Here is a 57,671-nt window from a genome sequence, read left to right on the forward strand (position 1 = left end):
GCGCCGGGGTCGCCGCCGCGGAGCCGGCGTCGCGGCTCGCCGGCGCGGCGCCGCCGCTTGCGGACGGCGCCGCCTGGGACGCGCCGGCGCCGCCGGTTCCCGAGGCCGGTGTGCCGGCCGAAGGCGTCGGACGGGCGGCGGAGCTGCCCATGCCGCCCGTCCCCGCGCTTGCCGACTGCGAATAGCCGCCGGATGTCGAGCCAGACGGGCGCGAGCCGTTCATGCCTCCGCCGTAGGAGCCGCCGGACGCGGGCGAGCTGTAGCCGCCGGTCCGCTGTCCGGAGCCCATCGGCGGACGCGAGCCCATCTGGGAGCCGCCGGGACGCGGGGAGCCCTGGCCGGAGCCCGTGCTAGGCGAATAGGACGAGCCGACACGGGGGCGGTTGCCGGAAGAACCGTTGCCGTTATATCCTCCGCCGCTGCTTCCGTTGCCGCTGTGGCCGCCGCCGCTTCCGTTGGTGCCCACGCCGGATGTATCGAGCGAATCGAGAAATTCCCGGTTCGTTTTCGTATTGGACAGCTTGCGCAGGAACTGGTCGACGAATTCGATCGAATCGTTCATGCCCTTGCGGATCGCCCATACTTTGTCCAGTTCTTCCTTGGACAGCAGCATCTCTTCGCGCCGCGTGCCCGAACGGCGGATATCGAGAGCCGGGAAGATGCGCCGTTCCGCCAGCTTGCGGTCCAGGTGCAGCTCCATGTTGCCAGTTCCCTTGAATTCCTCGTAGATAACGTCGTCCATTCGCGAACCCGTCTCGATCAACGCCGTTGCCAGGATCGTCAGGCTGCCGCCTTCCTCCACGTTGCGAGCCGCGCCGAAAAATCGTTTCGGCCGGTGGAACGCGGCCGGATCGACGCCCCCGGACAACGTGCGGCCGGACGGCGGGATGACCAGGTTGTACGCGCGGGCCAGCCGGGTGATGCTGTCCAGCAGAATGACGACGTCGCGCTTGTGCTCGACGAGGCGCAGCGCCCGCTCCAGCACGAGCTCCGCCACCTTGATGTGATGCTCCGGCACTTCGTCGAACGTCGATGCGACCACTTCTCCCCGCACCGAACGCTGCATATCCGTCACTTCCTCCGGCCGTTCGTCGATCAGCAGCACGAACAGGTCGATGTCCGGACGGTTCGCGGAGATGCTGTTGGCAATCTCCTTAAGCAGCAGCGTCTTGCCGGCCTTCGGCGGCGCGACGACCAGGCCGCGCTGGCCAAGGCCGACGGGCGCGAGCAAATCCATGATGCGGGTCGACAAACGGGTGGGAGTCGTCTCGAGAACGAGCTTTTGTTCCGGGAAGAGCGGGGTCAGTGCGGGAAAATGGAGGCGTTCGGCGGCGGTCTCCGGCGATTCGCCGTTGACGGCGTTCACCTGCAGCAGTCCGAAATAGCGTTCGCTCTCCTTCGGCGCGCGGCATTTGCCGGACACCAGATCGCCCGTCCGCAGGTCGAACTTGCGAATCTGGGATGCGGAGATGTAGATGTCTTCCGCGCTGGGCAAATAGTTGATCGGGCGCAGGAAGCCATACCCTTCGGGGAGAACTTCCAGCACGCCCTCCATGAACATAAGGCCGCTTCGTTCCGCCTGCGCTCGCAGGATGGCCACGATAAGCTCCTTCTTCTTCATCTGACTGTACGCGGGCACCTGGTGGTTCTTGGCCAGCCTCGTCAGCTCGCTGAGCGTCAGATTCTCCAGGTCCGCCATCATGAGATCTGTCAATACAATCCCCACTTTATTATCCGAGTGGAGCGATCCGGCCGCGGCCGGATCACCCTTCGCGCCATACCTCGGCGCCTAAATCGCTCAAATGCTCCACCAACCGCTCGTAGCCCCGGTCGATGTATTCCGTTCCGGTAATTTCCGTCGTTCCGTCTTCTATCGTAAGCGCGGCTACGGCCAGTGCGGCTCCGGCGCGAAGATCGGCCGCCCGCACCTTCGCGGCGTTGAGCCGGCCGCCCTCGATAATGGCCGATCGGCCTTCCACCCGAATCTGGGCGCCCATGCGCGTCAGCTCCGGGACATGCTTGAATCGGTTGCTGTAGACGTAGTCGGACAAAATGCTGACTCCGCTCGCCTGGGCGAGCAGGCTGGTCATCGGGGACTGAAGATCGGTGGCGAAGCCGGGGTAGACGAGCGCCTTCACGTCGACCGCTTCATAGGTCGGTTGGCCGACGACGCGGATCGCTTCGTCCATCTCGTATACGTGCACGCCCATTTCCTGCAGCTTGGCCGTCAACGCTTCCAGGTGCTTGGGAATAATGTTGTCGATGAGGACGTCGCCGCGGGTCGCCGCTGCGGCGATCATGTACGTTCCGGCTTGAATGCGATCGGGAATGATAGAGTGGCGGCACCCATGCAGGCTGTCTACGCCTTCAATGCGGATCGTCTCCGTTCCCGCTCCCTTGATGCGGGCGCCCATGGAGTTGAGCAGCGTGGCCACGTCGATGATTTCCGGCTCCTTGGCCGCGTTCTCGATGACGGTGGAGCCTTTGGCGCGGGAAGCTGCCAGCATGATATTGATGGTGGCGCCCACGCTGACGACGTCCAAATATATTTTAGCCCCGCGGAGTTCTTTGGCCCGTATGCGGATGGCTCCATGTTCGTTAGTTACGACCGCTCCAAGCGCCTCGAATCCTTTGATATGCTGGTCGATGGGACGCGGTTCGAAGTTGCAGCCTCCCGGCATGCCGATCGTCGCTTCTCCGAAGCGGCCGAGCAGCGCTCCCATCAAGTAATAGGAAGCCCGCAGCAGCTTGACGCGCCCGTTGGGCATCGGCTTGGAGATCATGCGGGAAGGGTCGATCGACATCGTGTCGGCTGTCCAGTTGACCTTGCAGCCCAATTCTTCTAGCAATTCGATGTAAATCTCCACATCGCTCAAATGCGGAAGGTTGTCAAGACGAACTTCCGATTCCGCAAGGATCGCGGCCGGAAGCAGCGCGATCGCGCTGTTCTTCGCTCCGCTGATGCCAACCGTCCCTCGGAGCGGGCGGCCCCCGCGTATCATCAATTTATCCATTAATGCACGGTCCTCCTCGTCTGCTGCTCATGCACCGGGGACGGAGGTCGCGCCGATACAATGAAGGAAAGGGAAAACGCCGAACGACGTTTTCCCATATCGGAAGGCATAGCCGCTTCCGAAGGCTTGTCCGGCGCGAAGCCGCCTTCGGATGTCGATATGCGCCAGGCACAGAATTAAGCTTGGTTGCTGCTGCCGAAAAGACGGATCTTCTCTTGAACGACTTGCTTCATGGCCGCGCGGGCAGGAGTCAAATACTTGCGGGGGTCGATAACGTTCGCGTCTTTGGCGAGGACTTCGCGAATTTGCGCGGTGCAAGCGACTTGGTTCTCGGTATTGACGTTGATCTTGCCGGCGCCCGCTTGGATCGCTTTGCGAATCATGTCGTCCGGTACGCCGGAGCCGCCGTGAAGAACGATCGGAACCGGAATCTTCGCGACAACCGCTTCGATGATGTCATAGTGGATCTTGACTTCGCCTTTGTACATGCCGTGAGCCGTTCCGACCGCGATCGCCAGCGCGTCGACGCCCGTCTCTTCGTAGAAGCGGATGGCTTCTTCCGGCTTGGCCAATTGTGCGCTTGCTTCGTCCACGCTCAGGTCGTCTTCGACGCCGCCGATCGTGCCGAGCTCGCCTTCGACGGATACGCCCATCGCGTGAGCGGCTTTGACGATCTCTTTGGTCAGCTTGATGTTCTCTTCATACGGATGATGGGATCCGTCGAACATGACGGAAGAGAAGCCGGCGCGAATACATTTCATTGCGATGTCGAAGTTGCTTCCGTGGTCAAGATGAAGAGCGATCGGCAGACCGGACTTCTTGGCGGCCGCTTCCGCGATCGCAACCGTGTATTCGATCCCCATATACTTCAAGGCGCCTTCGCTGACACCGAAGATGAAGGGGGACTTCTCTTCGATTGCTGCGTCCGTAATCGCCTGGGCAAATTCGAGGTTGTTCATGTTGAACTGACCTACGGCAAACTTGTTTGCCTTCGCCTTGGGCAAAAACTCATTCATGGATACGAGTGGCATGATGCAATTCCTCCTGCGCTTCAAATAAGTCGCATCGGCGACGCGACCTGCATACTGCGTTATTATAGCACAAAAAGACTTTTGGGTGTAAATACGCGCGAGGAGTACCCGGAACGCACCTGCCCCCTCCCTCTCGCCTTAAGTGCCGATCGCGTATCGTGAAGGAGGCCCGTCGTCTCCCAATTGCATATTCACGGCAATTCTCATCTCGTCGATATCAAACGGTTTGGTAAAGTGCATCAACGCGCCCAGGTCCGTCGCTTCCTTGATCATGTCGAGTTCGCCATACGCGGTCATCATGATGACCTTGATCTCGCGGTTCATCTCCTTGATCTTCTTGAGGATCTCCAGGCCGTCCATTCCCGGGATCTTCATGTCCAGCAGCACAAGGTCCGGCGCGTGGTTGCGGACAATCTCGAGAGCGGCTCGGCCGTTCGCGGCCTGAAACGTCTCGTACCCTTCCGTCGCAAACACTTCCAGCAGCAAAATACGGATTCCGATCTGGTCGTCAACGATAAGCAGTTTTTTTCTTCCCATTTCGCCACATCCTCCGTTTCTCCAAATCCGTATCTAACCCGTATTCGAGATGAGGTCCGCGAATTCCTTCATTCTCCATGGAAAAAAGTGAAAGGCGCCCCGGTTTGCACCAGAGCGCCGTGCCGGCAATCGGGAAAATATCAATGTCCCGACCGGTTAAGAGCGGCTTTGACGAATTCGCGGAACAGCGGCTGCGGCCGGTTCGGACGCGAGGTAAATTCCGGATGGAATTGCACCGCCAGGAACCATGGGTGATCCGGGAGCTCCACCATCTCGACCAGCCGCCCGTCCGGCGAAGTGCCGGAAATGCGAAGGCCCGCCGATTCGATCCGTTCGCGGTATTCGTTGTTGAATTCGTAGCGGTGGCGGTGACGCTCGTACACGAGTTCCTCGCCGTAGCACTGCGCGGCCAGACTGCCCGGCACCAGCTTGCAGGGATACAAGCCGAGACGCATCGTGCCGCCCATGTCTTCGATGTCCTTCTGTTCCGGCAGCAGGTCGATGACCGGATGAGGCGTAGCCGGATGGATCTCCGAGCTGTTCGCGCCGTCGAGGCCGGCCCTGGAGCGAGCCAGTTCGATGACGGCTACCTGCATGCCGAGGCAGATGCCGAAGAACGGAACGCCGCGCTCCCGGGCGTAGCGAATGGCCGTGATCTTGCCCTCGATGCCCCGGTCTCCGAAACCTCCGGGCACGAGAATGCCGTCCACGCCGGACAGCCTTTCCTCCACGTTCTGCGGGGTAATCTCCTCCGCGTTCACCCACCGGATGTTCACTTCCGCGTCGGCGTCGATGCCGGCGTGGCCGAGCGACTCGACGATGCTCAGGTAGGCGTCGTGCAGCGCCACGTACTTGCCGACGATGGCGATCTCGGTCGTCTTCGCCAGCGACTTCACACGCTTCACCAGCGCTTCCCATTCGGTCATCTCCGCCGACGGCGCCGCGTGGTCCAGGCCGAGATGCTCGACGACGTAATCGTCAAGCCCCTGCTCCTGGAGCATCAGCGGCACCTCGTAAAGCGTGGATGCGTCGCGGCACTCGATGACCGCATCCGCATCGATGTCGCAGAACAGCGCGATCTTGCGCTTCAGGTCTTCCGCCAGCGGGTACTCGGTACGGCAGACGATGACGTTCGGCTGGATGCCGATACTGCGCAGTTCCTTGACGCTATGCTGGGTCGGCTTCGTCTTCACTTCGCCGGCCGCCTTGATGTAAGGAATGAGCGTAACGTGAATGTACATGACGTTGTTGCGGCCGATGTCGCTTTTGATCTGCCGGATCGCTTCGAGGAACGGCAAGCTCTCGATATCTCCGACCGTGCCGCCGATCTCGGTGATGACGACGTCCGAGCCGGTCTCGCGTCCCGCACGGAACACGCGGTCCTTGATCTCGTTCGTGATGTGCGGAATGACCTGCACCGTGCCGCCCAGGTATTCGCCCCGGCGCTCCTTGCTGATGACCGTCGAATAGATCTTGCCCGTCGTCACGTTGCTGTTCTTCGATAAGTTGATGTCGATGAACCGTTCGTAGTGTCCGAGGTCCAGATCGGTCTCGGCGCCGTCGTCGGTTACGAACACTTCCCCGTGCTGATACGGGCTCATCGTGCCCGGATCGACGTTAATATAAGGGTCGAACTTTTGAATCGTCACTTTCAATCCGCGATTCTTGAGAAGCCTGCCGAGCGAAGCGGCGGTGATCCCCTTGCCCAGCGAGGACACGACTCCGCCCGTTACGAATATATATTTGGTCACCCTGTATGAAACCTCCTGCCCCTATGCTCTCGGCATGCTCTTTAGCGTTCCCGCAACTGCCCGGATCTTTCCCTCCGACCCGGACGATGCGGGCAAAACAAAAAAGTGTCACCCAAAAAAATTGGGGGCACTTTTTAATCTTTAACCTATAGGAAAAGCATGCTTCAAAAGCCCAAGCATAAGTTTAACGTCTCGCAGGTGAGGTGTCAAGCCCGCAGGAGGGGCTTCTTAATCCTCTTCTTCTTCCTCGGAATCCTCGAATTCTTCGTCTTCTTCCTCGATTTCTTCCTCTTCTTCCTCGTCGATCTCTTCTTCGATGCCGGAATCGTCTTCCTCGTCGATCGCGACTTCGTCGTCGACTTCCGCGGCTTCCTCGCCTTCGTCGAACAACTCCTCGCGCTCTTCGTCGAACAGATCGTAATTCTCGTCGTCCGAAGTGAAGGTCTCCTCTTCATCCTCGCCGTACAGATCCTCGTCGTCGAGATCGTCGTCGTCGTTGATGATGCGAGGCCGCTTCGCGCCGCCCGCCACCGCGTCGTCGGAGCGTTCGACCGGGTACCAGCGCTTGAGGCCCCAGACGTTGCCCCCGACGCAGGCGAATCGCCCGTCGATGTTAATCTCCGTATACAACGAGGCGATCACTTCGTTGATTTGTTCTTCCGAGAAGCCCCGGATCTTGGCAATCTCCATCATGAGATCGCGATAGTAGAACGGAGTGTTGGCCGCCTTCAAAACTTCGAAGGCAAGGTCGACCATCGGCATTTCCCGAATTTTCTCCGCATCGAATTTCAGAGCGTATTCCGCACTCACGCTAGCGCTCATCCTCTCTTTATGTTAAACATGACGATCGTCCGAATCGGTATCAACCTATAGTTAACCGTATTTTTTGCGAAAATGCAAGCGCCCCCCCAGAAGCGGACGGACAAGCCGGGATCGCGCGAAAAAACGAAGGCGGTTCCGCTAGGAGACCGCCTTCGCTTTTCGACTGTATCCCCCGCCGCCCCCCGTAGAAGAAACCGGCGCGCGATAAGAGTCTCTCCGGGAAACTCTCCCTCTATCGTATGACACGCGACGGATTTTGACACCGGGCGACGCCCATTTCCGGGTAAAAGAGGCCGTCCCCTATACGCCCTCCGGGGCATCCACATACTATGCCGAAGATGATCCGCCGGGAGGGATGCTCCTTTGGACACCAGCGGTTTTCTCGAATGGCTGAAAGCTTCCCTCTCCTCTTCGGAGAAAACGTCCGACAGAAGAATTCTCCGGTTCGTCCACCCGGACGACGACAAGCGATTCCTCCGGTCGCTTCGGGCGGAACGCCCCGGCAGCAAGCCGCTGCGGGGAATCCGCCGCCTCGGCATCATCCGTGCCTATTCCTGTCCCGTGCCTCCGGAAGGGCTGCCGGTTTCTTTCGGCGGCGCCATCGTCTGGGAAGAAGACATCCGCGTCAGCACGCACGCCATCTTGGCCGCGCAGCGCGTCCCCGCGGACAGCGGCATTCCGTGGGGCGTTCGCCGCATCCGCGCGCCCGAAGCCTGGAGCCGTACGACCGGGCACAGGGTTCGGGTAGGCGTCATCGATACGGGCGTCGACTTCGACCATCCGGACCTGCGGCATTCGCTGGAACGCGGGATCAACCTGCTGCAGCGGACGGCGCTTCCGCACGACGACAACGGTCACGGCACGCACATCGCGGGCACGATCGCCGCGGCCAACCGGATGCAGGGCATGATCGGCGTCGCCCCCCGCTCCGCCATTTATCCGATCAAGGCGTTCGACTACAACGGTACGGCTTACGTCTCCGACATTATTCTCGGCATCGATTGGTGCGTGCGAAACCGGATGGACGTCGTCAACATGAGCTTCGGCATGAGCACCCGAAGCAAGTCGCTCCTGAACGCCGTCAGCAACGCGTATCGCTCCGGCGTGCTGATCGTCGCTTCTTCAGGCAACGACGGCAAGCGGGGCCGGATCGATTATCCGGCGAAATACCCGCAGACGGTCGCCGTCGGCGCCATCAACCGGAAGGGCGAGATCGCCTCCTTCACCAACCGCAGCGACTCCGTCGATATCTATGCCCCCGGAGAGAGAGTCGATTCCTGCTGGCTGCGAGGCAACCGCAAGACGATGAGCGGCACTTCCATGGCGACGTCGCACGTGACCGGCGCGGTCGCGCTGCTGCTGGCTCACAAGCCGGGTCTCACGCCCGAGCAGGTCAAGACGGTGCTGAAGCGATCGAAGCGGCCGCTCCGCAATGCGAAAGCTCCCCGGAAGACCGGGGAGCTCGACATCGCGCGAATGCTTCAGGTCGCCGACAAGCTAATGTAGCGGGAAGCCCGGCGAGGGTTTTACATTTTCTCCGGCGCGGACACGCCGATCAGCTTCAGGCCGACGGCCAGGGCGACGCGAACGGCCGCCAGCAGCTGCAGGCGCGCCTGCGTCTGCTCCGCGTCCTCGGTCATGACGCGCTCCGCCCGATAGTAGCTGTGCAGCAGCGCAGCCAGTTCATAGACGTAGCGAATGATCTGGTGCGGCGCATAGGCCGCCGCGGCCGCCGCGATCGTTTCCGGCAGCTCGCCGACCTTGCGGATCAAGTCGAATTCGTGCCCCGTCGCCAGCTTCGCGAGCGGAGCTTCGCCGGCCGGAACGAGCGCGATGCCCTGCTCCTCGGCCTGACGGAAAATGCTGCAAATCCGGGCGTGCGCATATTGCACGTAATAAACCGGGTTCTCGTTCGACGTCGAGACGGCCAGATCCATGTCGAAGTCGAGATGCGTATCCATGCTCCGCATCGTGAAGAAATAGCGAATGGCGTCGACGCCGACCTCGTCCATCAGATCCTCGACCGTGATCGCTTTGCCCGTCCGCTTGGACATCTTCACCTTCTCGCCGTTCTGGAACAGGCTGACCATCTGCGCGATGAGCACGGTCAGCTTGTCCGGGTCGTTGCCCAACGCGGCCATCGCCGCCTTCATCCGGGGAATGTAGCCGTGGTGGTCGGCGCCCCAGATGTTGATCATCCGGTCGAAGCCGCGGCCGTACTTATCCATATGGTAAGCGACGTCGGGCGTCAGGTAGGTGTAGCTTCCGTCGTTCTTGACGAGCACGCGATCCTTGTCGTCCCCGAACGCCGTCGTCTTCAGCCAGATCGCGCCGTCTTCCTCGTAAACGTAGCCCTGGGCCCGCAGCGCGTCCAAGGCGGCGACGACGCGGTCGTTCTCGTACAGCGACGTCTCGCTGAACCAGACGTCGAAGCGGACGCCGAAGCGGGCGAGGTCCCGCTTGATCTTGTCCAGCTCTTTCTCGAGACCGTAGCTTCGAAAGTATTGGAACCTCTCTTCGTCCGAGAGGGACAACAGCCGGTCGCCTTCCTTCTCCGCCAGCTCTTTGGCGAAGCCGACGATGTCCTCGCCGTAATAGCCGTCTTCCGGCATGTCGGCCTGCCGACCGAGAGCCTGCTTGTAACGGGCCTCGATCGAAGCCGCCAGATTCGCGACCTGCTTGCCGGCGTCGTTGATATAGTATTCGCGGGTCACGTCATAGCCCGCGAAGTCCAACACGTTGCATAGCACGTCGCCGACCGCGGCGCCCCGCGCATGGCCCAGATGCAGGCTGCCCGTCGGATTGGCGCTGACGAATTCGACCTGGATTTTCCGGCCTTGTCCCGCGGAGCCCCGGCCGTAATCGTCGCCTTGAGCCCGCGCCTCGGCGATGACGGGGTACAAGCTCGCCTTGTCCAGGCGGAAGTTAAGGAAGCCGGGCCCCGCGATCTCCGCGGAGACGATCGATGCGCTCGCCCGATCCAGCTTGTCCAGAATCGCCTCGGCGATCTGGCGCGGATTGCGCCGGGCGATCTTCGTCAGCTGCATCGCCAGATTCGACGCCAGGTCGCCGTGGGCCTTGTCCTTGGGCGCCTCCAGCACGACCTCCGGCAGCTCCTCCTTCGCCGCGACCAGCCCCGCCGCCAGCGCCGCGTCCGCCAGCGAAGTCCGCACCTTTTCCCGAAGTTGTTCCAATACGCTCATCTCTGACTCATGCCTCCTGAATGTCAAGCCGAATGCCGAAGCTTCCGACCGGTTGATCTTGCATTCTGAGCTCATATTCCCATTCGACCGTTCCGCTGAATTCCTCCAGCCGAACCGTCAGGCTGGACGTGAACGCCTTCACCTCGTGACGGCCGTACGGCGTCTCCAGCTCCCCGGCCAAAGCCTCGCCCAGACGGAATCTCTGCTCGAGCCGCATCTGACCCCGGCGGCGGAGCCGCAGCTCCCCGCCTTCGATCACCAGCGTATTCGCGGCGGCCGCTCCGCTCTCGTCCGGAGGCTCGCGGTACACCAGCGTCCATCCGGCACGCATGCGGTACAGCTCTCCTTCCAGTTGGAGCCGCTGCCCGCCATCCTCTTGCCGGCTCTCGAAACCGATCCGGACGCTCCGTTTTTCCGGCATTCGTTCCTCTCCTTTGCTCTTGTTATTACTATATACAGATAGGCCGGGCAATTCAAATGATGATTTTGGGGGTTGTATGCCGGCGCGAGAGCTGGCTATAATGAATAAAATAATTCGAATGACGATGAACGAGAGAGTATCTTCGGGTCATCCCGCCTCAGCGAGCCGGAAGGGTGAGAGCCGGCGCGGGACCGGAGAGAAGCGCACTCGGGAGTCGGCTTCCCGAAGCCGCCTGAGGCGGTTCGTAGGGAGATCCGGCAACGGGCCGTTATCCCGCAGAGTGGGTTCCCTGTCCGGGAACGCCATAAGAGTGGTACCGCGGAATTCATCCTCCGTCTCTTGCGAGACGGGGGATTTTTGATTTTTATACGAGGAGGAACGAACATGCTGATGTCCAGAGCCGCCGAATGGCTGTCGCCGCACGTATCCATGCCGCCCGAGGAGCTGCTCTCCCGTCTCGAGGTTCCGCCGCGCAAGGAGATGGGCGATCTGTCTCTGCCCTGCTTCCCGCTTGTGAAGGCATGGCGGCAAGCTCCGCAAGCGATCGCGGAGGGCCTGGCGGAACGGATCAACGCTAGCGGCACGGAGGAGATTCGGGCCGCTGCCGCCGGCGGGTATCTGAACTTGTTTTTCGCGGCCGACCACTGGAAAAGCGATATTGTAAACCGGGCGCGCGCGGCGGATTACGGATCGTCCGGTCTCGGTTCCGGCCAGCGGGTCGTCATCGATCTGTCTTCTCCAAACATCGCCAAGCCGTTCGGCGTCGGGCACTTGCGCTCGACGATGATCGGCAACGCCTTGGCGAACCTGTACCGGGCGTGCGGTTACGAAGTCGTCACGGTCAATCACTTGGGAGACTGGGGCACGCAGTTCGGCAAGCTGATCTCCGCGTACCGGAGATGGGGAAGCGGGGAAGCGCTGAGGAAGGAGCCGATTCGGGAGAGTTTGCGGCTATACGTCAAATTTCACGAGGAAGCCGAGCGGGAGCCCGCCTTGGAAGAGGAAGGCCGGGAGGCGTTCGCGCAATTGGAGCGCGGGGATCCGGAGGCTCTTCGGCTGTGGCGTTTTTTCGTCGACGAGAGTTCGAAGGAGTTCCGCCGGGTGTATGAACGGCTTGGCGTCGGCTTCGACCATTGGACCGGCGAGAGCTTCTATAACGACAAGATCGCGGACGTCGTGAACGAGCTTGAGAAGCTGTCGCTGCTGGAGGAGGACGACGGCGCCCGGATCGTCCGGCTGGAGGAGCGCGGGATGCCGCCGTGCCTGATTCTGAAAAAGGACGGCTCGACGATTTACGCCGTGAGAGATTTGGCGACGGCGCTCTACCGCCGGAACGTGTTGGGGGCGGACACGATCCTGTACGTGGTCGGGGCCGAGCAAAGCCTGCATTTTCAGCAGGTGTTCGCCGTTCTGGACAAGATGGGCCATGCTTGGTCCGCGGAATGCCGCCACGTTCCGTTCGGCCTGATGACGATGAACGGGAAGAAGATGTCGACCCGCAAAGGCAAAGTCGTCTTCCTGGAAGAAGTGCTGGACGAAGCCGTCCAGCGAGCGCGGCAGATCATCGACGAGAAGAACCCGGAGCTGCCGGACAAAGAGCGAGTCTCCCAGGCCGTCGGGGTAGGAGCCATTGTATTCGGGGATCTGAAGCATCATCGCCAGCTTTCCGTCGATTTCGACCTGGAGGATGCCGTCAGCTTCGATGGGGAGACCGGTCCCTACGTGCAGTATGCTTATGCCAGGATTTGCGCGCTGCTTCGGCGCGGCCGGTTCGAGGAGCTGCGCGGCAAGCATGCGGTGAACGGGGCTCATCTGGCGTCCGAAGAGGCATGGGAATGTTTGAAAACCCTGGATCGTTTCGAACCGATCATTCGGGAAGCCGTGGCGGAGAACGAGCCGTTCCTCGTCGCCCGTTTCCTGCTCGATCTGGCCCAGAGCTTCAACCGCTTCTACAACGCCGGCCGCATCCTCGGCGGCGACGCCGACGAAGCCGAGATCGCGTCCAAGCTCGGCCTCGCTTCGGCCGTCGCCTCCACGCTGAAGCGCGGCCTCGGCCTGTTAGGTATCGAAGCTCCGGAGGAGATGTAAAAGCAATTCCGCGCTTCGACTATCGCCCGGGCAGGCGGCCGTATGGCGATTATTACGGCACGGCGTGCCGCTATCAGCCACGGCAGGGCGATGCTCCTCGGCCGACGAGGCCACATCGTCCGGACTTTTCAAACAATCTTTAGCGCGTCCTTCACGACAAACGACACGCAAGGCAGCCGTTCCGATGTTACGGTCTCGTCCGCGGCGAACACGTTCAGCAGCTCATAGGGTCCGCCGGGGGAAGTCTGCGCGTACTGCTCGATGGTCCGGTGCTCGTAATCGGCGATCCAATATTCCGGTACGCCGAACTTGGCGTACGACTTCAGCTTCATGACGCGGTCCCGCTTGGCGGTGTTCGGGGAGAGCAGCTCCACGACGAGATCGGTCGGACCGTACACGCCGTTCTTGCGGACGATGTCGGAGCGGCTGCGGTGCACCATCAGCAAATCAGGCTGCCGGGTCTCCCGCTCCGACAGAATGACGTCGACCGGGGAAAGAATCATAATGTAATCCGATTCGCAAGTATCCGATAAGACGTCATCCAGGTGTCGAATGACCCTCTGATGGTCCGTCGTGGGCGACGGCTTCAGCTCCAGAATCCCGTCGACGATCTCGTACTGGTTGCCGTCCTCGGGCAATTCGAAGTAATCGTCCACCGTCCATCCCGACTTCTTAGCCATTGGCGGAAGCTTCTTTTTCACCTCATAATCCATGGCTACCCCTCTCCGGCTTGTCCGCATCTACTCGCTTCCATTCTATCACGGATCTGACAGGCAGGTCCCCGCCGTCAGCGAATGCGCGTCTCGGTCAGCCGGAATTGGCCGACCAATTGCTTCATGACGGAGGTGATGCCTTGGACGGTGTGGGCCGTATGCCGGACGCCGACGATGTCCGTCATCAGTTCCTTCATCTTCGCTTCGACCTCGGTGGAAGCCGAACGGTTCTCCTTGCTGATCGTCGCGATCTTCTCCATCAGTTCGACAACCTCGTCGACGACCTGCGTCTTGAGCGAATCCTCCGCCTTCGCGCCGGTAAGCGTATCCGTGGCGAGCGATACCAACTCCGTCCCTTCTGCCACGACGCGCGTCCCCTCTTCCATCGAGGCATAGGCTTCCTGGGCATGCACGTAGATTTTCTCCACGATCCCGTGCACTTCTACCGTCGAGCTGCGGGTTTGATCCGCCAGCTTGCGGATCTCGGCGGCGACGACCGCGAAACCCTTGCCGTGCTCGCCGACCCGCGCCGCCTCGATGGAAGCGTTCAGCGCCAGCAGGTTCGTCTGCGCCGATATTTCCTCGATCACGCCCAGCACGCTGCGGATTTCCCCTGCCGTGTTCATGAAGATGCGGATCGTCTCGTTCGTCCGGGCCACCTTCTCGGAGATCTGGGACATCTTGTCCCCGATCCGCTCGACTTCTCCTTGGGCGACGGCGATCTGCTCCGACGCATTCGCTTCCAGCGCCTGGAGCGTCTGCCGCATCTCGTTGGCCGCTACCTTCGCCTCGTCGATGTCTTCAAGCTGGCGGCGAATGCTGCGGATCATATCGTGAATCCGCCCGCTCGCGCGCTCGGTCGACTCCGCGGTCACGGCCGCCGATTCGCCCATCTGCTTCTGGCTCGTGGCCACGTCCATCGACGCCAGCTTCACTCGCAGCATGATGCCTTCGAGCGAGTCGATCATATTGTTGATCCACTTGGCCAGTTCTCCCGTCTCGTCGTTGTCGAACTCGCGAACGTCGATGCGCTGCGTCAAATCTCCTTTTCCCTCGGCATTGATCCGAATGAATCGGCTGATCTTGCGCAGCGGCTCCACGACGCGCCTCTGGCTTCTTGATCGCAGATTAGCCGCGGCGGCTAGCCCGCAAATCCAACAGACCGCAAGCACGGCGACGCCTACCCAGACGGGAGACCACCGGCCCGAAGCCGCAAATGCGGCCGCCGCGGACAGGACCCCGGCGAGCGCCGACCATTGCAGCATCGGACGGATCTGGCGCAGCGAGAGGCTCCGAATCCGGTAAACCTCCTCCAGATCGCCTTCGCACATCATCCCCCACACGTCCGGACAATGCGGGAGCTGGAACGTAACCCCTTTGCCGATGACGGGGACATGCCGATAATCCGAATACCCCGGGAACTCGACGAACAAGTTGCTGCCGTTCCGAATCGTGTTCGCGACTCCGGGATGCAGCTGGCCGGTAGCCGGGTCCGTGAACAAAATTTCCAGTTCGGTGTGTTCTTTGACCGAGACGATACCCCAGTCCGTAGTGACGCCGTCCTTAAGGTTCTCCCCGTGGGTGAACGTCCGGTCCTCGAACCGGCTGCGCGACAGCGCCGTGCCGGGCGCGATGTGCGTATTGAGCCCCGGCTTCGCCATGAACAGATAGTTGTCGCCCGAGTCGGGGTACACGTGCCCGGACTCCCGCTGAATCAGGTCGCCGATCACGTCGCCCGGCACCCGTCCGCACAGCGCGCCGGTCAGCGAGCCGTCCGCGGCCGGGATCGGAAGCAGGAACATCAGGGTCATCTTATCGTGAAAAGGAGAGGAACGAGAGCCGATCTCCAGCGTCAGCGGGTCGGGATACGGTCCGAAAAGACAGCGGCGCGCCTCCTTGCCGTCGCCCCGGACGTAATCTATTCCTCGAGCCAGCAAGGAGCTTCCGTCATAATTCCGTCCTTTGTGAGGAACGTGCGTCGAATAGGCGACGGTTCCGGCGGCATCCAGAACGAACAGCTCGGTGAAATCCGCCGCTCTCGCGTAGCTGGCCCCGAACAGCCGGTCCCAGGCGTCCTTGTCGTCCGTTCCGTCCAGCGCCACCCCCGGTCCGACCGATTGCAATTGATCCAGCAAACGACTCAGATGGCGCCAAGTCTCCTTCGTCCAATCTTGAAGAATCTGCATGCGCGTCTCGGCGATGCCTTCAAAAATATTTTCTACGTCCTTCTTGTTGTTCGCGTTCAGTCGGTAAGACCACCATAAGGGCATCCCTTTCTTCCATCCCAACCAGTCGAACATAGCCCTTCCCTCCCAGTTCGTCTCTATCTATTGTCAGATATTGTACCATAGAACCGGGCCGTTTTTCCTTATTTTTCAGAAGGATTTCAAAATTATTTGGAATTATGTTAGGTTTTTTGCGATTTTTATTTCCAATTTTCTTTATATTCGCAGCGTCAATGTCATTTTTCCGAACATTCGTTTTTTTGGAGAATAACGCAAAAAACCCCGGAAGCGTTGCCGATCCGGGGGCAAGGGTCCAAAGGTCTATTTCACGAAGCCGAGCAGCATTTCGCGGATCAGCTTGGATGCCGTAATCGGCGTCTGTTCCGTCGGGTCATAGATCGGGGCGACTTCGACGACGTCCGCGCCGACGATCTTCGCTTGCGACCGGGCGATCAGATGAACCGCCTCGAGCAGCTCCTTCGACGTAATGCCGCCCGCTTCGGCCGTACCGGTGCCGGGAGCGGCCGAAGGATCCAGCACGTCGATGTCGATCGTCACGTACACCGGACGGCCGGCCAGCTCCGGAAGCGCCCGGCGGAGCGGCTCGGCCACTTCGAACGGATTGAAGTTGATATTCTCCCGCGCATAAGCCCATTCCTCGCGGCTGCCGGAACGAATGCCGAACTGGTACACGTTCTTGCCGCCGATCAGATTCGCCGCCTTGCGAATCGGCGTCGAGTGGGACAGAGGCTCCCCTTCGTAGCTCTCGCGCAGATCGGCATGCGCATCGATATGGATGATCGCGAGGTCCGGATATTTCTTATGGACCTCCTGCAGCACCGGCCAGGTGACGAGATGCTCGCCGCCCAGGCCGAACGGGAACTTGCCGTCGGCCAGCACGCCGCGCACATACTCGGCGATGATATCCAGGCTGCGGCCCGGATTGCCGAACGGGAGCAGCAGATCGCCGGCGTCGAAGTAGGCGAGCTCTTCGAGGCTGCGGTCCAGGTACGGGCTGTATTCCTCCAGCCCGACCGACGCTTCGCGGATGCGGCCGGGGCCGAACCGGGAGCCGGGGCGGAAGGAGACGGTGTAATCCATCGGCATGCCGTAGATGACGGCTTTGGAGGCGGCATAATCGTCGGTGCTGAGAATAAAGACGTTGCCGGAATATTTCTGGTCGAGACGCATGGGGCGCTAACTCTCCTTTTTCAACGGGCGATTACTTGGTCAGGTCTTCGACGAACTTCGGCAGCGCGAAGGCGGCCTGGTGCAGGCGCGGCGTGTAATACTTCGTATCGAGCTCGGCGATGTCCTCCGGTTTGACGTTCAGCGGATCGTGCTTCTTGCTGCCCATCGTGAACGTCCACAAGCCGCTCGGGTACGTCGGGATGTTCGCCGTGTAGACGCGGACGATCGGGAACACTTCCTTCACGTCGCGGTTGACGCTGCGGATCAGATCGGCTTTGAACCACGGATTGTCGGTCTGCGCGACGAACAGGCCGTCTTCCTTCAGCGATTCGTAAATTCCCTGATAGAAGCCGCGGGTGAACAGGTGAACCGCCGGACCGACCGGTTCCGTCGTGTCGGCGAGAATGACGTCGTACGTATTCTTATGATCGTGAATATGTTTGAACCCGTCGTCCACCTGAACGGAGACGCGGGGATCTTCGAGCTTGCCTGCGATAGACGGCAAATATTGCTTGGAATATTCGATGACTTTGCCGTCGATGTCGACGAGCACGGCCTTCTTGACTTTCGGATGCTTGAGCACTTCGCGAATGACGCCGCCGTCGCCGCCGCCCACGACGAGCACGTTCTCCGGATTCGGATGGGTGAACAGCGCCGGGTGGGCGACCATCTCATGATAGACGAATTCGTCGCGGACAGTCGTCATGACCATCCCGTCGAGAACGAGCATATTGCCCCACTCTTCCGTCTCGATCATCGCGAGTTCCTGGAATTGCGTCTGTTCGTGCACGTACGTTTGCTTGATTTTGGCCGTAATGCCGAAATTGTCGGTTTGCTTCTCGGTGTACCACAGTTCCATCGAGGACATGAGCGAACCCTTCCTTCTTACGTAATTGAGTTATCCGCCCCCGATGGGCGGAAGGGTTGTCCCCGCCTTAAGCGGGACGCTTGGAAGACCGGCGAACGAACCGGACGGATGCCGATTGCCGCGCGCCCGCGGACGCCGCCGCCTATTTAACGATACAGAATTTCGAGGCTTCGCGCCACCCATTTCTGTTAACGTCTCCGTTAAATCGGACGCGACCCGGACAAGGAAGGCGCAGCCGTTCCGCTTGCCAAACAAATTGTATTATAGGACATCGGGGGCAAAAAGCAATAACGGATGTGAGGACCGGCAGCGCGGAAAGAGCTTCGAAAGAATAAGATCCTTCCCCTCTTACCATAATAAGGGGAAACGGAAGGAGGTATCGGATATGAACGGTCCCGTCGACCGCCCGTCGCTCTCGCCCTCCGGATCGTCCGCTTCCGCGGACGACAATATGTCCCGGGAAATAACAAGATCCGCCCGCAAACGACGCGATCGTCCATTCCTGCGGCGGTTCGGCTGGCTCGCGTTGTTCGGCTCCACCGCCATCATTCTAACGCTGGCCGCGCTGGCCTTTCTCGTTCGCACCGTGCCGCTGCCGGCGGCCTCTTTCCCGCAGTCCACGCAAATTTACGACTCGGGCGGCCGCGTGCTCGCCTCCCTTCAAGGCGGCGTCGACCGGCGCACCGTTGCTCTTCGCGATATTTCTCCGTGGCTGATCAAAGCGACGCTGGCCGTGGAAGACCGCCGCTTCTACGAGCATTCCGGCCTCGACGTCAAGGGCTTGATGAGAGCCGCCTGGGTCGACGTTCGCCATCTGTCGAAAGAGCAAGGCGCCAGCACGCTGACCCAGCAGCTTGCCCGCAATCTGTACCTGTCCCATGAGCGGACGTGGAAGCGCAAAGTAAAAGAGGCGCTCTACGCCGCCAAGCTGGAGCAGACCTTCTCCAAGGATCAGATTCTGGAGATGTATCTGAATCAAATCTACTACGGACACGGCGTCTACGGCGCGGAAGCGGCCGCCAGGCTCTACTTCGGCAAAGCCGCCAAGGATCTTACGCTGCCGGAGAGCGCGCTGCTGGCCGGCATTCCGAAAGGGCCCAGCTACTATTCCCCCCACCTGCATCCGGATCAAGCCCGCACCCGTCAGCGGACCGTGCTGCAGGCGATGACGGAGACGGGCGCCATCACGTCCCGGCAGGCCAACGACGCAGGCCGCAGCGGAAGTTACCGGGTGCAGCCATTGCCCAAGGACAAAGGACGCGTGGCCCCCTATTTCGTCGATTACGTCCGCAAGCTTGCCGCGGATCGCGTGCAATGGGACGAGCGGCTGCTGAGCGAAGGCGGCCTGCAAATCTACACGACGCTCGACAGCAAGATGCAGCAGGCGGCGGAAGAAGCGATCGAGCACCGGATGCCGTCGGACAGCGATCTGCAAGCCGCGCTCGTCTCCATCGACCCGGCGACCGGCTACATCAAGGCGATGGTCGGGGGGCGCGATTACGCCAAAAATCCGTTCAACCGCGTGTTCGCGACGACGCGCCAGCCCGGTTCCTCGTTCAAGCCGATATTGTACGCCGCCGCCCTCGACGAACAGGCCGTGACGCCGGTGACCCGCTTCCGGAGCGAGCCGACGGTTTTCTACTACGACAATTACCGGCACGTCTATACGCCTAGCAACTTTAACGACCGCTACTTTAACGGAGAGATCGGCTTGCGCCAGGCGATCCGCTCTTCCGACAACATCTACGCGGTGAACACGATCATGCAGCTGGGCCCGCAGGAAGTCATCTCTATGGCTCGAAGGCTGGGCATCACGTCGAAGCTGGATCCTGTCCCGTCCCTCGCGCTCGGGACGTTCCCGGTCAGCCCGTACGAGATGGCTTCGGCTTTCACGGCGTTCGCGGCCAGCGGAACGCGGGTCGAACCGACCGCCATCCTGAAGATTACCGACCAGAGCGGCCGCGTCCTGTACGAGGCTCACCCGCGCAAGGAGCAAATCCTGTCGCCCGCTCTCGCCTACGTGCTCAGCGACTTGATGAGAAGCGTCTTCGACACCGGCGGAACCGGGCATCGCGTGTCGAGGATGCTCACCCGGCCGACCGCCGGCAAGTCGGGCACGACGATGTCAGACGCTTGGTTCGTCGGCTACACGCCCGAGCTGGCCACGTCCGTCTGGGTCGGGCACGACCGCGGGCGCGCCATCTCGTCGGTCGAGTCCCACCGGGCCGCGCCGATCTTCGCCGAATTTACGGAGCATGCGCTCGCCGGCGTTCCCGCCCATCCGTTCTCCGTGCCCGAAGGGGTCGTCAGCGTCGACATCGACCCCGATACGGGGCTGCTGGCTTCGCCGGATTGTCCGCGCAGGGCGCGCGAGACGTTCATCGCCGGAACGGAGCCGACGGAGAAGTGCTCGCTTCACGGCCGCTCCGAACAAGTGCCGGAAGAACGCGGGCCGTCCTCCTGGTGGGGCCGGATGCGCCATTGGTGGGGCCATAAAGCGTAATGCCGCCCCGATTCTGAAAATCGGCGTTTACAGCTTCCCCCGCCCCTCCTATAATGGGAAATATTTCATCCAAGGGAGGGGATTCGGTTGGAACTGCGCGAAGGCGAGTATCTGGTCAGCGACGACAAGTCGCTGCTTCAACTCCCTGTAATCTGCGGTTTTCTGGCACGCAGCTACTGGGCAAACGGCCGGCCCGAGGAGGCGACCCGGCAAGCGATCGAGCATTCGGTATGCTACGGCCTTTACCGCGGCGGCGTGCAGATCGGCTTCGCCCGGGTCGTAACGGACGGGGCGACCGTGTATTATTTGTGCGATGTGTACATCGACGAAGACGAGAGGGGCAAAGGTTTGGGGAAAATGCTGGTGGGGGCGATCGTCCGGGAATACGAGCGTATTCCCGGATTTCTCGGTACCCGGGACGCCCACGGCCTGTACGAGCAATACGGATTCCGCAGGGACGCGGAAAGGTTCATGCGGCGGGCGCCGTAGCGGCTTGGCCATCGTCCGGAAGGCGGCCGACGAACGAACGGAAGTCCGCCCGCCGGCGGGTGTAAACGGGAAAATCTCCCTTTAATTGCCGCTGCAAGGCTTATCGGATGACATGAACCGGAATTTCACCCTCTATTCGGGCTTAAACCGCGCGTTTTCCGGTCTTGCCGGAAATAAAGGGAGAAATTCCATTCCGATTGCCTGAATGATGCGATTTCGCTTACATAAGAGGAGATTTTCCCTTTCGTTCATCCTTGGATAAGCGCGATCTGTCGAGGCGTTTGAGGTGCCTCTAGGGCGCGTCTTATGCGAACCTCGTCCACGACTTGAGCGTATGGCCGATATCGGTACCGTCCAGAATCATACGTTGGACTTCTTCGTTAATGAGCTGTCGGGACGAGTTCCATTTCTCGTTCATGTAGAAGGCGCTGATCCGAACGTTCTCCAACTCCCGAACGTAACGCGACCAGAGGCGGTGATCCTTCATTCCGCTGCGCTCCGCCAGCGAGCCGGTGACCGGCAGCGTCCGAGGTTGGCGGAACGCTTCCGGGCGCTCCAAGACGTAGTGGCGCAGGAACTCCCAGGCCGGACGCGGATGCCGCGACTTCGACGTGATCCCCGCCGCGCCCATGTAGATCATGTTGGCTTGCTCGGCACCCGGCATGTTCGGCAGGCCCACGACGCCGAACTTGTCGTCCAGCCCATGATGAACGAGACCTCCGACGAACCAGGTAAATGCGAAAACCATTCCGAATCCTTCGTGCAAGTGTCCCGCTTCCGAAGGCTCCCCCGGGTTGCGGATCACGCGGTGGACTCGGTAAGCGTCGATCAGCAGCCGGAACGCTTCCGCAACGGCCGGTTGATCGACGCATCCGCGGGCCGTCAGCCCGTCCGGCGATACATACCGGCCTCCGTTGCGCATGACGAACGGCTCCAGCTCCTCGATATCTACGCCGATGCCGAAGCCGAACTGCGTCGCCACGCCGCGTTCGTCGCGGATCGTCAGCTTGCGGGCGAGCTCCATCATCTCCTCCCACGTCCAGTCGTCGGTCGGATACGCCAGACCGGCCCGATCGAATAACTCCTTGTTGAAGGCGATCAATGGCAGCGCCACGTCCACCGGCAATCCCGGAAGGCTGCCGTCCTTGCAGGCGACGCGGACGATGCCGGGGTTCAGATCGCCGCGCATGCCCGGCATCTCGTCGATGCAGGGAAGCAAGTCGACGAACATGCCTTTGTAGTTGAACAGCGCCCAGCCGCCCGACTCGATGATGTCCGGCGGCTCTTCGGACTTGTACGCCCGCATCAACTCATAATGATCGGCTGCCTGCCCGATCGTAATCCGCACGTCGGGCCGGGCCCGTTCGAACGACTCTTTGGCATTCATCAGGTTGTGCAAATTCGCAAAATCCGTCATCAATCGAATCTCCGTTTTCTCGCTCATGCCCGCAGCTCCTTCTCGAAATAGCCGATCGCCTTCTCCAAATAACCGGTCGCGGCGGCCTCGAACGCTTTCGCCGTCTCCAACAGCTTCGCGCATTTCTCGCACAGCTCGGGCGACAGCATCTCCGCCGCGCGCGCGAACGGAACCGCGGCGCTGACGGCGCCGATCGCTTCGGCCGCCTGCTCGTAAGCTTCCGAAGCGAGCAGCGTTAGCCGCATCGCTTCTCCTTCCAGCGGAACGAGCCTTAAATATCGCGCGGCGTGTTTCTTTGCCTCGGCATACACGGCGGCCAGTTGTCCCATGCCGTACCGGTTCGGAGGGGATGCCGGGCCGGCCCGCAAGTGCCGAATCCATCGATCGTACGCGGCAAGGCCCGACGTATAGGACAGATAGACCGTCATCGGGCGGTAAGCCCTCTCGTTGCGTGCGTGCGCCACCGCGGACCGAATCGCGGCCTCCGCCCGGAGGCGCGTCTGTGCGGATGTCTCGCTCCGAACGGCGGTCTCTTCGCGTTCCGGCTGCCGCCGGAACGTCGCGAGGAACCGGACGGGATTGTCCGCCACCTCCTCGTAAGACACCGTCTTGCCGTCCGGCCGCATCGCGTCGGTCAGCCGAACGGTTCGTTCTTCGTCGTCATAGCCGTAAATGAGCGACCATTCGTGCACGTAAGGCCTCGCGGCGGACGTGTCGAAGTAAAGCACGGGCCGCCCGGCATCGATCGACTGGCGGATCGTCGGAAGAACGGCCTCTTCGATCGGCAGCACGACGGGAAAACGCTCGACGGCTCCAAGCAGCGGAACGGGCGAATCCGACAACTGGCCGCACAGAAGCGTCGTCTCGTAACCGAGTTCCCGCATCAGCGTCCGAAGCGTCTCCCGCCAATCGAACATGTAGATGCCGTCGGCGAACGTCGTTTTGTCGGAGATTTGCATGCGGAAAGCGAAGCCGGACAAGCCCATCAGCTCAGACAGGTCGCGCCGATCCTCCAACGCCGCAAGCAGGTGGCCGATCCGATCGACGAACGTCAGATTGACGGCGTCGCGGGCCGGCCACTCCGGCAGCTCGAGCAGCTTCCTTCTCGCCATGGCGTTCTCTCCCTTCTCGGGAAGTAGGCCGAGAGAGACGCGGATGTGCTCCTGCCGGAGCTTCCGGCGGGAACGATGGATGTACGTGTAGACGGAGCCCGTCGTCATCCGGTACAGGGCGGCGATCTCGTCCGGCGACAATTGTCTGAAGAAATACGCCTCGAAGATCCCCCGTTCCTTGCGGGTCAGGCAATGCAGCACCGAATGGATCGTCTCATAGAGCTCCTGCCTGAGCAGATGCCGCTCCGGATCGTGGTCGGTCTTCGCGGCGTCGGCGGCGCAGCGGGTCAGATGATGGAGCACGCTGTCCAGGTCGTCCCAATCGACCCGGTCGCGGGCCGTCGGCGCGGCGAAGGAGGCGAACGGCTTCTCCCGTCTGCCGGGACCTCCCCTTCGAAGCCGCATGTTCGCCTGGTTGCGCACGATCTTGTGCAGCCATGGCAAAAAGCGGCTCGTATCCTGAAGCGAACCGATATGGAGAAAAGCGCGAATGAGCGCGTCCTGCACGATGTCGTCGGCCAGATGCGGATCCCCGGTCATCCGCTGGGCCCACCCTTTCGCGCGCTTGCGATGCCGCTCGATCAGTTCTCCGAACGCCTCCGTATCGCCGAACTTCGCCCGTTCGGCCAGATCCCGGCTTTCCCGGGCCTCGGATGCCTCCGTCCCCTGCCCGGCCGCCGTTCTCGCCTCTTCCGATCCGTTCCCGTACATAGCCGCCTCCCGAGTCTCTCCAGCCTCCACTGAATGCGATGCCAGCCGTCGCATGCATTTGAACATTTTCCCTGTAAACGGACCCAGAATCTTATAGGTTCATAAAATTCGCCCGATACGCAAACCGGGCAGGGAATCGTAAGTTCCCTGCCCGGCGGCGTCAAGCAAAATCAGATAAGCAAATCTTTGAGCTCCTGCGGCGAACGGTCCCACCATTCTTGGTTGTGCTCCTGCAGCAGCTTGACCAGCGCGGCCTTCTGCCCGGAACCGAGATTCTCCAGCAAGTAGCGCCGCTTGATGGCCGCATCCAGGCGGTTCACGTGATCCGCGAGAATTTTCCAGCCGCGCCGCGCCTCCGAGTCGATCAGCATCTCGCAGGAGGTGGCTCCCGCATAGTAGCTGCCTTCCTCGTTCCGGTCCACCGCCACCCACACGACCCAGGCGGGGCGTCCGTTCGGAACGTCTTCTTTATTCGGAGAGAACTTGATTCCCCGCTCCACCTTGCTCTTCGCGTGCATCGCCCCGACGTCGATGTAGGCTTCGTCTCCGTCGATGATAATGCAGGCCACCTGACTCAGGTCGATGCTGCCCGCCCCGAACCCTTTGTGCTTCTTATCGCTTACTACGTTGAGCGCCAGCTTCTTCTTCTCCGGAGCCGGCTGCTTGTCGTCGCTCATGGTTTGACCTCCATCCTCCAACCTTACCTAGCCCTATTGTAACGAATAGCCGGTCACCGGGACAAGTAAATCCCCGCAGATATAATCTTGGGACATGCGACATATACATGCCCTAGATGCTTGTCAACGGGAGGGTTTATCGTATGCCCCATCGCCGCATGTACCGCGTTCTCATCCTGGCGATCTCCGCCGCTCTGCTTCTCGTCTCGGTCCGGTTCGGGTTCGCCGACGCCTGGCTGGACCAGTACGCCCTGCCCGCCATGTCGCAGTCGGAGGCGACGCCGGACCCGGCCGGCTCCGGGTCGCTCGAAGCTTCCTCCGGCGCCGATTCGGGGGCCGACATGCCGATCGCTCCGAAGCCCGTCGTGCTCAGCAATCGGGTGACGGAATACCACATCTCCGTGACGCTTCAGGACGACGGCACGCTCACGGGCGAGCAGACCGTCACTTGGCGCAACCCCGGTCGGAAAGCCGTCAGCGACATCTACCTCCACTTGTACCCGAACGCTTTCTCTCCGGGCAGCACCTTCATTAAGGAATCCGGCGGTCAGCTGCGGGGGGACAGGATGACCCCTGGCAGTTACGGCTCGATGAACTTGACGGCGCTGGAGACCGAAGAAGGCGAAACGCTGCTGCCCCGTCTTCGCTACGTGCAGCCTGACGACGGCAACACATCGGACAAGACGCTCGCGTCGTTCCGTCTTCCCAAGCCCATTCAGCCCGGCGAGAAAACGACGCTGGTCATGAAGTTCACCGTCAAGCTCCCGCAGGTGTTCGCGCGGATGGGCAAAGCGGGCGACTTCGTCATGGCGGGCCAATGGTTTCCGAAGATCGCCGTCTACGAGCCGGCCGGCACCCGCGGCCGCACGGCGGAAGGCTGGAACGCCCACCAGTATCACGGCAATTCCGAATTCTATTCCGACTTCGGCATCTACAGCGTGAAAATCAACGTCCCGGCAGCGGACAAGGTGGCCGCCACCGGCTTCCAGACGAGGATGCCCACCGTCGCGAACGGCCGCAAAGTTTATCAGTTCTACGCCGATGACGTGCACGACTTCGGCTGGTCGGCTTCACCTTCGTTCCAGTACGCGGTGGAGAGCTTCTCTTCCGAGGGCGTTCCCGGCGTCCGCGTTCAGCTGTACCTGGACCCTTCGCAGAAAAACCTGAAGGACCGGTACCTGCACGCCGCCAAATCCGCGCTGTCCCTGCTCGGTCAATGGTACGGAGACTATCCTTACTCCACCTTGTCGATCGTCGTCCCGCCGGCCGATGCGAGCGGAGCGGGCGGCATGGAGTATCCGACGCTGGTAACCGCCGCCGCGGCGAAGAGCGCAAGTCCCGGCTACGAGCTGGAACGCACGGTCGTGCACGAGATCGCGCACCAGTATTGGTACGGCATGGTCGCTTCCAACGAGTTCGAAGAGGCCTGGCTTGACGAAGGGTTCACTTCCTATACGGAGGATAAGCTGATGGCCGCCATCTACGGCGTTCATTCGAACAACACGGTCGAAGCCAGCTATCTGACCGACCCGGAGCCGCTCAAGCTCGACTCCTGGCGTTACAACGGTTCGGACGGCTATGCGGAAAATGTCTATCTGCGAGGCAAACTCGTGCTGACGGCGATCGAGAAGCGGGTCGGCGAGAAAACGATGAGCAAGATCATGCGGGCCTACTTCCAAAAGTATCGGTTCAAGCATCCGTCCACCGCCGACTTCCAGAAAGTCGTCGAGAACGTGACCCGAGAGAAATGGAACGACTTCTTCTCCGCGTATGTCTATAGGGGGCAGATGTCCGATTTCTCCGTCGCTTCGGTCGATTCTCGCCCCGCTTCCGGAGGCGGGTACGTGTCCAACATTCTGCTGCGGCGCAACGGAGGCAGCGCGGAGCCGGTCACGGTATTGTTCCGCTTCGCCGACGGAAGCACGGTAACCAAGACGTGGAACGGCGTACATGACCGCGAGCAGCTGCAGGTGAAGCATCCCGAGCCGCTGCTTTACGTAGCCGTCGATCCTTCGCAGGCGGTCGTGCTCGACAACCTGAGGTTCAACAATTACTTGAAGGCGGAAGTACCCGAGAAGGCGAGAACCCGGCTGGACATCGGCCTGTCCAAGATTATCGACGGCCTGATCGGCACATTGGCATGGTGAGGTGATCGAATTGCGAATTTTCGTTCGCAGGGGATGGCAGATGGCGCTTCGACACAAATACGTTCTGGTCGTTCTGTTCCTTTACCGGCTGCTGTGGGGATTTTTCCTGTATCGCTTTGTCGATTCGCTGGTCTCTCCCATCCTGGCCCGTTTTCCCGACGACCATCCGGATCCGAACGCACTCCGCCTTTTTCTGATCGAGGCGCAGTTCCGGCTGCTCAAGACGGATATCGCCCACGAGACGCTGTGGCTGCTCGCCGGCCTGTTCCTGATCCGCATGGCGATCACGCCGCTCGTCAACGCGGGTCTCTACTATTCGTTCTATCATTCCGACGAGGCGCAAGGAACGCGCGTGCTTAGCGGCATTCGCCGCCGCTGGAAGCCCGTCGCGCTGCTGTACGCGCTGGAGAACGTTCTGCTGCTTCTGCCCGCCGTCTGGATCGCGCCGATGGCGAAAGCCCTTTTCTTCGCCGACCCGTCGCTTCAGGATTGGCTTCGCGCCATGCTCCCTTATCTGCTCGCCTGGGCGGCCTGGGGCTTCGCCGTTCACCTCGCGTCGCAGTTCATGCAGTTCGGCGCCGCCTCCGGACGCGGCATCCTGCAAGGGCTGCTTCGCGCCTTCCGCGTGGCGCTGCCGCTGTGCGGGGTCTCGCTGGCCATCATCGGCCTCGGCGCGGCCGCATCCCTGGTCGTCACGACGGCGGCCCTCCTGTGGACCGGATTCTTCGCCGTCGCTCTTCATCAGGGCTTCCAGTTGGTGCGTTCCCTGATCGCGCTTTGGACCTCCGCATCCCAGTATGAATTATGGAAGCCGGAATCCGCCGGCTGATCCGATCTTCCTGGCGGGCGCCCCATCTTGCGCGCCCGTCTCATCCGCAATCTCCGCCCCGCTCCGCGTTTCCTCGCCTTCGCCCGACCGTCTTCCGCACAAGCGGACGCCGGCCGGGCGTCTATTTTTGTCGAGAAAAATGAGAAATAGATGAAAGAATTCTAATCTCGTCGTAGCAGGAAATTCGACCCAACATAAAGAATACCTTAAGCCATGTGCGAAAACTGCCGAATTCCCGTGCACAGGGAAACGGGGGAACCAGTTTTTCCGGGTGAATTGATCCCGCCTCTGGCAAGGATCATAGGGTGCCTTCAACCGAACCCTCCAGCTAACCTCGCAGGCAATTGGAAGGAGTCACCGTGTTGCGCAAGTTCACTGCCATTCTGCTTGGCCTTATCGTGGTCCTGGCGTTCCAGGCCGGAAGCGCATTCGCGGATTCCAAACTGGACACGACCATCCACAAGCTGATCGGAATCGACTACGATTACGGCGGCACGACGACGGACGGCTTCGACTGCTCGGGCTTTACGGCCTATGTGTTCAAGAAGCTCGGCGTCAAGCTTCCGCATTCGTCGCAGGCGCAGTCCGAGATGGGCGATAAGGTCGCAAAGAAAGACCTGAGACCCGGCGATCTGGTGTTCTTCAACACCAGCGGCAGCGGCGTCTCTCACGTAGGAATTTATGTTGGAGACAACAAATTCGCGCATTCCGCATCCAAGGGCGTTACGATCTCCGACTTGGATGAGAAGTATTACGCGACCCGTTACCTCGGCGCGCGCCGGGTGATGGACTCCGACACCTACGAGAAAGCGGTGGCCGAAGTGCAAAAAGCGGCCGCCAGCAAAGCGTAAACAATCGCATTTGCGCGAACAGGGGCGATCCCGTCATCGGAAGATGACTGCGGGATCGCCCCTGTTCGTTATCGAACTGTTCGAGGTTTGCGCTACCTTGCCGCGCGACTTCTCCGCATAGGCTTCGACTTCCTTGGGGTCCGCGGTTTGCAGCAGAATGTTCCGATCGTCCAACAAAACGACGGTTGGGGATTGTTTGATGTTCAAAAGTTTTTTGTAGTTAAATTTCTGCGATTTATCGTGCAAACTCACGAAGGTTACGTTGCTTACGTTCATGGTTTTCAGCACTTTCTCGGAATTCACGGCATTTACCATTTCCATCGTTAAAATTTGTTAATCCGTTTGCTCGCCGTCCCAGAACACGCAGATGCTATAAGTTCCTTTCTCCGCCGCAGCCATCTGTTTAATGGCCGCGGCTTTGCCGTTCGCGCATGCGGCAAGACAGCAGAGCGCGAGGAAAATCAGCGTCGTGGTCCATGCCTTTCTCAGAAAATCGCCGCCTTCCATGGCCTCATCCTACATGAAACGAACGGCGTGACGGTCTGGTTGCGAACAGGATGTCGCTTAGGAAAAAAACCAGCTGCGCAGAAAAAAGAGCTTCGCGCAGCCGGTTTGGAGTTAAAATTCGAAGTAGCGTTTCGCGTTGTTGTAGGAAATGTCCTGCACCATGCCGCCGAGCAGTTCCAGATCGTTCGGGACTTCGCCGTTCTCCGCCCATTCGCCGATCAGGTTGCACAGGATGCGGCGGAAGTACTCGTGGCGCGTGTACGACAGGAAGCTGCGGGAGTCGGTCAGCATACCGACGAAACGGCTGAGCAGGCCGAGGTTGGCCAGCGCCTTAAGCTGCTCGACCATGCCGTCCCGCGTGTCGTTGAACCACCAGGCCGAACCGAGCTGCATTTTGCCGGGAACGCCGCCCTGGAAGCTGCCGATCGCCGAGCCCAGCACGTACAGATGATTCGGATTAAGCGAGTAGACGACCGTCTTGGGCAGCGCGTCATCCTTGTCCAGCGCGTCGAGCAGGCGGACGAGCGGCTCTCCGACCGGGCTGTCGCCGATCGAGTCGTAGCCGGTGTCCGGGCCGAGACGGGCGAACATGCGCGAGTTATTGTTGCGGGCGGCATTGATGTGGTACTGCATCGTCCAGCCGAGCCGCGCATAGATCCGGCCGAGGAACACGAGCGTGTGCGACTTATACTTGCGCTCCTCCTCTTCGCTGACCGTCTCGCCGGCCAGCGCCTTGGCGAAGATGGCCGCCGCTTCCTCGCGGGTCGCCTCGGCATAGCCCATCACGTCGAGCGCGTGGTCCGAAACCCGGCAGCCCGTGTCGTGGAAGAACTGCGCCCGCGCTTCCAATGCGGCGAGCAGCTCCCCGTACGAGCCGACCGGCGAGCCCGACGCTTCCTTCAGCCGCTCCAGCCAAGGCAGGAAGGTCGCGCGGCGAATTTCCAGCGCCTTGTCCGGGCGGAACGACGGCAGCACCTTCACCGGGAAATCCGACAAGCCGCGAATCTTCAGATGGTATTCCAGGGAATCGGCCGGATCGTCCGTCGTGCAGACGACTTCGACGCCGGAACGGACGATGAAGTCGCGAACCCGCCAACCGTTCGGCCCTTGCAGCTTGGCGTTCGCCTTTTCCCAGACGACGGGGGCCGTCTGCTCGCTAAGCACTTCCTCGATGCCGAAATACCGGCGCAGCTCGAGATGAGACCAGTGGAACAGCGGATTGCCGAGCGTCTTCGGCATTGTCTGCGCCCAGGCCAGGAACCGGTCGTAATCGCTTACGCCTTCGCCTCCGGTGACCAGCTTCTCGGAGGTTCCGTTGGCGCGCATCGCCCGCCACTTGTAGTGGTCCCCATACAGCCAGACCTGCGTCAGATTGTCGTAAGCTTTGTTCTCCCAGATTTCCTGAGGGCTCAAGTGGCAGTGGTAATCGATGATCGGCATCCGTTCGGCGTAGTCGTGGTACAGCCGTTTCGCCGTCTCGCTTGCAAGCAGGAAGTCCTGATCCAGAAAAGGCTTCATTCGTCCATTTCCCCTTCACGAAAAAATCCGGAGAGAACCGCCGCGGCGAAAAGCGGGTGCGAGAAAGGCCTGAGGCCCTCCTCGCGACTCCGCTTCCCGCATCGGTTCCCTGCCGGTCTGCCTAGCTTAGTCGAATTTCACCAAATCCGCGATTTGCACGGCTTGGCCGGTGCGAATCGAACGATTCGCGGCGATGCCGGTCAAGATGGAACGCGCCCCGTCCACATGGTTGGCCGCGCGGTTCCATGGGTCGTCCACCGGCGTGCCGAACAGGTCGTTCAACAGCACCGGGTCGCCGCCTCCATGTCCGCCTGCGCCTTCCCCCACATTCGCCTCGTAAGGAGCTCCGAACATCGGCATCACGCGAATTCTTTTGCCCTTAATTGCGCCTTCGTCCGCCTTGTCGCCGCCGGAATTGACGTAGGATTGCTCGACAACTTCCATCTCGATGCGTCCCTTGTTCCCGTTGAACGCGATCCGGTACCCTTCCCAAGGCGCGTAAGCCGTCAGCGAGTACGTCAGAATCGCCTGGTTGCGGTAGCGGACGATGACGCCCATCGTATCCTCGATGCTGATCCCGTCTCCGAAAACGCTCTGGTCGCGGCGGTAGCCGTCCTCATGCTCGGCGTCCAGATACATCGCCTTCAGATGCTCGTTCGAGTCCAGGTGCAGCGCGAACGGATCTTCCTTGGCGATCGGATTGCCGGTGGCGCGCTCGTAGAACGAAGTCACGCCCCGACGCTCGGCGTTCTCGCGGCCGTAGAACAACAGGTCGCCGAACGCGAACACCGTCTCCGGCTGGGACGCAATCCAGAAGTTGACCAGGTCGAAGTGATGCGTCGACTTGTGCACGAGCAGGCCGCCGCTGTTGCGCTTGTCGCGGTGCCAACGGCGGAAATAATCGGCCCCGTGCTGCGTGTTGAGCAGCCATTCGAAGTGAACGGATTGAACCTGGCCGATCACGCCGGAGGCGATCAGCTCCCGAGCCTTGGTGTGGTGCGGCGCATAACGGTAGTTGAACGTCACCCGAACGTTGCGGCCGGTCCGCTTGACCGCGTCCACGATCTCCTGGCATTTTTTCTCGTCGACGGTCATCGGCTTCTCCGTGATGACATCGCAGCCAAGCTCCATCGCCCGAATGATGTACCGATGATGCGTCCGGTCGACGCTGGTCACGATCACCGCGTCCGGCTTCTGCTCTTCGATCATCCGGTCGAACTCTTCCGTCTTGTAGGTGCGGACGGCCGGATAGCCGTACTTCTCCTGAAGCAGCTTGTTCGCATAATCCATGCGGGTCTGGTTGATATCGCAGAACGCTGTCAGATCCGACGTGTCCCGATAGGACGAGGCAATCGCCCCGTAGAAAAATTCGGCCCGGCCGCCGGTTCCGACGAGCACGTATTTCTTCTTCGCCATTTCGCTTCTCCCTTCGCCTTTGCGCGATTTCCTTCATTTTAACGCAACGGAGTGCTATACTTCTGCTCAAATGATGCGGAATTTGGCCGGGACCCCGCATATCTTGCGCAAAAGGAGAAGGTGACGAATGGACATGGAAGCCTGGAGCTTCGGAAGCATGCGAGCGCTTTACATGGAGTACGTGAGGCGAACCGAGCCCTACACGATGCAGATCGACCATTTCCACCCGTTCTACGAAATTTACTACCTGCTCTCCGGAAGCCGGATTTACTTCGTTCAAGACCGGACTTACACGGTGGAGGCGGGCGACCTGGTGTTCATCTCCCCTAACGTCCTGCACAAAACGCTGCAATCCCGGGATCCCGGCCATGAGCGGTTCGTCATCCACTTCGACGACGCCTACGCCGGCCAGCAGTTCGGCGGGCATGCGAAGCTGCTGCTCGAGCCGTTCCGGCAGGCCAGCCCGGTGCTGCGGCTCCCGCCCGCCGAGCAGCGGACGGCCGACCGGATCGTGCGCCGGGCAATCGACGAGATTCGCCTCAAGCCGCCGGGATACGAGCTTGTCCCGCCGCGGGCCCTGACCGACCTGCTGCTGCTCGCGGGGCGGTATGTACGCGATTTTCCGCTGTCCGCCGCCGAGGACGACCGTTCCCCCAAAATCGCCAAAATCTCGGATGTCGTCCGGCACATCAACGGCCATTACGGGGAGCCGCTCAAGCTGGGCGAGCTTGCGGAACGTTTTTACGTCAGCCCGTACCATCTGAGCCGCACGTTCAAGGAGGTGACGGGATTCACCTTCTCCGATTATATCGCCCTGACCCGAATCAAGGAAGCGCAGCGTCTGCTGCGGGACACCGACCGTTCCGTCGCCGACATCGCCATCGCCACCGGCTTCGACAACTTCTCCCATTTCGGCAAAACGTTCAAAAAGATCGCCCGCCGCTCGCCCCGCGACTTCCGGAGGGAGAGCCGGCTGTGAAGGCCCGGGCCTGAGTCGGAGTCCGCAGAGACGGGTGAAAGGAGGATCGGCGGTCGATCGCCGACAAAATGCCGCTCCTCAAGGCTCTCCCCGGAACATGCGCGATCCACGCGCGAGCCCTGGACGCGGCCTGCCCAAACGATCGGCAAAGATACCCACGCGCATGAGCGGGAATTCCTCCTCTTATTTTCCGAGCGGCCCCCAGCTCTCGCAGTTTAAAGGGAAAAGCTCCCTTTAATTAGAGGAGAATCCTCGAATCGGGCATGCAATCGGCAAAATAAACGGAGGTTTTCCCTTAAAAGCGCCAAGAAGACCGTTTTCCCGAAAAATAAGCGGAGAAATTCCCTTTAACGTTCTGCGGGTCGGCCGCATTCCCCAGGGCGGTCCACCGAGTGCATGAAGGGCCGGTTGAAGCGCCTGCAGCCTACTTGCCGAAAAGCGACAAGGCGACCTGCTCGCAGCAGAAGGTCAAGCGCCTTACTTGCGTTCGCCCCAGGGATACTCCGCGGCCAGCTCGGCCAGCTCTTCCGGAGTCGCCTCCCGCCCGCCGTACCTCGTCTTCCAGTAGAGGACGAGCAGCGTCCGGCGCGTCCGCTTCAGCCAGGCCGCCGGAGCGAACCCGCCGCCCCGGGCGGCGGATGCCTGGCCCTCGTACCAGGCTTCCAGCGAATCGAGCGTCTCCTGCGGCGCGTCGGACGCCCGCAAGGCGAAGCCCTTCCCGACGCCGGCCGCCACCGAGTCCTGATAGAGACGCCGGACTTTGGCTTCCGCCGGCAGCGAATCCCATTCCTGCCGGGTGAGCGGCTTGCGGCGGCCGCGCTGGCGCCAGCGGTTCTGGACCTGGCGCAGCGCCTTGCCGATGTCGAGCAAGCTCTCCTTCTCGTCCGTATAGGCAAGCGCCGCGGGCGGCTCCTTCTGCCGGAACATGCGGGCAAGCAGCGCCCGCAGCCGATCCCGCACGGTTCGCAGCCATTCGCGGTTGAGCAGAAACCGGCGCACCAGCAGCCATAGAAGCCCCGCGGCGATAGCCCCGGCGAAAACGTACATCACGACGTTCAGAATCTTCGACAATAACCCCGGCTTGGACGTCCCCTCCGTCGGCAGCATCGGCGTGGCGGCGGGAGGGGCCTCCGGCGTCTGCTCCGGCTGGCCGGGCTTGGAGTGCGGCAGGATCGAGTTTATAAAGTGAACGATCTCTCGCCACAAATGGAAGTCGCTCGTCGCCAAGTAGACGATGAGCACGGCGACCAGCATCCCCGTTACATAAATGCGGCTCGATCTCGACACGATCCGCGTGACGATGCCGCTCTCCAGGCCCGCCGACGCCAGCATGGCGGCGTGCATGGCATAGAGAAGCTCCGCGAACCAGACGATGCCCGCGACGATCCAGAGCGTCCGGTACGGCGCCAGACCGGGCGCCCACTGGACCGCGATAAGCGCAACCGCGTTCGCCGCGATGCCGGTCAAGGCGACGGAAGTCCGAGGCAGACGGACGCTCAGGCTTCCCGTCCACCAGGCGACGCCGAGATAGCCGGCGGGCGCCGCCCACTCCGCGCGCCAATGGACGGCCGCCGCAATCCCGGCCGCCAGCAGCAGGACGGACTGCAGCCACGGGGGCAAGTAGCGGATGCCGATCAGCGAACGTCCGAGCAGCGCCGCCGCGAAAACGGCCAGCAGCCACAGCCACGTGTCGGAACGGTCCGGGAAATATGCCGCGGAGAACGACAGCGCGACGGGCAGCAGCGCGAGCGACAGCGCCGCCGCGCGCCAGAACGGCGCTCCCCGCCTGCGAGCTTCGTCGAAAGTCGTCATGCCGTCGCCTCCCGGTACAGCAGCATCGTCTCCACCCGGTTGCCCGCCGCGCGGAGCCGGTCGACGAGCTGCTTTTGCTTGGGGGTCAAGAAAGCCGTCATGAGCAGCAGCCGGGAATCCCGCAAGCCGGAAGCCGCCATCTCCTCGAGCACGTAGGTCAGCTCCCGGCGGGTAGCCGCCTCGAAACGCGACATCAGACCAAGAAGGCGGAACAGATGCTCCCGGCCCGCCCTTGGCTCGACGCGGAGCGGCACTTCCTCCAGCCCCTCAACCCGGCCGTTGAACACGAGCCCGACCTTGCCCCCGCCCTCGATCAGGCGGCTGGCGATCGATGCCGCCCCGCTGAGCGCTTCTTCGAAGTCCTTGGGGAAAATGCGCCGGTGCTCGGAATCGTCGAGCAGCTCAGCGTTCAGCACCAGAATGACGTCGTTATCGGCCATCGTCTCGCGCTTGTTGACGAGCAGCTCGCCGGTCTTCGCCGTAGCGCTCCAGTTCACCTGCTTGAGCGAATCTCCGCTGCGGTAAGCGCGAACGCCGGCAACCTGGAAGTGGTCCTCGCGGAACGACTCCTGAATGCCGATCGCGCTTTGCATGAACTGGCGGACGGATGCGGGAAGGTCCCCGACCTCCTTGAGCCGGGGAAACACGACGATCTGCGCGTCGGCGGCGAAGGTGAGATGCCCGGCCGGCGTTCCGAGCAGATCGCCCAGCGAGCACGTCAAGCTGGAGATGCGGAACACGCCCCGCCGCGCGCACGTCACTTCGTGCTTGCGCAGCACCTTCGTGAACGGCGAGAGGCTGAACAGGCTGGCGTGGTTCTGCAGCAGCTGCCCGGAGCTGACCGTCATCTCGGCGCCGCTGTTGTCGAACCGAAGCCAGGACGGCATCATCGTCTCGACGCGAACCCACGGCATCGGCAGCAGCTTGGCATTGACGATCTCCTCGATCAGCGTCACGCGCTGGCCGGCGAATGCGTACGCGTGGCTAAACGTTCTTTTGTAGCGGATTCCGCGCGTTCCCCACCTTCGGAAAACCTGCCGCTGAATCACATAAAGGATCCCGAACACCGTCAGAAGCCAGACGACCGCCATCGCTTCAGCTCCGTTCCAGCGCAGGCTCCGCCGGAACCGGAACGTTCCGCAGGATGTCCTCGAGCAGCTTCTCCGGCCGGCCGCCGTCGCCCCCGAACAGGTCCTTGAACAAAATCCGGTGCGCGAAAACCGGCACGGCCAGCGACTTGATGTCCTCGGGCACGACGAAATCCCGGCCGTGAAGAAGCGCGCGCGCCTGCGCGGCCTTGGCGAGCTGCAGGCTGCCGCGCGGGCTCACTCCGCCCGCCAGATCGGGATGCTCCCGCGTCGCGGTTACGATCGCCAGCAAATAGGCGAGCAGCTCTTCGCCGATCCGCACCTGCGGCACTTGGCTTTGGAGATCGAACAGCCGTTCCCGGTCGAGCACCGCCCGCACCTCCGGAAGCGGATCGCGGACGGAGAAGCGGCGCAGAATCTCGATCTCCTCTTCCGTCGACGGATATCCCATCCGAATGCGCATCATAAAACGGTCCAGCTGCGCTTCCGGCAGCGGGAACGTACCGTGGCTCTCGATCGGATTCTGGGTGGCGATGACGAGGAACGGCTTCGGAAGCGGATACGTCTCTCCGTCGATCGTCACCTGACGCTCTTCCATCGCTTCGAGCAGGCTGGACTGCGTCCTGGGCGTCGCCCGGTTCAGTTCGTCCGCCAGCAGGATGTTCGTGAACACCGGTCCTTGACGCAGCTCGAAGCGGCCGGCCGGCTGGTTGTAGAAGTTGATGCCGGAGATGTCGGAGGGAAGAAGGTCGGCAGTGAACTGGATGCGCTTGAAATCGCATTGAAGCGTGCGGGCCAGCGACTTGGCCATGAGCGTCTTGCCCGTTCCCGGAACGTCCTCCAGGATGATGTGGCCGGAGGCGAGCAGCGCGATGAGCAGCCGTTCGACCACCTCCTGCTTGCCGACCACGGCCGTGGCGATTTGCTCTTGAACGGCGGCGATTCGGGCGGCGATGTCGGAATGCGGAATCATCGAAAAATAACCTCCAGTATGAATGCGCTTTCCCCTCATTTTACCTTTCGCCGCCCGGAATGACAAACGCCCTTTCCATCCGCAACCCGGACGAAAAGGGCGTTATGCTCGTTATCCCGCCTTCTTTGCGCGGGACATCAGCCACAATAAATAGGGAGCGCCGAGCAGCGCCGTGACGATGCCGGAAGGGATCTCCTTCGGCGACAGGACGATCCGGCCGATCCAATCCGCCGCGACCAGAAGCAGCCCGCCAAGAAGCAAGGAAAGAACTAAGCCGCGGCGGTGGGAGGGGCCGGCCAGCATCCGCGCCGCGTGAGGAGCGAGCAGCCCGATAAAGCCGACAGTGCCGACGTTCGCCGCGGCGAGCGCGACCGCAATGGCACTGACGGCGAGCCGGGTCCGGCGCAGCCTTAAGCCCAGTAAATTTTTACATTCAAAAGGCAGACGGAAACCGCCCCGCCCAGACCGTCAAATCTGCAGGTATCCGAAATATTTTTCTAAAAAAATAGGAAAGGGCGCGGGTTAGGTCCGTTGCAGCCGGCGGGACCGCGAACGGTCCCTGCCGCATCGGATTTGGAATGGCGCGAACGAAGAGGATTAAATCAATCGCGTTAGCCGGCAACTCCGACCGGCTCGCGGTCGACCGCGGGCGTCCGGGACTCCGGAACCGCCGCTTCGGATGCGACGTCGCGCGCCAGCCCGTAAGGAAGGCACATCGGCGTGCCGGAACGCGGATCCGGAATGACGTCGGCGTCGATTCCAAATACCGTCCTCAGCATGTCGGGCGTCATGACTTCCTCCGGAGAACCCTCATACAGCACTTGGCCTCTCTTGAGTGCGACGAGATGGTGCGCATAGCGGGACGCGTGGTTCAAATCGTGCACGACCATGACGATCGTCCGGCGCTGCTCCAGATTCAGCTTCTCGAGCAGCATCATGACTTCGATCTGGTGCGCCATGTCGAGGAATGTCGTCGGTTCGTCCAGCAGCACGATCTCCGTTCCCTGAGCGAGCGCCATCGCGATCCAGGCGCGCTGCCGCTGGCCGCCGGACAGCTGATCGACGGGACGGTCGGCGAATTCGTACATGCCGGTCGAACGAAGCGCCCATTCCACCATCCGCCGGTCCTCGGCGCCTAAGCTGCCGAACCCTTTCTGATGGGGATACCGGCCGAACGAGACCAGCTCCTGGACCGTCAGCCCTTCGGGAGCGGTCGGATTCTGCGGCAGAATGGCCAGCTGCTTCGCCACCTCGCGAGTGGACTGGCGGTGAATCTCCTTGCCGTCCAGGATGACGCCTCCGCCTTGCGGGCTCAGAATTCTCGCCATCGCCTTCAGGATCGTCGACTTGCCCGATCCGTTCGAACCGACCAGAGCGGTGATTTTCCCGTCCGGTACGGACAGATTCAGCTCCTCCACAATACGCCGGCTCCCGTAAGCGAGCGATAACCGATTCGTGCTTAACCGCGACATGGAATCTCTCCTTGCTTTTCATTTTTATCTATCGAACGAGTCGTTGAAAATCATTCTCACATGAGTTGAATGATAATGGTTCTCACTATTATTGTCAATCGTTTTTGCCGTTATTTTCGAAATCCGTCTTAAACGGCTTGTCCTCCCCCGGAGAAAAAGCTTCCCCGGCACCAGGCATGGCCGGAACCGGAGCAGAGTCTCGGACCGGACGGTCTTTAAGCGCCTTTTATCCGCGCTTGGCATCCGTCTTATAGGGATGGCGGACCGTTCTGCCGTATCCTCGGGCCAGCTTCAGCATCCGCTTTAGGACGGCGCGGTCCGGCAGCAGCGAGAACGGGCGGAGATCCGGGCGCGTGTTCACCTCCAGAATCCAGCATCGGAGCTTCCGGTCCACCGCGATGTCAAGCCCGAGCTCGTTCATGGCCGGGAAAGCCCGGCCAAACGCGCCCGCCGTCGTTCGGGCCAAGCCGCGAAACCGGCGAAGCAGCGTTCCGGCGGCGCTCCGGCCGACGGTCCCCGCGAGCAGACGGGGGACGGGATGAATCCGCCCTCCTTGGCTCGCGTTCGTAACCGCTTTGCGCGGATGCGCTACCCGCGCAAGCATGCCGGTGATCTCCCAGGCCCGGCCCTTGTCGTAATTGCGCTGCACGACGACGCGGAAGTCGACCGGACGACCGCGGTGCCGAAGGGTACGGATTCCTTTCTGAGCCAAATACGTTCCCTTCCTCTTATGCCGCAATATCCAGCGGTAAGCTTCCCGGCTGGAGGCGTGCCGCGTCTTTCTCGTCCCCGCATGAATCCGGACCTGCGCGCCGATCCGCTCTACCTTCATCACGCCGACGCCGAGAGAGCCGGCAATCGGCTTGATGTAGATCATCCCATAGCGGCGCAGCATGCTCCCGAGAACGCGCTCGTTCAGCTTTTCGGTGCGCGGGACGTGCCGGGCCAGCCGTCTCGAGCCCGTCAACACTTTCGTTTTGCGCCACTTGCTCGACATCGTCGATCGGCTCATCTTTTCCCCCGCCTCCTGATCGAATGGGACTCCCTCTAGCCTATGGTTCCATTCTCCAAAACGGACGAGGCGGATGTCACGACGGGCGCGAAATCGGTTGGCGGGGCGAATTCAAGGATCGGGGCTGCCGCCTGCCGACGAACGCCGGCCGCTTGCGTTTCATTCGTCCGGTTTTCTGATAGAATGGAACCACCAGCGGCAATTCCGCCGGAGCGGAAGCCGCCACTCGGAGGGCAGCCATGGACTACATCGTATTGGACATCGAATTCAACGGCCGCAAGTTCGCCAGCGAGCTGCCGATGGAAGTGATCGAGATCGGCGCCGTTCGGCTTGATGCGTCCCTGCGCGTCACGGACGAGTTCGCCGCTTTCGTCAAGCCCGTTTATTTCGCCAAGCTGAACAGCTTCATTAAGAAGAAGACCGGCATCGCCCAAGAACAGATCGACGGCGCGGCCGGCTTCCCGCAGGTGATTCGGGACTTCGTCGCCTGGCTTCGCCGCGGCGAGCCGTTCCTGCTCGTCACTTGGGGCGGGGAGGACCTGAAGCGCATCATTTATGACACGCGCATGCACAAGCTGGACGACGCCTTCTGGATGGCGACCGACTACTTCGATTTGCTCAAAGGATATTTGCGGTACCGGAACGTCACGAACGACGTCAGCGTCGAAGCCGCCCTGCAGGAGCTCGGCATCTCGGCGGACGGATCGGCGCACCGGGCGCTGGACGACGCGAAGATGACGGCGGACATCTTCCGCGCCGTCTTCCCCCATCTGGATCTGGAACAGAAGAAGCGGTTCAAGGATCAGTTCACGAACGCCAAAGAACGCCGCCTGATCAAGACGGCCGTCCGGACGATGCTCACGAAGAAGTTGACGCCGTCATGGGAGCTTTTCTCCGAACGGTATCTGGCGGAAAAAGGCGAGACGGCCGATCCCCGCAAGCTGGAGGAGATGCGGGAGCTGCTCGCAGCCGAGATCGAGAAGGCGCGGTCCGCGCCGGAGAAGCGATCCGGCCGCCCGGGCTCTGCGGATTCGCCGAAGCCGGCCGATCCCGAATCGGGCGATTAATTTGTCGAAAATGAGACTATCTATTCCCTGAGTCTTCCTTTACAATCGAGACAAAAGGTTTTACGTCATTTTTCATGACATTGTCGTCTCGTAAAGGGGGATTCATCGTTGCTTATCGACAACCAAGGGGTGCCCCCTGCACCTCCGGAGGAGCGTCTCGCCGCCTTTTTCCAGCCGATCGTGGCGCTCGACACGCGCCGTATCGCCGGCTTCGAAGCGCTGGGCAGACTGGTGGATGGCGATTCCGTCCGCAGCCTCGGGCCGTTCTTCTCCGACCCCCGGGTACCGGTAGCCGAACAGTTGCGCATCGACCGGCTGCTGCGGGAGCAGGCGATCGCCAAAGCGGGCGCGGCGCCCGATCCGCCTACGATTTTTCTCAACCTGAAGCCTTCCTGGATTCACCGTCATTATCGGGCGACGGGAGAATTGCACACTCTTTCGCTGCTCGGCCGCTACAACATCGATCCGCGCAAGATCTGCATCGAGATCACGGAGGAAGAGTTCGGCGGCTCGGCGTCGGAGCTGAGCGAGGTTATCAAGCTGTACCGGGACCAAGGCTGCCAGATCGCCATCGACGACATCGGCTCGGGCTTCAGCAGCTACGACCGGATCGCGCAGATTCAGCCGAACGTGCTGAAGATCGACATCCACTTGATGAAAAAAAGCGCGTACCACAGCGGTTACCTGGGCGTACTCCGCTCCTTCTCGACGTTAGCCGAGCAGATCGGAGCGTCGCTGCTGATCGAAGGCGTGGAGACCCGCGAGGACCTGCAGCGCGCGATTCATGTCGGGGCCCGTTACGTGCAAGGATACCTGTTCGCGCCCGCCGAGCCGTCGTTCCGGGAGAAGGACGCGTTCGCCGCGCTGATCGAGCGGGAGCTGCATGAGCACAGGCGGCTGCTTCAGCAGTCGGAACGGGAATGGCACGACCGGGGAATGGCGCTTGCCCGATCGGCGCTGGCGGCCGGGGTCGGGGTCCGCCTTGAAGCGATCGAAGCGTCCGGGACGTCCGGGGAGGACGCGAACGCGGCTTCGGAGCATGCCGACGAGGCGATCGGCGCCTGGCTTCCGAGGCTGGACGAGACTTGTTTGCGCGTGTATCTGTGCGGACGGAACGGCATTCAGCTCTCGTCGAACCATACGCGCCACGCTTCCGGCGGCTGGAATCGGGAGGAAGATTACCGCGGATCGGACTGGAACTGGCGACCGTACTTCATCCCCCACCTGCTCGAAGCCGAAGGCCAAACGCCCGAGATGAAAGTATCGCCCAAATACGCGGACTTGGACACTCACGCCTGGATCCGCACCATCTCCATCCCGGTCGGCCGCGAACTCGTTCTTTTCCTCGACATCGCGGACCGATGAGCCGGCCAGCCTCCTTTTTTTGAACGGCGTCTCCGGACGATGCAGCCTCCGAATCCTCGCTCTTGCGCGGGATCGGAGGCTTTTTTATTCCTTCGAGAGAATCGGTTCCCCTTCGCCCCGCATGCATATGAAAGTCGCTTGTAAGTGAAAATAAGGAAAATCCGGCACGCGTCACACGCGTCAAAAGAGGGGATGGCCGTGGATAAATACGTTTTCCTGCTGCTGCTCTTCGCCTTCTGGGCGCTGGCGGAGATGCGGGATTGGAAGAAGCGCGGCCGCAGAATCAAACTCGCCCGACTGGCACTCGCCTTAACGGCCGTTTATCTATCCCTCGTCTTCTGCCTTCAGCCGGATTTGCCCGGATACGGCGAATTGTTGAAATGGGCGTACGGGCCCGCGGCCCGAACCGTGGTTCAATGGTTCGGAGCGTCTTCATGAAGGGACGAACGTCATGCGCGATTCCTCGTCATTAACCGCCAATCAATTGGGCAGTCTGCTGATTGCCGCCTCGATGGGGTCCGCCATCGTTTACATCCCGGCTCCGCTGGCGCAGGCCGCGGGCAACGGCTCGTGGCTCTCCGTCTTGGCCGCGTACTTGTTCGGCTTGGCGATGCTCGGAGGCATCCTTTATCTTTATCGCCGGCATGGGAAGGAAGGCGGCCTCTTCGGCTGCTGCAGGCAGCTGCTGGGCCGAGTTGCGGGCCCCGCCGTACTGGTGCCGGTCGTCGGAATGCTGTTCTTCGCCATCCCCGCGATCGTAGCCGGTATCGGCGATTTCTTCGTCAGCGGAATGATGCCCCGGACGCCGCCCTATATCTTCTGCTCCTTCAGTCTGGCCGTCTCCGCGCTAACCGCGAAGGCGGGGAGCAAGATTACGGCAAGGCTGTTCGTCATGCTGGTGCCCGTGATGGTCGTCTTCTCCCTGGCCGTTCTCATCCTGGCGCTGCCTCTGTACGATTGGGGCCGGCTGCTGCCGATCGCCGACAAAGGGATCAAGCCGGTGCTGCACGGCCTTCTGATCGCCGGCGGGTTCCCGTTCGGAGAGGTCTTTCTCTTTCTGGCGTTTCTGCCCTACGCTTCGAAGGAGCAAGAGAAGCTGCTGCCGGGAAGGTTGATCCGCGCGTTCACGATTACCGGCGTTCTCATGTTTCTCGCGGCGATCTGTTCGACGGCCGCGTTCGGAGCCGCGGCGGGCCATTTCAATTATTCGCTGTATACGCTGGCCAGCAACATCGGCGGCAGCGGTTCGAGCCAAAGAGTCGAAGCCGTGATCGGAATGGCGCTGATTCTGGGCTCATACATGAAGGCCACCGTCTACCTCCTCATTCTGAATCGAATCATGGCTCAGCTGCTCGGCGCCAAGGACGAATCCGCCTTTATCTTTCCCATCGCCCTCGTCTGCGTGATGCTATCTCTCACTTTGTTCGCGAATCCGGCCGATTTCCTGTTTCAGGTTTACACCGTATGGCCGTGCACCGTACTCGGAATCGGCTGCGGGCTCACCTTGCTCCTCGTCGTCTTGTCGTGGCTGCGGGGGAATCCCGGTTCGCAGGAAAGGAAGAACGCCGCTTGACGCCTCAGACCGCCAAGGCTCCGGCCGTCTCCGCTTCGCTGAGCTCCAACCGGGCTTTTCTGAAGCGCGTCTTCGAGAATTGCCACGATATCTCCTTCGACCATTGGAGCTACGGCGCGGATCTCGGATACGAAGCGCTGTCCGTTTATTGCCGCACGCTGGTGCCCGAAGACCGCAACCCTTACGTAAAGCAAACCCTTCACGACCTGACCGGCCTGGATTCGGGCGCCGCCGCGACCGCGACTCCCTCCGCGGTCGGCAGCTACTTCCAAAGCGGAGGGGTCGCGAAGCAGGGGTTCGCCGTCGTCCGGGAATTGTCCGAGGTCGTCGATCTCGTTCTGCAAGGATGCGTCGTCCTGTTCTTCGACCAATGGGACGGCGCGCTCGTTTACCATGCCCCGGAGATCGAGAAGCGGCCGGTCTCGGAGCCGGTCAACGAGCCTGTCGTTCACGGGCCGCGCGAGGGAACCGTCGAAGACCTCGGCAAGAACCTCGGCTTGCTCCGACAGAGAATCCCTTCTTCGGATTTAAAGATCGAATGGATCTCCGCCGGGAGATTGTCCAAGACCAGCATCGCGTTCTGTTACCTCGAGCCGGTCGTCGCTCCCGACCTGCTCGCCGAATTTCGCCGCCGAATCGCAGGTTTGGAGCGATACGACGTGCCGGAGACATCCTACGTCGAGGACTGGATTCAGGATTCCGCCTATTCGCCGTTCCCCCAATTCCGCTATACGGAGAGAACCGATACGGCGACAGCGGCTCTGATGGAAGGGAAGATCGCCGTCCTGGTCGATCATACGCCTTCGATCCTTATCGCTCCCGCGTATCTCGTCGATTTCATCGGCTCGAGCGAGGATTATTACGTCCGGACCGTCTACGCTTCCATGATTCGCCTGCTCCGCCTGCTGGCGTTCTCGATCGCGTTGACGCTGCCCAGCATCTACATCGCGCTGTCGACCTTTCACTCGGAGCTCATTCCGACCGTGCTTCTGCTGGCGATTCTCGACACGCGGGAAGGCATTCCTTTCTCCGCGTTCGTGGAGGCGCTCATCATGGAGATCTCCTTCGAGCTGCTCCGGGAGGCGGGGATTCGGCTGCCCCGGCCCGTAGGTCCCGCAGTCAGCATCGTCGGGGCGCTGGTCATCGGACAGGCGGCCATCATGGCCAAGATCGCCTCGCCGATCATGGTGATCGTCGTCGCGCTTACAGGGATCGCCTCCTTCGCCATTCCGAACTATGGAATGGGGATTGCGCTGCGCATTCTCCGCTTTCCTTATATGGTCGCCGCCGCAGCCCTTGGAGGATTCGGCCTGATGATCGCCATGCTGCTCACTCTGCTTCATTTGACCAGCCTGCATACGCTCGGACAGCCTTATCTGACGTCGCTCGCTCCGTTCCGCTGGAAGGATATGCGCGATATTGTGGTTCGCATTCCCCTGAAGCAGCTCCTGCGCTCTCCCCGCAGCCGCAGGCTAAGCATTCCGTCGAACGGAAGGAAGGATCCCGGATGAGGAGAGCCGTCGCGGCATCGGCGCTGCTGTTCGCGATCTTCCCGTTGCTTGCAGGATGCTGGGACAAAAACGAGCTGACGAACTGGGGATACGTCCAAGCCGCGGCGATCGATCGGGCGCCGGACGGCCGCATTCGTCTGACGACGCAAATTTACAAGCCCGGAAGCCCGGAAGCCCAAACGGCAGGAGCGGCCAAATCGGGATCCTTCCTGAACCTGACGAACGTCTCGGACACGGTATCGGAAGCCGCGGCGCAAATCTCCGGCCGGCTGGGACGAAATCTGCAGTGGAGCCATATGCGCGCCCTTCTCCTCAGCGAGGACTTCGCGCGGAACCGGAGCATCGGCGACGTTCTCGACTTCTTCTCGCGCAGCCAGGGACCGCGGGGATCGACCAGCGTTTTTATCGCAACCGGTGAAGCCGGCTCGTTCCTGGAGATCAAGCCTCTGATCGAGAGCACCATCGGACAGCAGCTCAAAACCGTCGAACAAACGACGGGCAGCCAATTGGGAACCGCCAACCGACTGACCCTTCTCGACTTGAGCATCATGGCCGAGACCCCGTCGCCGACGGCCGATCTGATCCCACGCATCGAGCTCTCGAACGGGAAGCCGATCCTGGCCCTGATTAACGGGCTGTCCGTTCTGCGATTTCCGGAGGGGACGATTTCCGATCCGATCCCCCTCTCCCTTGCTCCGTACGTGCTGATGCTGCGCGGTCAATTCAAGGGAGGGATCATTCAGATGCCCTGCCGGGGACAGAGCGGCAAGCCAAACGGAAAAAGCGATGCTTTTCTCGTGACTTCCGCCCGTTCCCGAACGAGCGTTTCCTCCCGCAAAGGCGAGCCAGCCATCCGAATTCTGTTGAAGATGAAAGGGAAAGCGAGTGAATTCAACTGCTCCCGCACGACATCGGAGCAGGAGAACCGTGCATTCCTCAATCGGCTTCGCCAGGAGGTGAAGACCGGGCTGGAAGAGAGCATGGCGTTGATCCGCGCCCGCAAAGCGGACGTGATACACGCGGGCGAATATGCGCAGCGGCGGCATCCGCGATTGTGGAAAAGCTGGTCCGAAGATTGGGCGGAGGCGTTCTCGCGATCCGGATTCGAAGCGGATATCCGCATCATGATGACCGATACCGGAATGGACGCCGGCGAACCGTTCGTCGTCCCCCCTTCTCCCGACAAGAAATAGTAAACCGCCGGACGGACTGGACGGATTCGCTTGCTATGATAAACTAAGAGAATCGAAGTCTATCAGATGCAAGGAGATAACCGACATGAAGCTGGTATCCTGGAACGTCAACGGCCTCCGGTCCTGCGTAAACAAAGGATTCTTGGATTACTTCGCGGAAGCCGGCGCCGACGTCTTCTGCCTGCAGGAGACGAAGCTGCAGGACGGGCAGATCGAGCTCGAGCTCGGAGACGAGTACGCGCAATATTGGAACTACGCGGAGAAAAAAGGCTATTCCGGCACGGCGGTGTTCACGCGGCTGAAGCCGTTATCGGTCCGGTACGGAATCGAAGAGGATCGCGAGCCGGAAGGCCGGATTCTGACGCTCGAGTTCGACGAGTTCTATCTCGTCAACGTGTATACCCCGAACGCCAAGCGAGACTTGTCCCGGCTGCCGTATCGGCTGGAGTGGGAAGACCGGTTCCGCGGCTATCTGCAGGAGCTGGATGCCGTCAAGCCGGTGCTCGCCTGCGGCGACCTGAACGTCGCCCACCGCGAGATCGATATCAAGAATTGGCGGAGCAACCGGGGCAATTCCGGGTTCACGGACGAGGAACGGGAAAAGATGACGAGGCTTCTGAACGCCGGCTTCACCGACACGTTCCGGCACTTCTACCCCGAACGGAACGACGCCTTCACCTGGTGGTCGAACATGCCGAAAGTGCGGGAGCGGAACGTCGGGTGGCGCATCGATTATTTTGTCGCGTCCGACCGGATCGTTCCGCTTCTGATCGATGCGGGAATCGACGCGCACGTGCTGGGCAGCGATCACTGTCCGATCACGCTCCAACTGCAGGATCGGCTTGAGTCGAGTTCGAACGGCTGACCCCTCTTGCGAACCGGCATAAAAAAGACGGCGCCCCGACCCTCCGGCCGGCGCGCCGTCTTTTTCTCGCTTGCAACCGCGGCTACGCCTGCACGCCCGCGTAGATCCGGATGGCGTCCCGCAGGAATTCCGCCGTTCCCGGCTGCTTCGCGTCGTAATGAGCTTTGAACCGCTCGTCGTCGACGTACATCCGGGCCAGGCCCGCGTGCGCCTCTTTGGTGTATTCGGGCCAGTAGAAGCTCAGCCACTGGCGATGCAAGTCCGCCGCCCGCTGCGCGATCTCCGAGGCCGGGTCACCGCCGGCGAATGCCTCCGCCAGCGTGCGCTCGAGTTCTTCCGAGAGCCGCGTCAGTCGTTCGTGCTCTTCCTTCGTCATATTTTTCAGCTTCCCGTTCGACCGGTTGACCGTCTCTTCCCCGTATTTTTCCCGAATTTCCTTGCCGTACTTCCGCTCGTTATCGTCGATCAGCTTCTGCTTGAAGCCTTCGAACTTCTCTTGGTCGCTCATCGTTCTTCTCCCTTCGGATGCGGCAATCGTCATCTCCACGCTCGCGATCAGGAGATCCAATTGCCTTCTTCTGTCGAGAAGCTGCTCCCGATGCTCCCTAAGCGCCGCGGCCGCATTGAAGGCAGGATCGGTCACGATCTCCTTGATCTGCTCCAGCCCGACGCCAAGCTCCCGGTAGAACAAGATCTGCTGCAGCCGGTCCACCTCCGCCTGGCCGTAGATCCGGTATCCCGACGAATTGATTCTGGCCGGCTTCAGAATCCCGATCTCGTCGTAATACCGCAGCGTTCTCGTGCTGATTCCCGCCAAGCGGCCCAGCTTCTGCACCGTATATTCCATGGTCTCGCCTCCCGACATCTTCACCGTACACCTTTACGCTGCGTCAATGTCAACGACTTATTTTCCCGTTTCTCACGGTCGGGCCATACTCTAGGGGGGACAGGCATTGAATACGACGGAAGTTACCTTCGCATTGACCGATCAGATCGAATTGAGCGGGGGCGCGCACATTCTATATATCTAGAAGCCTACATCAGCAATGCCGCCGCTTTCGTCCGCCAAGGCCTGGAGCTTGGACAGCAAGTCGTCCTGATCGACAGCGAGGCCCATTACGAGCGCGTCTCGCAGCTCCTCCTGGCGGAGAGCGAAGAGCGGCCTTCACACCCGGATGCGGCCGCCTCTACCGTATGCTTGAGCAGCATGACGATAGCACTGGAGCAATCACATTCGTTTCACAGTCGCATCGATTCCATTAATAAATAACTCAAGACTATAAGCAAACTCAATGTCTGCAGTGCGTGCCGGGGCTGAAACGTTGACGGAGAGTGGTCGATTAGCTATCTCCGGACGCTCGTCGTTCAGATGGCTTCGCTCGTACTCTTCTTCCAGAGTGAATCCGATAATGAAATTCGTTAACGTGCTTACGCAATAACTTGCATCCCTATGCGTAAAGCCTTGAACATGTAAGGCATGAAAAAGGGCACGAGAGTGAGCCGAATCGATCTGTTGATGATAGGCAACGCACAACTGCGGTCCGTCACGATAAGTTAACAAAGCATTTCTCAACGAATGTGCACTGGCAAGGAGCCACTCTTGCCAAGTTGCCTTTTCGTTTTTTGGCATGGCGAGCGGCTGGTCATCGAGCATCGTACGCGTAAGGTGAAGCAGGAGCGCGTCTTTGTTTTCAAAATGTCGGTATAGCGCCGATACGTGCACATCAAGTCGAGACGCGAGAGTTCTAAGCGAGAATGCATGTAAGCCTTGTTCGTTGAGCAACGCAAATGCAGCAACCGTGATACGAGATGTGTTCAATAGTCGTGGTTTGGGTTTTGGTCTCATGCTTGACATTATATCATGCTTAGTGCTATAAGTGAACAGTGTTGACTTATTGTGAAGCCGGGGTGAAACATACGAAGCCAATCTATATAAAAAATACCGTTGTCTCCAAAGACGGAACGCTAATCGGGTATAGACAACTTGGAAAAGGACCCGGAGTTATATTAGTGCATGGCGGATTAAAGTCTTCCCAGGACTTTATGAAACTTGCGCATATTTTATCTCATACATTTACAGTCTATATTCCGGACCGGCGCGGACGTGGAATGAGCGGCCCGGCGGGGGACTCATTTGGCGTTGAAAGAGAAGTGGAAGACATGCAAGCTCTTATTGCAAAAACAGGAGCTGCAAATATTTTCGGTTTAAGCGCAGGAGCGCTTGTTACGCTTAAAACAGCATGGGCCACCCCTTCTTTGCGGAATGTCGCCCTCTATGAGCCGCCCTATTCCGTTAATGGATCGGCACCTACTTCCTGGGTGAAACGCTACAAACGCGAACTGGCAAAAGGAAAATTGGCAAACGCACTTGTTACCGGAATGCAAGGGCTTGCAACCGTGCCTGTATTCACGAAAATCCCTCGGTTTTTTCTTGCGCCTATGCTTGCTGTCGTCATGATGTTCCAAGGCAAATCTACAGAAGAAAAAGTAACGATTCGTTCACTGGTTCCTACCTGGCAGTATGACATGAAAGTCATCGATGAAATGAGCGATACGCTTGACGACTATAAAGATCTACGAGCAAACATTCTCCTGCTTGGAGGAACGAAAAGCCCGGCTTGGCTTATGGTTTCACTTGATTATTTAAACGGCATATCGCCTCGGGTAAACCGATTTGCCTTTGAAGGTTTGGGCCATGACGGTCCGGAAGATGACGGCAACCCGGAGCTTGTTGCGGCGCATCTTTCCCGTTTTTTCGGAACAGATCGAGCATAGCGGCTCTTGAAATAAAAAATCGACCTTGAACGGAGCCAAGGTCGATCCCGGTGATAAAAAATAGGCAGGCAGCATCGACAAGGGTAGGGATCATCTCCCTTCACCCTCGTTGTCGGGTGCCCCCAAGCGAGTATTCGGGAGCGTCTCTTCCGCGAAAGCGAACGCTTCAGAGGGTGCGCTCGGCCGCCTCTACCGTATGCTTGAGAAGAGTCGCGATCGTGACGGGGCCTACTCCGGCCGGGACCGGGGTGATGGCGGAGACTCGCGGCAGGCACGCTTCGTAATCGACGTCCCCGACATTCCCTTCGTTATAGCCGGCGTCCAGAACGACGGCTCCTTCCTTTATCCAATCCCCCCGAATGAACTGCGGCCGGCCGACGGCGGCGACGACGATATCTCCGAGCGCGACAATGCGGCCCAGATCCTGCGTGCGGGAGTGGCAGACGGTGACCGTCGCGTTGCGGTTGAGCAGCATCTGCGAGACCGGCTTGCCCAGAATCGGGCTGCGGCCGACGACGACCGCGTGCTTGCCTTCGATCGGAAGGCCGTAATGGTCGAGAATGGCGAGGATGGCGGCCGGCGTGCAGGACGGGTAGGCCGCCATTCCGAAGGCGTTCTGGGCGAAGCCGGCCGTCGTGACTCCGTCCACGTCCTTGTCCAGACGAATCGCCTCGAACGCGGCTCTCTCGTCGATATGCTCCGGTACCGGATGCTGAAGCAGAATGCCGTGGACGCTCGGATCGTCGTTCAAGCGCTCGATCTCGGCGACCAGCCCGGCGGTCGACGTCGTCTTGCCGAGCTCCACCTTCAGGGAGCGAATGCCCAGCCGGGCGCAAGCGTTCCCCTTCATGCGCACGTACGTGGCGGACGCCGGGTCGTCCCCGACCAGAATGGTGGCCAGACAAGGGACGACGCCCTTCTCCGTCAATGTCTGAACCCGGACGGCCAGCTCATCCTTGATCTGCTGCGCCACGACGGTCCCGTTCAAAATCAGCGGTTGTTCGTTCATGCCTCATCGCTCCTTTTTTTGTCCGATAAAAGACAGAAAGAGGCAAGGGGAACGAACCCCTTACCTCTGCCCAGGCGTACGGCACAGTATGTCCGCGCGCTCCCCCATGGTGGCCCATGCTACGCCAGTCACGCGCGGGTGAATGCTTCTATTGTAGAGGATGAACCGCGTACGGCGCAACCGATTACTCCAGGAAATCCTTCAACCGCTTGCTCCGGCTCGGGTGCCTCAGCTTGCGCAGCGCCTTCGCCTCGATCTGGCGGATGCGTTCCCGCGTGACGCCGAATTCCTGGCCCACTTCCTCCAGCGTGCGGCTGCGGCCGTCGTCGAGTCCGAACCGCAGGCGGAGCACGCTCTCCTCGCGTTCCGTCAGCGTATCGAGCACGTCCGCGAGCTGCTCCTTCAAGAGCTCGTAAGCCGCGGCGTCGGCCGGCGCGGGCGCCTCCTGATCCTCGATGAATTCGCCGAGCTTCGAATCGTTCTCTTCGCCGATCGGCATCTCGAGCGAGATCGGTTCCTGGGAGATCTTCTGAATCTCCAGCACCTTCTCCACGGTCAATTCCATCTTCTGCGCGATCTCTTCCGGCGTCGGTTCCCGGCCCAGATCCTGCAGCAGCTGCCTGGAGATGCGCACCAGCTTGTTGATGGTCTCCACCATATGGACCGGAATGCGGATCGTCCGGCTGTGGTCCGCGATGCTGCGGGTGATCGCCTGCCGGATCCACCAGGTGGCGTAGGTGCTGAATTTGAACCCCTTGCGGTAATCGAATTTCTCGACCGCCCGGATCAGCCCCATGTTTCCCTCCTGAATCAGGTCGAGAAACAGCATGCCCCGGCCTACATATCTTCTTGCGATACTGACGACCAGCCGCAGGTTCGCTTCGGCCAGCCGCCGCTTCGCCTGCTCGTCGCCGGCTTCGATCCGCTGCGCCAGATCGATCTCTTCGTCGGCGGACAGCAGGGGAACGCGCCCGATCTCCTTCAAATACATTCTCACCGGATCATCCATCTTCAATCCGGGCGGTAAACTCAGTTCATCTTCCGGGAACTCTTGCCGTTGTTCGTCCGACATTCCCAACCCCTCCTTGCAGCGCGATTCGCGCCTGATACGGGCTAAAACGGGCTAAAACGTATGTTGACTTAGAGGAAAAATCGTGGTAACATGGTTATGATTGAGGAAACGAAACGCATAAATGCGTTACACGTTATTCTATCAGATTTGTGACCATATGACAACTGCTTTTCAAAGATTTTTGGCCCCTCGGCATTCGCTGCCGAGGGGCTTGTCGCATTTTGGCCGCCGAACAGCTTATTCAAGAGGTCCTCCTCAAGCCTTATGCGTGAGAATCCCGCTCGCTCAGGAACGGAATCCGCCTTATCGGATCTGCACGAAACGGTTCATCTTCTTCACCGAATCCGTTGACAACGGATAGCCTATCCTGCTATTCTTTTGATGATAATGATTCTCATTATCGTAAAATATGCGTGTATAGGTGGAGGCTCGTCATGGTGAGAAGAAGAAGCCGGTTCCAAGCGGCTGCGGTTGTTCTAGCTTTTGTATTGTTGTTGGCGGCATGCGGGAATTCGGGCGGGGGCAACGGCGCCTCGCCGGAGGCCAGCGAGCCTCCGGCGGGCAGCCCTTCGGCTTCTGCTTCGGCAACGCCGACGGATTCGGCGGGCGCTGCGGCGTTCCGCGACTACGAGACCGACAAAGGCACGGTAAAGATCCCGACGAAGCCGCAGCGGATCGTCACCGACTACTATGGGGGCGAGCTGCTGTCTGTCGGCGCGAACGTGGTGGGCGTCGAACCGACCACCTTCGACAATCCTTTCCTTAAAGGGATGCTGGACGGCGCGGAGGACGTGGGCACGGACGTCGATCCCGAGAAGACGCTTGCGATGAAGCCGGATCTGATCGTCGTTATGTACGATACGAACTACGAGGCGCTGTCCAAGATCGCGCCGACGATTCATATTCCGTACGGCACGGCGACCAACATCGAGGACACCGTGAAGCTGTTCGGTGACATCGTCGGCGCGCCGGACAAGGCGGAGGAGTTCCTCGCCAAGTATGAGCAGAAGGCGGCGGAGGGCCGGGAGAAGCTGAAGGGCGTCATGGACGAGAACGCGACGGTCGGCTTGTACGAATTGACGGACAAGGGCGAGCTGTGGATGTTCGGGGACAACGCGGGCCGGGGCGGCCAGGCGGTCTATAACGCGCTGCAGCTGAAGATGCCCGAGAAGATCAAGAGCGGCGACCAGACGAAGCAAATCTCGTTGGAGCTCCTGCCCGAATACGCGGCTGATTACATGTTCATGACGACGTACGATCCGGAGAAAAAAGGCGATCAACTCGCCAAGTTCAAAGCTTCCCCGATCTGGAAGAACATCCCGGCCGTGCAGAAGAATCGTTTCTTCTTCAACGACTTCGACACGTACTACCGGTACGATCCGATCGCCATCATGGGACAGATCGACCTGTTCGTCGATATGCTGCTGGAGGCGAACGGGAAGAAGTAAGGCTGCAGCCGCTCGAGGCCGGCAATTTCTGCAGGAATGCAGGTTTTCCTTAAGACATGCGGTTAAAGCCTGCGAATTGCAGTTTTTCCATAGGGCATTCGCTATAACTGAGAAAAGCCTGCGAAAATGCAGTTTTTCCATAGGACACTCGGCAATAATCATGAAAAGACTGCAAAAATGCAGGCTTTTCATGATTCATTCGTCCAAATGGAGCGTGGCGGCCCGAAATGGATGTATTTTTGCAGGAATATGACCTTCCGAATCCCTTCGGGTACCGAAAACCTGCACATTCGCAGGAATTTGGCACTGCAAGCGGATGCCGCCGCGCCGTACATAAGCTCGTGAAGTCTAATCCGTGTCCTCCGGAGTAAACACGAAAAGGTGAACGCCCTCCCGGCCGTCCACGTTCCGGAAGGAGGTTGTCTCCAGCCGTTGCGCGGCTTCGGCGCCGGAAGGGACAAATTCCAGCTCGCCGCCCGACTTCCGTCTCACCTCATGGCGGCTCCACCGCTCCCGAAAGTAAGGGCTGGCCGCCGCGAGCTTCTCGACAAACCGGGGAAACCACGGATCGCCGGCATTGCGGTCGAACAAGCTTCGGAACAAGGCGACCGCATAAGGGGACCGCTCCTCCCAATTGGCGATCCGTTCCCGAAGGTCGGGATTTGCAAACCACTGCCAAATCATGTTCCGCTCCGCTTCGGGGAGCGCGCCGAAATCGGCGAAAAGGGCGCAAGCGGCGGCATTCCAGACCAACACGTCCGCCCGTTCGTCGACGATCAGGGCCGGATGGGACATGCCGGCCAGAATCAGCCGCCATCGGGCGGGCACCGATCGCTCCGTCTCCGCCGGCCGGTTCGTGCGCGCCGGAAAACCGGCCAGGTCCATCATGTGCGCGTACTCGTCGGCGCTCATGCGCAGCGCGCGTCCGACGCAGTCCAGAATGGACGCCGTCGCGCGAATGTCCCTGCCCTGCTCGAGCCAGGTGTACCAGGTGACGCTGACGCCGGCCAATTCGGCGACTTCCTCCCGGCGCAGGCCGGGCGTCCGCCGTCGATTATGGCCGGGAGGCAGCCCTACATCGGCGGGCGACAGCCTGGATCGGCACGAGCGAAGCATCCGTCCCAACGCTTGAAGCTGCGGGGCTCGCGAATCGGCCATCCCCTCCCCCCCTCCTCTTCCTGCCTATCATAATGAACACCAGGTACGGCCCTCTCCTTTTTGGCACAATGGATTCATCCCATACGCCATAGAAGGAGTGAACCGTTCGCATGCTGCTAACCTTGCTCTTCAGCTTCGGAGGCGGGCTGCTCGGCGCCAACGCCGTCCCCCATTTCGTCAAAGGGATTACAAAGGAACACTACCCCTGCATCTTCGGAAATTCGCCGGTGCCGAACCTGATCGCGGGCTGGGTCGGCCTCATTCTGGCAGGCTGGCTGCTCTACGCGTCGGATTTGCCGAAGCATCCCGCCCCCTGCGCCGCCGCGGCCGCGATCGGCGCGCTGCTGATCGGACTGTTCCATGCGCGCATCGGCGCCTTCGGGCGGAAGGAGACACAGGCCTCGCCGGTCAGCGGCATTGCCGGACGAATTCGCCGGGAGTAACACCGACGATCCGCTTGAAATGACGGTTCAAGTGGCTTTGGTCGCTGAAGCCGAGCGACGCGGCGACGTCCTGCACGGGACGGCCGGCGAGCAGCAGATCGCGGGCCCGGCGGATTCGTTCCCGGACGACGTACTGATGGGGAGCAAGCCCCGTCGCCTGCTTGAACAGCCGAACGAGATGGGACGCGCTGACATGCGCCGCGGCTGCGATGGCGTCCAGCGACAGCTCCCGATCGAGAAAAGCATGGATATACTGCAGCGCTCCGTCCACCTGGGTCCGGGCGAGACGCAGGGGTTGGTTATCCGTTCTCGCGGATACGGCTCCGTAGCGCTGCAGCATATGAACGGACAGCATCCGGATCATCGATTCCGCATACAGGGAGCCACCCGGCCCTCCTGCCCGCAAATCCTCGTACAGCCACCGGGCGACCTGCATGACCCGCTCGTCGTTCAAGCGGATATGCCTGCCGAAATCGACGGCTCCGCCTCCGCCGGGAAGCTCCAGCTCCTCGGCGACCCGATTCGTCAGCGACGGCGACAAGTCCAGACGCAGAAAGGACAGCTCGCTCTCCCAACGGCAAACCGACAAGTCCCCCGCCGAGAAAACATTGATGTCGCCTGGCCTCGCAACCCCCTCGCCCCGGTACCCGTCCGCCCGCTCGAACACTTGGACCGGCTGCGGCGTCATGTGGATCACGATGAGATGCTCCGCCAGCACCGGCTCGTGCGCTTCCTGCGGCGAGACCCCTTCCCATCCCGACAGTCTCATTCCCGACCAGCCGAACGAATCGCTGGTGACGATCGGCGTATCCGGCATGCCTCTCCCTCCTCCCGGTTGCCGACGCATCGCCGCGTCCGGCTTCTTTTTACTTTCTCTATTTTATCGCAGCCTCGGCTTCCTCTACAAATGAGCATTTCGTTCCGGCAGACGAGCGGATCGTTCAAGAAGAAGGGCGGTTCGGCCGCCTATACTGAATTCATCGAACAAAACGAGGAGGAACAAACATGAAATACGTGACATTGGGAAATTCGGGACTGCTTGTATCGGAGCTCGCGTTCGGGACGATGACTTTCGGATCGGGGAACCTTCCGACCATCTATAAGGTCGGGCAGGATCAGGCGCAGGAGCTGGTAGACCGGGCGCTGGACGCCGGGGTCAACTTCTTCGATACGGCGGATGCGTATGCGGACGGTCAAAGCGAGGAGATGCTCGGCAGGCTGATCGGCAAGCGGCGCCAGGATGTCGTTATCGCCACCAAGGCCGGCAACCGCATGGGGCCGGGGCTCGTCCGGTCCGGACTGTCCCGGAAGCATCTGCTGGCCGCCTGCGAGGAAAGCCTGGCCCGCTTGAACACGGACTATATCGATCTGTACATCGTCCACAAGACCGACCCGTTCACCCCGCTCGAAGAAACGCTTGAGGCCTTGAACGATCTGGTCCGCCAAGGCAAAGTCCGCTACATCGGCTATTCGAACTGGCCGGCGTGGCTGGCCGCGAAGGCGGTTCAGATGCAGCGCGAGCGCCGGTGGGCGACGTTCGTCAACGGGCAGATGTATTATTCGCTGATCGGCCGCGACCTTGAACACGAAGCGATCCCGTTCATGCAGGACGGCGGCGTCGGGCTGACCGTCTGGGGACCGCTCGCCGGCGGTTTTCTGAGCGGCAAGTATACCCGGGACAACCTGAACGATCCGGACAAGCGGCTGAGCGGCTTCGATTTCCTTCCGCACGACAAGGAATGGGGCTTTACCGTGCTGGACACCGTGCGCGGCATCGCGGAACGGCATGGCGCGACGCCGGCGCAAGTGTCGCTCGCCTGGCTGCTCGCCCAGCCGCACGTGGACAGCGTGCTGATCGGCGCCAGCCGTCTGTCGCAGCTGGAGGACAACCTGAAGGCGGCCGAGTTGACGCTAAGCCGGGAGGAATTCTCGCAGCTCGGCGAACTGACCCGGCCGGAGCCGCTCTATCCGAACTGGTTCGAGGCGAAGACGCGGGATGCTGTCGTAGAAAGCGCTCTGAAGGTTCGGTAATCCCGTTCAACCGATCAGGCCCGCCGCCAGCTGCAGGTCCATGCCGGTGCCGCTGATCAACAAGCGTTCCTTTTTATTCCCGAGCAATTGCCGGTCCAATCGACAAACCCGCCGTCCGCGATGCTCACGCGTTCACGTTGATCTTGAAATTGATTCCCTGATAGTAGCGGTTGTCGCTCTCTTCTCTGTCTGCAACAAGCGCGACGGCCGGAAATCGCTCCTTCAAATGTTCGTACATTCTGTCCATGAAGCCGTCCGGATCAACGTATCCTTTTCTGCAATGAAGAAGCACTTGCGCCTCTTGGCCTGATGTTCCGCCGAAATAGGCCCGGCCGGCGAGAGCTCCAACGGCTCAAACCCTTTGCGATCGGCCGATTCGAGCATGGCAAGCTCAATCCGCTTCAGCTTGATCGCACTGAGCGGGGAAGGCTTGACGAACCGGTTGGTCGCATTCATGCGAAGAGCTCCGAGCCAATCGCTCGGAGCTCTCGGTCGCCGGTCAATCGGCGCGAGCCGCTCTTTTCTTCCGGAAAAGCAATACCGCGACGACGAGCAAGGCCAGGGCGAGGAGAGCGTAGACGATGTGCGAGTACAAGTCCATATATGTGAGAATACTCTCCCACGAGGAGCCGACGGCGGCGCCGATGCCGACGAGGGCCGCGTTCCAGATGAGCGAGCCCAGCGTCGTCAGCAGGGCGAACAACCAGACGTTCATGCGGGTGCTGCCCGCCGGAATGGAGATCAGGCTTCGCAGCAGCGGGACCAGCCGGCACAGGAACACCGC

Annotated in this window: 50 protein-coding genes, 1 pseudogene, 2 riboswitches and 1 other annotated feature (1 of these 54 running past the window's edge); of the genes and pseudogenes, 19 read left to right on the plus strand and 32 right to left on the minus strand. The window is 60.8% G+C overall.

The window, feature by feature from the left end; translation table 11 throughout:
- Positions 1–361: 361 nt before the first annotated feature.
- The 6 genes and pseudogenes from rho to rpoE form a co-directional block, all read right to left on the minus strand.
- Positions 362–1,702 (minus strand): annotated as a pseudogene (rho, locus tag H7C18_RS22830) (transcription termination factor Rho); the annotation flags it as partial.
- A 61-nt stretch (positions 1,703–1,763) separates the two neighbouring features.
- On the minus strand, positions 1,764–3,014 hold the full coding sequence (locus tag H7C18_RS22835) for a UDP-N-acetylglucosamine 1-carboxyvinyltransferase (RefSeq protein WP_185131428.1): 1,251 nt from the start codon (positions 3,012–3,014) through the stop codon (positions 1,764–1,766).
- A 176-nt stretch (positions 3,015–3,190) separates the two neighbouring features.
- Positions 3,191–4,045 (minus strand): class II fructose-1,6-bisphosphate aldolase, encoded by an 855-nt coding sequence (gene fba, locus H7C18_RS22840; RefSeq protein ID WP_185131429.1) that lies wholly within the window; start codon positions 4,043–4,045, stop codon positions 3,191–3,193.
- A gap of 138 nt (positions 4,046–4,183) precedes the next feature.
- Entirely contained in the window at positions 4,184–4,582 is a 399-nt protein-coding gene (locus H7C18_RS22845) for a response regulator (protein WP_185131430.1), read from the minus strand.
- A 140-nt stretch (positions 4,583–4,722) separates the two neighbouring features.
- Entirely contained in the window at positions 4,723–6,333 is a 1,611-nt protein-coding gene (locus tag H7C18_RS22850; RefSeq protein ID WP_185131431.1) for a CTP synthase, read from the minus strand.
- A 228-nt stretch (positions 6,334–6,561) separates the two neighbouring features.
- Positions 6,562–7,143 (minus strand): DNA-directed RNA polymerase subunit delta, encoded by a 582-nt coding sequence (gene rpoE, locus H7C18_RS22855; RefSeq protein ID WP_185131432.1) that lies wholly within the window; start codon positions 7,141–7,143, stop codon positions 6,562–6,564.
- Positions 7,144–7,518: 375 nt separating this feature from the next.
- Here rpoE and H7C18_RS22860 point away from each other — a divergent pair, with 375 nt between their 5' ends.
- A complete protein-coding gene (locus tag H7C18_RS22860) occupies positions 7,519–8,661 on the plus strand; it encodes a S8 family peptidase (protein ID WP_185131433.1) in 1,143 nt (380 codons plus the stop codon).
- Between the two features lie 20 nt (positions 8,662–8,681).
- Here H7C18_RS22860 and argS (H7C18_RS22865) read toward each other — a convergent pair whose 3' ends face one another.
- Together argS (H7C18_RS22865) and H7C18_RS22870 are read right to left on the minus strand one after the other, a co-directional pair.
- A complete protein-coding gene (gene argS, locus H7C18_RS22865) occupies positions 8,682–10,358 on the minus strand; it encodes an arginine--tRNA ligase (protein ID WP_185131434.1) in 1,677 nt (558 codons plus the stop codon).
- A 7-nt stretch (positions 10,359–10,365) separates the two neighbouring features.
- A complete protein-coding gene (locus H7C18_RS22870; protein WP_185131435.1) occupies positions 10,366–10,779 on the minus strand; it encodes a YwiB family protein in 414 nt (137 codons plus the stop codon).
- A gap of 115 nt (positions 10,780–10,894) precedes the next feature.
- Positions 10,895–11,122: a binding site (T-box leader), on the plus strand.
- Between the two features lie 41 nt (positions 11,123–11,163).
- Here H7C18_RS22870 and argS (H7C18_RS22875) point away from each other — a divergent pair.
- Positions 11,164–12,867, plus strand: a complete 1,704-nt coding sequence (gene argS / locus H7C18_RS22875) for an arginine--tRNA ligase (RefSeq protein ID WP_185131436.1) — start codon at positions 11,164–11,166, stop codon at positions 12,865–12,867.
- Between the two features lie 128 nt (positions 12,868–12,995).
- On the opposite strand, the gene H7C18_RS22880 is transcribed toward argS (H7C18_RS22875), so the two are convergent.
- From H7C18_RS22880 to speE, 4 genes are all read right to left on the minus strand, one after another.
- Positions 12,996–13,547, minus strand: coding sequence for a Uma2 family endonuclease (locus H7C18_RS22880; RefSeq protein ID WP_238357896.1), 552 nt, complete (start codon positions 13,545–13,547; stop codon positions 12,996–12,998).
- Between the two features lie 107 nt (positions 13,548–13,654).
- A complete protein-coding gene (locus H7C18_RS22885; RefSeq protein ID WP_185131438.1) occupies positions 13,655–15,880 on the minus strand; it encodes a methyl-accepting chemotaxis protein in 2,226 nt (741 codons plus the stop codon).
- Positions 15,881–16,126: 246 nt separating this feature from the next.
- Positions 16,127–16,996 carry an agmatinase gene (speB, locus tag H7C18_RS22890; protein ID WP_185131439.1) on the minus strand — a complete coding sequence of 290 codons (870 nt, stop codon included), beginning with the start codon at positions 16,994–16,996 and terminating at the stop codon, positions 16,127–16,129.
- A gap of 31 nt (positions 16,997–17,027) precedes the next feature.
- Positions 17,028–17,855: a polyamine aminopropyltransferase gene (speE, locus tag H7C18_RS22895; RefSeq protein ID WP_185131658.1), complete on the minus strand. Its 828-nt coding sequence runs from the start codon at positions 17,853–17,855 to the stop codon at positions 17,028–17,030.
- A 394-nt stretch (positions 17,856–18,249) separates the two neighbouring features.
- Between speE and H7C18_RS22900 the strand changes: the two genes are divergently transcribed.
- Together H7C18_RS22900 and H7C18_RS22905 are read left to right on the plus strand one after the other, a co-directional pair.
- Positions 18,250–20,367, plus strand: coding sequence for a transglycosylase domain-containing protein (locus H7C18_RS22900; protein WP_238357897.1), 2,118 nt, complete (start codon positions 18,250–18,252; stop codon positions 20,365–20,367).
- Positions 20,368–20,454: 87 nt separating this feature from the next.
- Entirely contained in the window at positions 20,455–20,856 is a 402-nt protein-coding gene (locus H7C18_RS22905; protein WP_185131440.1) for a GNAT family N-acetyltransferase, read from the plus strand.
- A gap of 304 nt (positions 20,857–21,160) precedes the next feature.
- Here the strand turns inward: H7C18_RS22905 and H7C18_RS22910 are convergent, their stop codons facing one another.
- The 3 genes from H7C18_RS22910 to H7C18_RS22920 all read right to left on the minus strand — a co-directional run bounded on the left by H7C18_RS22910 (position 21,161) and on the right by H7C18_RS22920 (position 24,773).
- Positions 21,161–22,300: an ABC transporter substrate-binding protein gene (locus tag H7C18_RS22910; protein WP_185131441.1), complete on the minus strand. Its 1,140-nt coding sequence runs from the start codon at positions 22,298–22,300 to the stop codon at positions 21,161–21,163.
- Positions 22,297–24,096, minus strand: a complete 1,800-nt coding sequence (locus H7C18_RS22915; RefSeq protein WP_185131442.1) for an RNA polymerase sigma factor — start codon at positions 24,094–24,096, stop codon at positions 22,297–22,299. Before H7C18_RS22915 ends, H7C18_RS22910 begins: the two co-directional genes overlap by 4 nt.
- A 170-nt stretch (positions 24,097–24,266) precedes the next feature.
- Positions 24,267–24,773: a YwhD family protein gene (locus H7C18_RS22920; RefSeq protein WP_185131443.1), complete on the minus strand. Its 507-nt coding sequence runs from the start codon at positions 24,771–24,773 to the stop codon at positions 24,267–24,269.
- Between the two features lie 143 nt (positions 24,774–24,916).
- Here H7C18_RS22920 and H7C18_RS22925 point away from each other — a divergent pair, with 143 nt between their 5' ends.
- From H7C18_RS22925 to H7C18_RS22935, 3 genes are all read left to right on the plus strand, one after another.
- Complete coding sequence (locus tag H7C18_RS22925; RefSeq protein WP_185131444.1) at positions 24,917–26,920, plus strand: M1 family metallopeptidase; 2,004 nt, start codon at positions 24,917–24,919, stop codon at positions 26,918–26,920.
- 40 nt (positions 26,921–26,960) lie between these two features.
- On the plus strand, positions 26,961–27,749 hold the full coding sequence (locus tag H7C18_RS22930; protein WP_185131445.1) for a hypothetical protein: 789 nt from the start codon (positions 26,961–26,963) through the stop codon (positions 27,747–27,749).
- Between the two features lie 215 nt (positions 27,750–27,964).
- Positions 27,965–28,107, plus strand: a riboswitch (cyclic di-AMP (ydaO/yuaA leader).
- Position 28,108: 1 nt separating this feature from the next.
- Positions 28,109–28,600, plus strand: coding sequence for an NlpC/P60 family protein (locus tag H7C18_RS22935; RefSeq protein ID WP_185131446.1), 492 nt, complete (start codon positions 28,109–28,111; stop codon positions 28,598–28,600).
- Between the two features lie 333 nt (positions 28,601–28,933).
- Here H7C18_RS22935 and H7C18_RS22940 read toward each other — a convergent pair whose 3' ends face one another.
- From H7C18_RS22940 to H7C18_RS22950, 3 genes are all read right to left on the minus strand, one after another.
- Positions 28,934–29,107 (minus strand): hypothetical protein, encoded by a 174-nt coding sequence (locus tag H7C18_RS22940; RefSeq protein ID WP_185131447.1) that lies wholly within the window; start codon positions 29,105–29,107, stop codon positions 28,934–28,936.
- Positions 29,108–29,218: 111 nt separating this feature from the next.
- Complete coding sequence (gene uxaC / locus H7C18_RS22945) at positions 29,219–30,625, minus strand: glucuronate isomerase (protein WP_185131448.1); 1,407 nt, start codon at positions 30,623–30,625, stop codon at positions 29,219–29,221.
- A 126-nt stretch (positions 30,626–30,751) separates the two neighbouring features.
- On the minus strand, positions 30,752–32,041 hold the full coding sequence (locus H7C18_RS22950) for a Gfo/Idh/MocA family oxidoreductase (RefSeq protein WP_185131449.1): 1,290 nt from the start codon (positions 32,039–32,041) through the stop codon (positions 30,752–30,754).
- A 127-nt stretch (positions 32,042–32,168) separates the two neighbouring features.
- On the opposite strand from H7C18_RS22950, the gene H7C18_RS22955 reads away from it, so the two are divergent.
- The gene (locus H7C18_RS22955; protein ID WP_185131450.1) at positions 32,169–33,020 is read left to right on the plus strand and encodes a helix-turn-helix transcriptional regulator; all 852 of its coding nucleotides are present in this window, start codon (positions 32,169–32,171) and stop codon (positions 33,018–33,020) included.
- A gap of 477 nt (positions 33,021–33,497) precedes the next feature.
- Here the strand turns inward: H7C18_RS22955 and H7C18_RS22960 are convergent, their stop codons facing one another.
- The 6 genes from H7C18_RS22960 to H7C18_RS22985 all read right to left on the minus strand — a co-directional run bounded on the left by H7C18_RS22960 (position 33,498) and on the right by H7C18_RS22985 (position 39,377).
- The gene (locus tag H7C18_RS22960) at positions 33,498–34,832 is read right to left on the minus strand and encodes a hypothetical protein (RefSeq protein WP_185131451.1); all 1,335 of its coding nucleotides are present in this window, start codon (positions 34,830–34,832) and stop codon (positions 33,498–33,500) included.
- The gene (locus H7C18_RS22965; protein WP_185131452.1) at positions 34,829–35,923 is read right to left on the minus strand and encodes a DUF58 domain-containing protein; all 1,095 of its coding nucleotides are present in this window, start codon (positions 35,921–35,923) and stop codon (positions 34,829–34,831) included. The genes H7C18_RS22960 and H7C18_RS22965 overlap by 4 nt, the downstream gene beginning before the upstream one ends.
- Positions 35,924–35,927: 4 nt before the next feature.
- Positions 35,928–36,893 (minus strand): AAA family ATPase, encoded by a 966-nt coding sequence (locus tag H7C18_RS22970; protein WP_185131453.1) that lies wholly within the window; start codon positions 36,891–36,893, stop codon positions 35,928–35,930.
- Positions 36,894–37,004: 111 nt separating this feature from the next.
- The gene (locus H7C18_RS22975) at positions 37,005–37,337 is read right to left on the minus strand and encodes an iron chelate uptake ABC transporter family permease subunit (protein ID WP_185131660.1); all 333 of its coding nucleotides are present in this window, start codon (positions 37,335–37,337) and stop codon (positions 37,005–37,007) included.
- Between the two features lie 167 nt (positions 37,338–37,504).
- Positions 37,505–38,365, minus strand: coding sequence for an ABC transporter ATP-binding protein (locus H7C18_RS22980; protein WP_185131454.1), 861 nt, complete (start codon positions 38,363–38,365; stop codon positions 37,505–37,507).
- Between the two features lie 226 nt (positions 38,366–38,591).
- A complete protein-coding gene (locus H7C18_RS22985) occupies positions 38,592–39,377 on the minus strand; it encodes a YheC/YheD family protein (protein ID WP_185131455.1) in 786 nt (261 codons plus the stop codon).
- Positions 39,378–39,616: 239 nt separating this feature from the next.
- Between H7C18_RS22985 and H7C18_RS22990 the strand changes: the two genes are divergently transcribed.
- The 7 genes from H7C18_RS22990 (at position 39,617) to H7C18_RS23020 (ending at position 46,951) form a co-directional block, all read left to right on the plus strand.
- A complete protein-coding gene (locus H7C18_RS22990; protein WP_185131456.1) occupies positions 39,617–40,444 on the plus strand; it encodes a 3'-5' exonuclease in 828 nt (275 codons plus the stop codon).
- A 108-nt stretch (positions 40,445–40,552) separates the two neighbouring features.
- Positions 40,553–41,809: an EAL domain-containing protein gene (locus tag H7C18_RS22995; RefSeq protein WP_185131457.1), complete on the plus strand. Its 1,257-nt coding sequence runs from the start codon at positions 40,553–40,555 to the stop codon at positions 41,807–41,809.
- Between the two features lie 198 nt (positions 41,810–42,007).
- On the plus strand, positions 42,008–42,247 hold the full coding sequence (locus tag H7C18_RS23000; protein WP_185131458.1) for a hypothetical protein: 240 nt from the start codon (positions 42,008–42,010) through the stop codon (positions 42,245–42,247).
- A gap of 13 nt (positions 42,248–42,260) precedes the next feature.
- A complete protein-coding gene (locus H7C18_RS23005; RefSeq protein ID WP_185131459.1) occupies positions 42,261–43,382 on the plus strand; it encodes a GerAB/ArcD/ProY family transporter in 1,122 nt (373 codons plus the stop codon).
- Positions 43,379–44,893 (plus strand): spore germination protein, encoded by a 1,515-nt coding sequence (locus tag H7C18_RS23010; RefSeq protein ID WP_238357898.1) that lies wholly within the window; start codon positions 43,379–43,381, stop codon positions 44,891–44,893. Before H7C18_RS23005 ends, H7C18_RS23010 begins: the two co-directional genes overlap by 4 nt.
- A complete protein-coding gene (locus tag H7C18_RS23015; RefSeq protein WP_185131461.1) occupies positions 44,890–46,086 on the plus strand; it encodes a Ger(x)C family spore germination protein in 1,197 nt (398 codons plus the stop codon). The genes H7C18_RS23010 and H7C18_RS23015 overlap by 4 nt, the downstream gene beginning before the upstream one ends.
- 85 nt (positions 46,087–46,171) lie before the next feature.
- Positions 46,172–46,951 carry an exodeoxyribonuclease III gene (locus H7C18_RS23020; RefSeq protein ID WP_185131462.1) on the plus strand — a complete coding sequence of 260 codons (780 nt, stop codon included), beginning with the start codon at positions 46,172–46,174 and terminating at the stop codon, positions 46,949–46,951.
- Positions 46,952–47,033: 82 nt separating this feature from the next.
- Here H7C18_RS23020 and H7C18_RS23025 read toward each other — a convergent pair whose 3' ends face one another.
- Positions 47,034–47,798, minus strand: a complete 765-nt coding sequence (locus H7C18_RS23025; RefSeq protein WP_185131463.1) for a MerR family transcriptional regulator — start codon at positions 47,796–47,798, stop codon at positions 47,034–47,036.
- A gap of 381 nt (positions 47,799–48,179) precedes the next feature.
- Entirely contained in the window at positions 48,180–48,797 is a 618-nt protein-coding gene (locus H7C18_RS23030) for a TetR/AcrR family transcriptional regulator C-terminal domain-containing protein (protein WP_185131464.1), read from the minus strand.
- Positions 48,798–48,961: 164 nt separating this feature from the next.
- On the opposite strand from H7C18_RS23030, the gene H7C18_RS23035 reads away from it, so the two are divergent.
- A complete protein-coding gene (locus tag H7C18_RS23035) occupies positions 48,962–49,726 on the plus strand; it encodes an alpha/beta fold hydrolase (RefSeq protein WP_185131465.1) in 765 nt (254 codons plus the stop codon).
- Between the two features lie 166 nt (positions 49,727–49,892).
- On the opposite strand, the gene H7C18_RS23040 is transcribed toward H7C18_RS23035, so the two are convergent.
- Together H7C18_RS23040 and rpoD are read right to left on the minus strand one after the other, a co-directional pair.
- Entirely contained in the window at positions 49,893–50,735 is an 843-nt protein-coding gene (locus tag H7C18_RS23040; protein WP_185131466.1) for a bifunctional 5,10-methylenetetrahydrofolate dehydrogenase/5,10-methenyltetrahydrofolate cyclohydrolase, read from the minus strand.
- A gap of 61 nt (positions 50,736–50,796) precedes the next feature.
- Positions 50,797–50,877: riboswitch (ZMP/ZTP riboswitch) on the minus strand.
- Positions 50,878–50,919: 42 nt separating this feature from the next.
- Complete coding sequence (gene rpoD, locus H7C18_RS23045) at positions 50,920–51,807, minus strand: RNA polymerase sigma factor RpoD (protein WP_185131467.1); 888 nt, start codon at positions 51,805–51,807, stop codon at positions 50,920–50,922.
- A gap of 434 nt (positions 51,808–52,241) precedes the next feature.
- Between rpoD and H7C18_RS23050 the strand changes: the two genes are divergently transcribed.
- Positions 52,242–53,255 (plus strand): iron-hydroxamate ABC transporter substrate-binding protein, encoded by a 1,014-nt coding sequence (locus H7C18_RS23050; protein WP_185131468.1) that lies wholly within the window; start codon positions 52,242–52,244, stop codon positions 53,253–53,255.
- A 348-nt stretch (positions 53,256–53,603) separates the two neighbouring features.
- On the opposite strand, the gene H7C18_RS23055 is transcribed toward H7C18_RS23050, so the two are convergent.
- Complete coding sequence (locus H7C18_RS23055) at positions 53,604–54,413, minus strand: helix-turn-helix transcriptional regulator (protein ID WP_185131469.1); 810 nt, start codon at positions 54,411–54,413, stop codon at positions 53,604–53,606.
- A gap of 110 nt (positions 54,414–54,523) precedes the next feature.
- Here H7C18_RS23055 and H7C18_RS23060 point away from each other — a divergent pair, with 110 nt between their 5' ends.
- A complete protein-coding gene (locus tag H7C18_RS23060) occupies positions 54,524–54,856 on the plus strand; it encodes a hypothetical protein (RefSeq protein WP_185131470.1) in 333 nt (110 codons plus the stop codon).
- Here the strand turns inward: H7C18_RS23060 and H7C18_RS23065 are convergent.
- Positions 54,822–55,673, minus strand: a complete 852-nt coding sequence (locus H7C18_RS23065; protein ID WP_185131471.1) for a helix-turn-helix domain-containing protein — start codon at positions 55,671–55,673, stop codon at positions 54,822–54,824. The genes H7C18_RS23060 and H7C18_RS23065 overlap by 35 nt on opposite strands.
- A gap of 188 nt (positions 55,674–55,861) precedes the next feature.
- Between H7C18_RS23065 and H7C18_RS23070 the strand changes: the two genes are divergently transcribed.
- Positions 55,862–56,887, plus strand: coding sequence for an aldo/keto reductase (locus tag H7C18_RS23070; RefSeq protein WP_185131472.1), 1,026 nt, complete (start codon positions 55,862–55,864; stop codon positions 56,885–56,887).
- Positions 56,888–57,011: 124 nt separating this feature from the next.
- On the opposite strand, the gene H7C18_RS35585 is transcribed toward H7C18_RS23070, so the two are convergent.
- Complete coding sequence (locus H7C18_RS35585) at positions 57,012–57,134, minus strand: hypothetical protein (protein ID WP_273387760.1); 123 nt, start codon at positions 57,132–57,134, stop codon at positions 57,012–57,014.
- 252 nt (positions 57,135–57,386) lie between these two features.
- Positions 57,387–57,671, minus strand: partial view of a DedA family protein gene (locus H7C18_RS23075; protein WP_185131473.1) — the final stretch only. The gene runs 333 nt beyond the window's last position; 285 of the gene's 618 nt are visible here — the last part of the coding sequence; the start codon falls outside the window, past its right edge; it ends in the stop codon at positions 57,387–57,389.

The organism is Cohnella zeiphila (genome assembly GCF_014212055.1).
GTDB lineage: Bacteria > Bacillota > Bacilli > Paenibacillales > Paenibacillaceae > Cohnella > Cohnella zeiphila.

Excerpts from the sequence above, each read along its gene's own strand:
- H7C18_RS22835 (WP_185131428.1), bottom strand. The coding sequence starts at position 3,014 with ATGGATAAATTGATGATACGCGGGGGCCGCCCGCTCCGAGGGACGGTT.
- fba (WP_185131429.1), bottom strand. The coding sequence starts at position 4,045 with ATGCCACTCGTATCCATGAATGAGTTTTTGCCCAAGGCGAAGGCAAAC.
- H7C18_RS22845 (WP_185131430.1), bottom strand. The coding sequence starts at position 4,582 with ATGGGAAGAAAAAAACTGCTTATCGTTGACGACCAGATCGGAATCCGT.
- argS (WP_185131434.1), bottom strand. The coding sequence starts at position 10,358 with ATGAGCGTATTGGAACAACTTCGGGAAAAGGTGCGGACTTCGCTGGCG.
- H7C18_RS22870 (WP_185131435.1), bottom strand. The coding sequence starts at position 10,779 with ATGCCGGAAAAACGGAGCGTCCGGATCGGTTTCGAGAGCCGGCAAGAG.
- argS (WP_185131436.1), top strand. The coding sequence starts at position 11,164 with ATGCTGATGTCCAGAGCCGCCGAATGGCTGTCGCCGCACGTATCCATG.
- H7C18_RS22880 (WP_238357896.1), bottom strand. The coding sequence starts at position 13,547 with ATGGCTAAGAAGTCGGGATGGACGGTGGACGATTACTTCGAATTGCCC.
- H7C18_RS22885 (WP_185131438.1), bottom strand. The coding sequence starts at position 15,880 with ATGTTCGACTGGTTGGGATGGAAGAAAGGGATGCCCTTATGGTGGTCT.
- speB (WP_185131439.1), bottom strand. The coding sequence starts at position 16,996 with ATGCGTCTCGACCAGAAATATTCCGGCAACGTCTTTATTCTCAGCACC.
- speE (WP_185131658.1), bottom strand. The coding sequence starts at position 17,855 with ATGGAACTGTGGTACACCGAGAAGCAAACCGACAATTTCGGCATTACG.
- H7C18_RS22900 (WP_238357897.1), top strand. The coding sequence starts at position 18,250 with ATGAACGGTCCCGTCGACCGCCCGTCGCTCTCGCCCTCCGGATCGTCC.
- H7C18_RS22910 (WP_185131441.1), bottom strand. The coding sequence starts at position 22,300 with ATGAGCGAGAAAACGGAGATTCGATTGATGACGGATTTTGCGAATTTG.
- H7C18_RS22915 (WP_185131442.1), bottom strand. The coding sequence starts at position 24,096 with ATGTACGGGAACGGATCGGAAGAGGCGAGAACGGCGGCCGGGCAGGGG.
- H7C18_RS22920 (WP_185131443.1), bottom strand. The coding sequence starts at position 24,773 with ATGAGCGACGACAAGCAGCCGGCTCCGGAGAAGAAGAAGCTGGCGCTC.
- H7C18_RS22925 (WP_185131444.1), top strand. The coding sequence starts at position 24,917 with ATGCCCCATCGCCGCATGTACCGCGTTCTCATCCTGGCGATCTCCGCC.
- H7C18_RS22930 (WP_185131445.1), top strand. The coding sequence starts at position 26,961 with ATGGCGCTTCGACACAAATACGTTCTGGTCGTTCTGTTCCTTTACCGG.
- H7C18_RS22940 (WP_185131447.1), bottom strand. The coding sequence starts at position 29,107 with ATGGAAGGCGGCGATTTTCTGAGAAAGGCATGGACCACGACGCTGATT.
- uxaC (WP_185131448.1), bottom strand. The coding sequence starts at position 30,625 with ATGAAGCCTTTTCTGGATCAGGACTTCCTGCTTGCAAGCGAGACGGCG.
- H7C18_RS22950 (WP_185131449.1), bottom strand. The coding sequence starts at position 32,041 with ATGGCGAAGAAGAAATACGTGCTCGTCGGAACCGGCGGCCGGGCCGAA.
- H7C18_RS22955 (WP_185131450.1), top strand. The coding sequence starts at position 32,169 with ATGGACATGGAAGCCTGGAGCTTCGGAAGCATGCGAGCGCTTTACATG.
- H7C18_RS22960 (WP_185131451.1), bottom strand. The coding sequence starts at position 34,832 with ATGACGACTTTCGACGAAGCTCGCAGGCGGGGAGCGCCGTTCTGGCGC.
- H7C18_RS22965 (WP_185131452.1), bottom strand. The coding sequence starts at position 35,923 with ATGGCGGTCGTCTGGCTTCTGACGGTGTTCGGGATCCTTTATGTGATT.
- H7C18_RS22970 (WP_185131453.1), bottom strand. The coding sequence starts at position 36,893 with ATGATTCCGCATTCCGACATCGCCGCCCGAATCGCCGCCGTTCAAGAG.
- H7C18_RS22980 (WP_185131454.1), bottom strand. The coding sequence starts at position 38,365 with ATGTCGCGGTTAAGCACGAATCGGTTATCGCTCGCTTACGGGAGCCGG.
- H7C18_RS22985 (WP_185131455.1), bottom strand. The coding sequence starts at position 39,377 with ATGAGCCGATCGACGATGTCGAGCAAGTGGCGCAAAACGAAAGTGTTG.
- H7C18_RS22990 (WP_185131456.1), top strand. The coding sequence starts at position 39,617 with ATGGACTACATCGTATTGGACATCGAATTCAACGGCCGCAAGTTCGCC.
- H7C18_RS23005 (WP_185131459.1), top strand. The coding sequence starts at position 42,261 with ATGCGCGATTCCTCGTCATTAACCGCCAATCAATTGGGCAGTCTGCTG.
- H7C18_RS23015 (WP_185131461.1), top strand. The coding sequence starts at position 44,890 with ATGAGGAGAGCCGTCGCGGCATCGGCGCTGCTGTTCGCGATCTTCCCG.
- H7C18_RS23020 (WP_185131462.1), top strand. The coding sequence starts at position 46,172 with ATGAAGCTGGTATCCTGGAACGTCAACGGCCTCCGGTCCTGCGTAAAC.
- H7C18_RS23025 (WP_185131463.1), bottom strand. The coding sequence starts at position 47,798 with ATGGAATATACGGTGCAGAAGCTGGGCCGCTTGGCGGGAATCAGCACG.
- H7C18_RS23030 (WP_185131464.1), bottom strand. The coding sequence starts at position 48,797 with ATGAGACCAAAACCCAAACCACGACTATTGAACACATCTCGTATCACG.
- H7C18_RS23040 (WP_185131466.1), bottom strand. The coding sequence starts at position 50,735 with ATGAACGAACAACCGCTGATTTTGAACGGGACCGTCGTGGCGCAGCAG.
- rpoD (WP_185131467.1), bottom strand. The coding sequence starts at position 51,807 with ATGTCGGACGAACAACGGCAAGAGTTCCCGGAAGATGAACTGAGTTTA.
- H7C18_RS23050 (WP_185131468.1), top strand. The coding sequence starts at position 52,242 with ATGGTGAGAAGAAGAAGCCGGTTCCAAGCGGCTGCGGTTGTTCTAGCT.
- H7C18_RS23055 (WP_185131469.1), bottom strand. The coding sequence starts at position 54,413 with ATGGCCGATTCGCGAGCCCCGCAGCTTCAAGCGTTGGGACGGATGCTT.
- H7C18_RS23060 (WP_185131470.1), top strand. The coding sequence starts at position 54,524 with ATGCTGCTAACCTTGCTCTTCAGCTTCGGAGGCGGGCTGCTCGGCGCC.
- H7C18_RS23065 (WP_185131471.1), bottom strand. The coding sequence starts at position 55,673 with ATGCCGGATACGCCGATCGTCACCAGCGATTCGTTCGGCTGGTCGGGA.
- H7C18_RS23070 (WP_185131472.1), top strand. The coding sequence starts at position 55,862 with ATGAAATACGTGACATTGGGAAATTCGGGACTGCTTGTATCGGAGCTC.
- H7C18_RS35585 (WP_273387760.1), bottom strand. The coding sequence starts at position 57,134 with ATGGACAGAATGTACGAACATTTGAAGGAGCGATTTCCGGCCGTCGCG.